Here is a 55,511-nt window from a genome sequence, read left to right as displayed (position 1 = left end):
ACCAGTCCCCTGTACGCGCTCAAGGAGGTGTTCGGCAACGCGCACCATCCGGTGCCAATCAGTCCGGATAATGTTCTTGGCATTCTCTCGCTGGTGACCTGGGCGTTGATGATCGTCATCACCGGCAAGTATGTTTCATTTGTCATGCGTGCCGACAATCGCGGCGAAGGCGGCATCATGGCCTTGATGGCGCTGGCCCTGCGCGACATGCCGGCGGGGAAAGGACGCAATATCCTGGTGATGCTCGGCCTGTTCGGCGCCGCGTTGTTCTACGGTGACGGCGTCATCACGCCGGCGGTGTCGGTGCTGTCGGCGGTCGAGGGGCTGGAGATCGTGACGCCGGCGTTCAAGCCGTATGTCATCCCGATCGCGCTGGTCGTCCTGGTTTTCCTCTTCCTCCTGCAACGCCACGGCACGGCCAGCGTCGGCAAGCTCTTCGGTCCGGTGATGATGCTCTGGTTCGCGGTCCTCTGCGCGCTGGGATTCGCTTCGATCGCCAACGAGCCGGGCGTGCTGCGGGCGCTCAATCCGGCCTGGGGTGGCGCCTTCCTCGCGGCGCATCCGGGGATCGGCTTCTTTTCGCTTGGCGCCGTCGTCCTCGTACTGACCGGCGGCGAGGCGCTCTATGCCGACATGGGGCATTTCGGTCGCGTGCCGATCCAGGTCGTCTGGTGCGGGCTGGTGTTGCCGGCACTGCTCGTCAATTACTACGGCCAGGGCGCGCTGCTGCTTGCCGATCCGTCCGCGATCGAAAATCCCTTCTACCTGCTGGCGCCAGGCTGGGCGACGCTGCCGCTGGTCCTCTTGTCGACGGCGGCGACGATCATCGCCTCGCAGGCGGTGATTTCCGGCGCGTTCTCGATGACCTTGCAAGCCATGCAACTTGGGTATTCGCCGCGCTTCGAGGTGCGTCACACGTCGGAGCGCGAGATCGGTCAAATCTACCTGCCGGCGATCAACTGGCTGCTGCTTGCTGCCGTCATCGCGCTGGTCATCGGCTTCGGGTCGTCGAGCAATCTGGCCGCGGCCTACGGTATCGCCGTGACCGGCACCATGCTGATCACCAACCTGCTGGCCTTCGTCGTCGCGCGCCGCCAGTGGGGTTGGTCGCGGGCGTTGGCGCTCTCGTGCATCGTTCCCTTCGTTCTCATCGACGTTGCCTTCTTCTCGGCCAATTCGACCAAGATCTTCGATGGCGGCTGGTTCCCGCTGGCCTTCGGCGCGCTGGTGTTCACCGTGTTGACGACCTGGAAGCGCGGGCGCGAAGTCCTGCACGAGAAGCTCGGGCAGGAGTCCATCGCGCTGGCCCCCTTCATCGACAGTCTTGCGCTCGGCGGCGCCACGCGCGTGCCGGGCACGGCCGTCTTCCTGACCGGGCGTCCCGAAGGTGTGCCGCGTTCGCTGCTGCATAGCCTGAAGCATTACAAGGTGCTGCACGAGCGCATGGTGCTGGTGACGATCCGCATCTTCGATGTGCCGCATGTGCCCGAGATCGACCGGGTCGAAGTCAAGCCGCTCGGACAGGACTTCTGGCTGGTGACGGTCCAGTACGGCTTCAAGGACGAGCCCGACCTGCCCGAGGCGCTGACCCACTGCGCCGAGGTGGGGCTGGACTTCGACATGATGGACACCTCGTTCTTCCTCGGACGCGAGACGCTGATCCCGCGCTTCGGCAAGGAAATGGCGTACTGGCGCGTGCTGCTCTTCGCCGCCATGTTCCGCAATGCGACAAGCATCACGGCATTCTTCCGCGTGCCGTCGAACCGCGTCGTCGAACTGGGGTCGCAGGTGGTGCTCTAGCGTCGTGCGGTCGCCGGCGTAGAATGGGCACCCCGGCGATTTTCCCGCCGGGACTTGCCGACGCCGATGATCGTTTATTTTCCGCCGCTGCATGCGCGCCACGCGCCGCCTTGCGAGATTTTTCGCGGCGAGCGCGTTCCCTGTTTCGAGACGCCGGAACGCGCCGCTATCGTTCATGAGGCGCTGCGCCAGCGGGGCCACGCGCTGCGTGAGCCGGATCGCGACAGTTCGCCGTTTCTGGCGCGCGTGCACACACCGCCATACCTCGCCTTCCTCGAAACCGCCTGGGCGCGCTGGCTGGCGCTCGACGCCGACAATGCCGGGCGGCAGCCGTTTCCGTCGGTGTGGCCGGTACGCAGCTTGCGCAGCGACGTCGAACCCGGGAATTTCATTGCCCAGCTCGGCCTGTATTCTTTCGACAACGGCACACCGATCAGCGCCGGTACCTGGCTTGCCGCCAAGCAGGCGGCCGACGCGGCGGTCAGCGCGGTGGCTTGTCTCGGCGCCGGCGAGGTCGGTGTGTTCAGCGCCGGGCGTCCGCCGGGACACCACGCCGGGCGAGACTTCATGGGCGGCTACTGTTTTCTCAACCATGCGGCAGTCGCCGCCGAAGCCCTGCGCGAGGCCGGCTGCCGGCGCGTCGCCATCCTCGACGTCGATTATCACCACGGCAACGGCACGCAGAGTCTGTTCTACGACCGAGCCGACGTGCTTTTTGTCTCCATCCACGGCGATCCGCGCAGCGAGTATCCGTTCTATCTCGGCCATGCCGACGAGACCGGCAGCGGCGCCGGCGCCGGTTTCAATCTCAATTTGCCGCTGCCGGCCGGAAGTTCCGTCGCCGACTGGTTTTCGGCGCTGGATGTGGCGCTGGCGCGCATCGCCGGGTTCCGGCCGGAGGCGCTCGTCGTCTCGCTCGGACTCGATACCTACGCTGGCGATCCGATCTCGCGCTTTGCGCTGCAGGCCGCCGATTTTCGGCAGCTGGGCCGCTGCCTGCGGCGCCAGAATTTACCGACCGCTTTCATTCTTGAAGGCGGTTACGCCGTCGCCGCGCTTGGCGTCAATGCCGCCGGTGTGCTCGACGGCTTCGAAGAATCTTGCCCCGGAGGCCCCGCATGAGCCTGGTTGAACGTGTCGCTGCCCGCATCGAAACCCGCTTTGCCGGAGAAGGATCCGGGCACGACTGGCACCACATCCGCCGTGTCTGGCAGCTGGCGCAGGGGCTGGCGCGCGAAGAGGGGGCCGACGTCGAGGTCGCCGAACTCGGTGCGCTCGTCCACGACATTGCCGACTGGAAATTTCATGGCGGCGACGAGTCGGTCGGCCCGCGCGAAGCCGAGCGCCTGTTGCGCGAGGAGGGGGCGCCCGAAGCGCTGATTGCGCCGGTCGTCGACATTGTCGCGACGATCTCTTTCAAGGGGGCCGGGGTGGCGACGCCGATGCGTTCGCTCGAAGGCGCCTGCGTTCAGGATGCCGATCGGCTCGACGCGCTCGGCGCCATCGGCATCGCCCGCTGCTTCGCCTACGGTGGCCATGCTGGCCGGCCGCTCTACGATCCGGCGATGCCGCCGGTGCTGCACGCGACGGCGCAGGCATATAAAACGGCGAAGGGCACCAGCCTCAACCACTTCCACGAAAAGCTGTTCCTGCTCAAGGATCGGATGAATACCGCCAGCGGTCGACGCCTGGCGGCTGCCCGGCATGCCTACATGGCCGATTTCGTCGCGCGCTTTCTGCGCGAATGGGCGGGTGAACTCGGGGCCGACGAACGCGGCGACTGAGCAAAAAAAATCCCGTGCCGGTGTGGCACGGGACATAAATCTCATCATTGCGATGAGTCAGGGAGGGTCAAACATTGTCAGCAGGGGATGCTGAAGCAATGGAAACGAGTCTACCGAGCCTCGTTGCTTGCGTCTGTGTGGGAATTATTCTCGTTTCGTAACGCTATGTAATCGCCTGGCGTATGCTGACGCGTTAGCAGCGGCGGGCGCTTCGAGGCGTATTGCGAATGCCGGTCAGCTGTGTTCGCGGGTCGGCGATGGCGTGTTCAGACAGCGCTGGCACGCGGTGCGTGTGGCCGCTGCATCCGGGCAGGTGCAGGAAGGCGCGCGCCGGTGTATCCTGCTCGGCGCATCGTAGTTTTCCCGGCCTGGCGGTCGGGTGTCGGGGCGTTCCAGGGGAGGTTATGGATAGCGGATACAAGGTGTTTGTCGTCGATGATGCCAGTGTCAATCGACGCATTCTCGAGTCGGCGCTCGAGAAAATTTACGACGTCGAGTCTTTCGCGTCGGGCAGCGCTTGTCTGGACCGGATGCGGCAAAAGCTGCCGGATTTGTTGCTCCTTGACGTCGATATGCCGGAAATGGACGGCTTTACGCTGTGCCGCCACATCAAGGCCAACGCGACGACGCAGCATGTGCCCGTCATTTTCGTTTCGGCGCTCGACGATCTGGAATCGCGTCTGGCCGGCTACGATGCCGGTGGGGCCGATTTCATCGCCAAGCCCTTCAGCTTCCCCGAGGTCAAGAAGAAGATCGAAATCGTGCAGCGGGTCAGCGAGGAAAAATCCCGCTTGCGCGGCCAGCTCGACGAATCCGAGATGCTCACCTCGCTGGTGATGTCTAACCTCGATGAATATGCCGTGCTCGTCAAGTTCCTGCGGGCGCTCAATGTGTGCGAACAACTCGACGCGGTGGCCGCCGCGGTCCTCGATCTGTTAAGCAGCTTCGGGTTGAAGGGCGCTGTGCAGTTCCGGTTGGCCGGCGAGGAAATGACCGTCGATCATCAGGGGCAGGTGACGCCGCTCGAAGCGTCGATCATCGCCCATGTGCGCACGCTCGGCAGCATCGCCACGTTCAAGAACCGCGCAGCGTTCAATTTCGAGCATGCGACGGTACTGGTCAGCAATATGCCGATCGAGGATCCGGACTTGTGCGGCCGTCTGCGCGACCACCTGGCGATTGCCGTCGAGACGCTGGAGGCGCGCTTGCAGGCGCTGCAGATGCGTTCGGAGCGCGATGCGGCCAAGGCGGATATCGGCGAGGTCTTGCAGGGACTGGCGCGGGTCATGCACGATTCGGGCGAAAAATATCGGCTGGCGCATGAGCTCGGGGCGACGACCATCTACCAGTTGCAGGACGAATTGCGCGGCGTCTTTGCGAGTCTTGGCATGAGCGAGGCGCAGGAGGATGCCATTCAGGCGATCATCGAGACGAAAACCGATCGTCTGGTCGAGCTCTACGATTTCGGCGGGGAGATCGAGAAGACCCTGGCGGCTTTGCGCGGGCGTTTGAACCATGCCCTCGGGAAAGGGCATTGAGGTTCGCGTGTTGGCCCTCTTCCTGAAATGTCTGCTCGGCGCCGCCGCTGTGCTGGTGATCGCGCTCCTGTCGAAGTCGAAGAGTTTTTTTGTCGCCGGTCTGGTGCCCTTGTTCCCGACCTTCGCCCTGATTGCCCACTACATCGTCGGCGTCGAGCGTTCGGCGGCCGACCTGCGCACGACGGCGCTGTTCGGGCTGTGGTCGCTGATTCCTTACGCGGTGTATCTTGTCGTCGTCTATTGGCTCAGCGTGCGCCTGGCGCTGGTCAGCACGCTGGCCTGGGCGACAGCCGCCTGGATGGCCTGCGCCGCTGTCGTGCTGATCGCCTGGACGCGGCTGCATCCGGCCGGCGCGTGACCGGGTCCGACGCGCCGGCACCGTCGGCGGAATATGCTCCTATAATGATGCCGATGCGATGACGCGCTGTTCATCGCCCTGTCCACTCTGAAAGGGAACTGCCGTGAAACTCTTGCGTTATGGCCCGCCGGGCCAGGAAAAGCCGGGGCTGCTCGATGCTGCCGGGACGATTCGCGATCTCTCCGGGCTGCTTGACGATCTGACGCCGCGGGTGCTGGCGCCGGCGGCGCTCGACGTGCTGCGCGCCATCGATCCCGAGCGCCTGCCCAAGGTCGCCGGGAATCCGCGCTTGGGCGTGCCCTGGAGCGGTATCGGCAAGTACGTCGCGATCGGCCTCAATTACAGCGATCACGCCGCCGAGTCGGGCATGCCCCTGCCGGTCGAGCCGACGATGTTTACCAAGTGGCTGAGCTGCCTGTGCGGCCCGAACGATGACACGATCATGCCAGCCGAAGCGACCAAGCTCGACTGGGAAGTCGAACTCGGTATCGTCATTGGACGTCGGGCGCGCCAGGTGTCGCGCGAGACGGCGCTCGATTATGTGGCCGGTTACGTGCTCGCCAACGACATCTCCGAACGCGGTTTCCAGATCGATCGCAGCGGCGGCCAGTGGAGCAAGGGCAAGGGTTTCGATACCTTCGGCCCGGTCGGCCCGTGGCTGGTGACGCGCGACGAGATTGCCGACCCGCAATGTCTCGACATGTGGCTCAATGTCAATGGCGTGCGGCGGCAGACCGGCAATACCGCGAAGATGATTTTCAAGTGCGATGAACTGGTCGCCTACTGCAGCCGCGTGATGACGCTGGAACCCGGCGATCTCATCATCACCGGTACGCCGCCGGGCGTCGGCCTGGGCTGCAAGCCGCCGCAATTCCTCAAGGTCGGCGACGTCGTCGAACTCGGCGTGGCCGGGCTCGGGCAGCAGCGGCAGGTGGTGGTGGCCGGCTAAGAGCCTGTTTCGGTAGGGATCGTGGGCCGCGCCGACGGCCCTTCGGGTTGCCGATAGGGGCGGTGTCTGCGGCGTTGCTCCGCTTGCGCATGGAACAACCATGCGCTGCGCCTCGCGCCTTGCATCCATCCGCCCCTATCGACAACGCGGCCCGCGAGCCCTGCCGAAATAGGCTCTAAGGCCGGTGCCGGGCCGGGCGCGGCCGGAGGTTTTTCCGGCCTCAGTCTTGTGCGCCCGGCGGTTCCGGTGTTGTTGGCGGTGGCGCCGGCGGAACGCTCTTGGCGGATGCCTCCTGCGTGTCTTCGGCGATGATGCGGTCGATGACTTCCTGCAGCGGATCGGCCTCCTCGGTCGGTTCGCTGGTCGATGGCTTCGGCGGGGAGGTCTTGCGCGGCGGCGGTGGCGGCGGCCCGAACCAGGTCGGCGCGAGCTTTTCAGCCCACTGCGATACCTGGATGACGAGACGCTGCCAGAGGCTGCGATCGTCCGGCGCGGTAAAGCGCTGGCGCTCGTCGATCAGCCGGGTGCGCAGCGCGCTGCTGAAGACTTCGCCGACGATCGGCAGAGCGCTGTGCGCGCCTTGGCCCCAGTAGTCGCTGCGCAGCGTAATGCGCGGATCGTTGAAGCCGACCCAGGCGCCGGCGACGAGTTGCGGGTGCATCAGGATGAACCAGCCGTCGGCGTTGTCCTGCGTCGTGCCGGTCTTGCCGGCGACGTCGGCGCGGATGCCGAAGCGATTGCGGATGGCGATGCCGGTGCCACGATCGATGACGCCGCGTAGCGCGTCGAGCAGCGCGTAGTCGGTCGTCTCGTCGAGCGCGCGTTCCGGCGCGGCCGGCGCGAATTCCTCGAGCATGCGTCCGTTGCGGTCCTCGATGCGCGTGATCAGATAGGGGGCGCGATAGCGACCGCCGCCGGCGATCGCGGCGTAGGCCGCGACCATTTCCTTGAGCGACACCGGACTCGTGCCGAGCGCCAACGACGGGACGGCTTCGAGCGGGCTCTGGCGCACGCCGAGCGCACGGGCGAGGCGGATGACCTTGGCCGGGCCGACTTGCTGCATGAGTTGGGCGGTGATCGTGTTCTTCGATTGCGCGAGTCCGTCGCGCAGCGTCATCGGCTGTTCGCTCGGCGGCTTGCCATCGCTTGGGCGCCAGATTTCGTGCCGGCCGACCGGGATCTCGACGGCGCGGTCGACGAGCGTGCTGTCGGGTGGGATGCCCTGGCGGAAGGCTTCGCCGTAGACGAAAGGCTTGAAGGTCGACCCGGGTTGGCGCCGCGCTTGCTGGACGTGGTCGAAGGCATCCTTTTCGAAGTCGCGGCCGCCGACCCAGGCGCGCACGGCGCCGGTGTTGGGGTCGAGCGCGAGGAAGCCGGATTCGATCAGCGTTTTCTGCTGCCGCAGGTTGAGCAGGAAGGCGGGATTGGCCGCCAGTTTCCGGATCGCCTGTTCGTGCGTCGCGCCGGCGGCGCGGGCGGCCCGGTACTCGGCCGTTTCGCGGATGAAAGCCTGCACGGTCGGATGCTTCGCCTGCCAGGCCGAGCGCGGCCAGGCGCCGTCGGCGATTGCCTGCAGCGTCAGGCCCTGGCGCGCGACGGCCTGATTGGCGAAGGCCTGCAGGCGCGAATCGAGCGTCGTGCGGATGACGAGGCCGTCGTTGTACAGGTTGTAGTCGTTGCGGTCAGCCCAGGCGATCAGCCATTTGCGCAGGATCTGGGTCATGTGCGGCGCCGCGCCGGACTTCTCGAACTGGCGCTCGAAGTCGAGGTTGAGCGGCACCTTTTTCAGGATCTCGTAGCGCGCCGGCTTGAGTTTTTCGCGGCGGACCATCTGGGCCAGCACGGTGTTGCGGCGTTGCAGCGAACGCTCGGGGTTGAGCACCGGGTTGTAGTAGCTGTTGCCCTTGAGCATGCCGACCAGCGTTGCGCTCTGTACCAGGTCGAGACGTTTGGCGGAGGTGTCGAAGTAGGTGCGTGCCGCCATCTCTATGCCAAAGGCGTTGTAGAGGAAGGGCACCGTGTTGAGATAGGTTTCGAGAATGTCGTCCTTGTCATGGACGGCTTCGATCTTGAGCGCGGTGATCGCTTCCTTGAGCTTGCGCGTCAGCGTCGCTGCGCGGCCGATGTCGTCGGGATAAAGGTTGCGCGCCAGTTGCTGCGTCAGCGTCGAGCCGCCCTGGCGATCGCCGCCGAGCGTGCGGACGAGGGCGGCGCCGGTGCGAAAGAAATCGAGTCCGTGGTGCTCGTAGAAGCGGTGGTCCTCGGTGGCGAGCAGGGCATCGATGACGTGCGGCGAGATGTCGGCGAGCCGGACCCATTGGCGGTTGGCCAGCCGCAGTTCGGCAAGCTTCTTGCCATCGGCCGACAGGATCTGGGCCGGGTGCTCGCTCGTCGCATTGCGGATGTCGCGGATGCTCGGCGTGAACGGAATCAGGACGATGGCATAGAGCAGCAGCGCTAGCGGACCGGCGGCGAGGGTCAGGGCGATGCCGCGTCGCGTCGGGTGGCGCAGCCGCGCGTACGCGCTCAGCAGGATCGGCGTCGCCAGGGCGCGCAAGCGTTGCCATGCCGGACGAATCGCGTCGGCCCAGGCCGTTGGAAAAATCATGGTTCGATACGAGGGGACTCGAAAAGGATGTGCAATGCTATCAGGGTAGGCTGGAAGCCACTGTTTTGATTGTGTAATTGAAGCGGGTCAGCGGGTTGGTGTGCGTCGGCTGCAAGGCGCAGCGCATGGGTGTTCCATGCGCAAGCGGAGCAATGCCGCAGACACCGACCGTATCGGCAACCCGGAGGGCCGCCGGCGCGGCCCACGATCCCCGCCGAAATAGGCGCCTATTTGCCGCCGATGCTGCCGACGGCGTTCGTCGCGGTATTGTCCTGGCCGACGGCCGTGGCGCTCATGTCCTTGGCCGCGGCGTTGATCGTCGTGTTGCCCTGGATCGACGTGCCGCCACTGCCGCTGCCGCCGATGCGCCCCCCCCCGCCGGGTTGGGCGCTGCCGCCGCCGAAGTTCAGGTATTTGGGCGCCGACTGGCGATTGGCGATGTAGGCGCGCTGGCCTTCACCGACGGAGAAGGCGCCGGCGCGGTTGGTCAGCGAGATCTCGCCGTGGTCGACCTGGACGTGCAGGCCGTTGTCGAGCCGCGCGCTGTACTCGGTGCCGCGGATGCCGATGGTCGCGGCTTGCGTCGTCACCCGGTAGGTGCCGCGGTTGATCTTGCCGAGCAGGCCGGTGACGGTGCGGAAGCCGCCTTTGACGAGGCTGAAGAAGCCCTTGTCGTCGTCGCTGCGTCCGCCGGTGAAGGCGTACTGGTCGATGCGGAATTCGGAATCGGCACTGAGCTGGACGACCGACTCGTCGCTGAAGCGGACGGTGATCCGCCCCTGGGTGCCGGTGACCAGCTGGTCGCCCGCTTCGACCGTCATGCCGGGCCGTGCGCTGCGGCTCGCGCCGGCGGTAACGATGCTGGCCGGCGCGTTGCTGGTGACGATCCGGCCGGCACTGTCGGCGAATGCCGCTGTCGCCGTCAGCAGCAGGACGAGCAGGAATGCCTTGAGAATGTGCGGGATGCCAGCGGGACGGCAGGCGTTGCGACGGGTCGGCATGGTCGTGGGCACGGAAATCGTCATGCACTCAGGATAGCCCAGGAAGCACCGGGCGCGGAAAATAATACGGGCCGTGGCGGGCATTCCACGGTGTCCGGCTGCAGGACGCGCCGCCGCCGGCTATACTTGCGCTTTTCAGCTTCTTCGACAGCATCCGGGAGTGTTCATGGAGTCCTTGCGTTTCGTTCTGCCCCAATCCGAAATTCCGACGCATTGGTACAACGTCGTTGCCGATATGCCCAACGCGCCGATGCCACCGCTCGGGCCCGATGGCAAGCCGGCAACGCCGGAGCAGATGAGCGCCATCTTCCCGATGGCCATCCTCGAGCAGGAAATGTCGGCGGAGCGCTGGATTCCGATTCCGCAACCGGTGCGCGAAATTTATCGCTTGTGGCGTCCGTCGCCCTTGATCCGCGCGGCGCGGCTCGAGGAAATGCTGGGAACGCCGGCACGCATCTATTACAAGAACGAGAGCGTTTCGCCGGCCGGCTCGCACAAGCCCAATACCGCCATCGCCCAGGCCTATTACAACAAACAGGCCGGCATCAAGCGCATCACCACCGAGACCGGCGCCGGCCAATGGGGCTGTTCGATGGCGCTGGCGGGCCAGATGTTCGGAATCGATGTCCGCGTCTATATGGTCAAGGTCAGCTACAACCAGAAGCCGTATCGTCGTTCGATGATGCAGACCTGGGGCGCCGAAGTCTTCGCCAGCCCTTCCGAAATGACGCAGACCGGCCGTGCCGCGCTGGCCGCCGATGCCAACAACCAGGGCTCGCTCGGCCTGGCGATTTCGGAAGCGGTCGAAGAGGCGGCGTCGCGCGCCGATACCAATTACGCGCTCGGCTCCGTGCTCAACCACGTCGCCCTGCACCAGACGGTCATCGGGCTGGAGGCCAAGAAGCAGTTCGAGATGGCCGGCGACTGGCCGGATGTCATCTTCGCGCCCTGCGGCGGCGGATCTTCGTTCGCCGGCATCGCCTTCCCCTTTGTCGCTGATAACGCGGCGGGCGGGCGCAACGGCAAGCTCGTGCAGCTCGTCGCCGTCGAACCGGCGTCGTGCCCGTCGCTGACCAAGGGTCAATATGCCTATGACTTCGGCGATTCTTCCGGCTTTACGCCGCTGATGAAGATGTTCACGCTCGGCCACGATTTCATGCCGCCGGGCATCCATGCCGGCGGCCTGCGTTATCACGGCGCCTCGCCGCTCGTCTCCCAGCTTTACCACGAGGGCTTGATCGAAGCCATTGCCGTGCCGCAGCTGGCGACCTTTGAAGCCGGTGTCATGTTCGCCCACGCCGAGGGCCTCATCCCGGCGCCGGAATCCTGCCACGCCATCCGCGGCGGCATCGACGAAGCCTTGCGTTGCAAGGCGACCGGCGAGGCGCGCACGATCCTCATCAACGTCACCGGCCATGGTTACTTTGACATGGGCTCCTACGACCGCTACTTTGCTGGCGAACTCGAGGACTTCGAGTATCCCGAGGCGGCGATCAAGGAATCCTTGACGCACCTGCCGCACGTCGGTTGAGAGGGCGTTTCCGATGCGTGCGGCCGTCTTCCTGCTGATCCTTGCCAATCTGATGTTCTTCGCCTGGACGCAGGGACTGCTTGGGACCGGCGACAATCCCGATGCCTTGCGGCTGAGCCAGCAGTTGCTGGCCGAGCGAGTGACGGTGGTCAGCCGCGACGAGCCGCCGGCCGACGCGTCGGTGAAGGCGGTGAAAGCCGAGAAGCGCGAGCCGGAGTCGTGCCTGTTGCTGGGGGATCTCTCGGCAGCCGAGCTGGCGCGCGTCGAGGCGCTGATCCACGAGAAAGCGTCGGCGCTCAGGGTCGAGCGGAGCGAGACGGCGTCGAGCGGTGGCTTCTGGGTTTTCATTCCGCCGTTGCCGAACAAGGCCGACGCCGAACGCAAGGCCAGCGAACTCAAGCGCTTCAAGATCCAGGACTTTGCCATCGTCCAGGAACCTGCGGCGGCCCGTTTTGCCATTTCGCTGGGGGTGTTCTCGAGCCGGGAAGCGGCCGAGAGCCGGTTGGAAGAACTGCGCACGAAGGGCGTCCGGTCGGCGAAGGTCGGCGAGCGCGAGCGTAGTGTCAGCGCCGCCCTCGAAGTGCGCGGCAGCGAGGCCTTGTTGGCCGCGGTGCGCCCGCTTCTTGCCGAGAGCGGCGTTCCGGGGGCGCCGACGGCATGCCGGCCGGGGCGGACGGCGGCGCAGTGAGCGTCTGGGTTGTCGGCTTGACCGGCGGGATCGGCAGCGGCAAGAGTACGGTCGCCGATCTGTTCGCCGCGCGCGGGATTGCCGTTGTCGATACGGATGTCATCGCTCGCGAACTGACCGCTGTCGGCGGCGCGGCGATGCCCGACATCGAAGCGGCCTTCGGTGCCGGTGTCATCGCGCCGGATGGCAGCATGGATCGTGCGGCGATGCGGCAACGGGCGTTTGCCGATACGACGGTGCGTCAGCGTCTCGAGGCGATCCTGCATCCGCGCATCCGCCGGGAAGCCGATCGCCGTTGTGGCGAGGCGGTGTCGCCGTATGTGCTCCTGGCGGTGCCGCTGCTGGCCGAGACGGGCAGCTATCGCGACCGTGTCGCACGGATTCTCGTCGTCGATTGCCCGGAATCCACGCAATTGGCGCGCGTCATGGCGCGCAACGGGCTGTCGGTCGACAGCGTTCGCGCGATCATGGCGACGCAGGTCTCGCGTGCGGATCGACTGGCCCTTGCCGATGATGTCGTGACCAACGATGGCGCGCGCGAATCGCTGGTGCCGCAGGTTGAGACGCTGCATCGACGTTATTTGCAGCTGGCGGGCAGCGAAAATCGCCGCAACGGTTGAGATTTTGGCCCAGATGCCGCAGAATTCGCGTACTTCTCTCAGACCCACCCCGGCGGCCACGTGATCATCTACGAATATCCCTTCAATGAGCGCATTCGCACCCTGTTGCGCCTGGAGGACCTGTTCGACAAGGCCGACTATTTCGTCCAGCAGGCGGGCGCGCAGGAGCATCATGTCGCGCTGCTGACCTTGTTCGAGATCCTTGAGGTGGCCGGACGTGCCGATCTCAAGATGGATCTGATCCAGGAACTTGAGCGCCAGCGCCAGACGCTGCTTGGCTTCCGCAACAACCCGGCGATTTCCGAAGAGGCCTTGTCGGGCGCGCTGTACGAGTTGGAGCAGGCGTCTGCGTCCTTGTTGGCGATGGCCGGCAAGATCGGCCAATCGTTGCGCGACAACGACTGGCTGATGGGGATCAAGAGCCGGGCGTCGATTCCCGGCGGGGTGTGCGAATTCGATGTGCCGTCCTACCACTTCTGGCAGCACCAGTCGTCGGAAGTGCGCAAGGCAGCGCTGGCTGGCTGGTTGAAACCGTTCACGCCGCTCGATCATGGACTCTCGATCGTCCTGCGCCTGTTGCGCAACAGCGGCGGCGTCGAGCATCTGGTCGCGCCGGGGGGCGCCTTCCAGCGCACCATGACCGGTATCGCCTCGCAGATGGTGCGCGTCATCCTGCCGTCGCAGTCGCCGTTCGTGCCGGAAATCAGCGCCAACAAATATGCGCTGAACATCCGCTTCATGCGGCCGGACAGCGAGCATCGGCCGCGTCCGTGCGACAGCAGCGTCGAAGTGCCGTTCGACATCGTTTTCTGCGCACTCTGATGGCCGCGCGTCATGTGACCTGCCCGCAGTGCGGAGGCGTTGCCGTTTGGTCGCCCGAGAATCCTTATCGGCCTTTCTGTTCCGAGCGCTGCAAGCTCATCGATCTGGGCGCCTGGGCGGCGGAGACGTATCGCGTGCCGGCCCAGGAAACCGAAATTCCCGGCGAGGCGCCTGATCAGCCGGCCTCCTGAGGCGCTTTTGCCTCACCGGCGAGCGGATTGATCCCGCTGCGCACCGACTGCGGTTCATCACATTGGAATAGGCGCCGGCTTCGGTTAGGATGATGTTCCTATGAACGGCCTCGCTCCCGATTCCCGTCCCGGCTCGGACTCCGGGCATCAGCTGCTGCGCTTTCCGTTGCTCATGATGGTGGTGACAGCGGCCGTCCTGCTCGTCATCGCTGCGGTGTCGCTCGTTCTCGAGAATCGCCGGCACATCCTGCAAGAAGCCGGGCGTGAAAATCTCAACGTGGCGCGGCTCGTCGGCTTTCACACGATGTATGTTCTCAATTCGAGCGTGTTGTTGCTCGACAGCGTTGCCGACAATGTCCGGAAAAAGGGCTTTCCCTATTTCCAGAGCGAAGAGGGCAAACGTTTCCTGCAGGCGAGGACGCAGGACTATCCCGATCTGCAATCGATGCTGCTGATCGATCGGGACGGCCAGTTGCTGGTCGGGGCGACACTGCCGTTTCCGCCGCCGCGGGTGAATTACGGCGATCGCGACTATTTTCAGGCGCATGTCGGTGGGCGGGACCTGGTGCTCGGCGAACAACTGGTCAGCCGCACGCAAGGACGGCGGGGCGTCACGATCAGCCGGACGATCCGGGGTGCCGACGGTGCCTTTCTGGGCATCGTTCTGCTGACGATCGAATCCAGCCATTTCGAGCGTATGTTCCAGTCGGTACGCGGTCTCGGCAATGAGGAGATCACCGTTTTCAGAAATGACGGTGCCATTTTTGCGCGCTATCCGGAAACCGAGGTCGGGCGGCGTTATCCGCAGGCGTCGGTGTTCGAGCAGGCGCGCGAACTGTCGAGCGGCATCTACGAAGCGACGAGCGTCTTCGATGAGCAGCTCCGGCTTGTCGCCTTCGAACGGCTCGGCGATTTCCCGCTGGTCGTCGTCTCCAGCCAGTTGCGCGAACAAGTGCTGTCGTCATGGTGGTCGTTCTGTCTGGTCGTTTTCTTCACGCTCGCGCTGGCTTTGGTCTGGCTCGGTGCCGCCGGACGCTATGCATTTCGTACGGTGCTCCATAACGAAACCTTGCAGCTCGAACTCGCTCGCCTGGCACGCACGGATGCTTTGACCGATCTTGCCAACCGCCGGCATTTCGCCGAACTGGCCGAGAAGGAACTTGCCCGCGCCCTGCGTTACGGGACCTCGATGGCGGTGTTGATGGTCGATATCGATCATTTCAAGCGCATCAACGACAGCCATGGGCATGCTGCCGGCGACGAGGTGCTGCGGCAGTTGGGCGAAGTGTTCCGGCTGACACTGCGCAACATCGACGTCGTCGGTCGGCTCGGCGGCGAGGAGTTCGCGATCGTGCTGGCGCAGTCGGGCCTGGATTCAGCGTTGGAGGTTGCGGAGCGCTTGCGGGTGACGATCGAACAGCATGGTGTTCTCCTGTCCAGCGGCATCCTGGTCCATTACACGGCGTCCGTTGGTGTGGCCGTGCTGGCCGGCAATGAAGATACCGTCGAGCGCCTGCTCAAGCGGGCGGACGATGCCCTGTATCAGGCCAAGAACGCGGGGCGGAATACGGTCAGATCGGCCTAGCGCATTGCTAGCGCCAATCGCGCAGCATCGCGACGCCATGGGCGCCCTGAGTCTGGGCGTAGTCCTGCAGTTCCGCTGACATGCCGCCGAGTGCGAACACCGGCAGCGGCAGCCGTTCGCTCAATCGCGCGAAATTTTCCCAGCCGAGACCGGGATGGTCCGGATGCGTGCGCGTCGGCAGCACCGGTCCGAGCAGCACGAAATCGAGTCCGAGCGCCGCGGCCTGCGCGAGTTCTTCGGCGTTGTGACAGGACGCGGCGACCCGGTCGGCGTCGGGGCGAGTGCCGGTTCGCATGAGACGCTGCGCCGTCAGGTGCAGTCCGTCGGCGCCGATTTCGCGCGCCAGCGCGTCGTCGTCGTTGACCAGCACGAGCGTGCCGGGATGTTGCCGTGCCAGCGTCATCGCCCGGTGGGAGAAATCACGCCGGGCTTCCGCGGCGAGCCCTTTGTCGCGCAGTTGAATGAGCCGCAGGCCGTGATGCAGCGCCTCTTCCAGACGGGCGAGTTCGGCTGCGATGCCGTTCTCGCCGGCGTTCGTCAGCGCGCAGACGCGCGGCAGTTCGAGCGCCCGCAGGATCGGGCCGTTGGCGGGAAGGACGGGTGATACCGTCGGCGTCTCGCCGATACGCGTCCAGATCATGCCGGTGTGTTCGTGCGGGTGAAGCTCGCCTTCCCAGGCATGGACATGAAAAAACTTGAGCCGCACATGCGCGTGCGGATAGACGAATTCGCGCGTGATCCACGGATTCGCCTGCAGGACGCGGATGCCGAGCTCTTCGTCGAGTTCGCGGACCAGCGCCTCTGCCGTGGTTTCTCCGGCTTCGACCTTGCCACCGGGAAACTCCCAGTAGCCGGCATAGGCCTTGCCCGGTGGGCGCTGGGCAAGCAGATATTCGCGCCCCGCGTCGCCGTCGCGCAGGAGTACGGCGGCGGCGACTTCGGTGATGCCGGTCATTTGCGCTTCTTGGCCTTGGCTGCCGGCTTGTTGGCGCCGGCCCAGTCCTTGGCGAATTGCCAGGCGACGCGGCCGCTGCGTGAACCGCGCATGAGCGCCCAGTTGAGCGCCTCGCGTTCGGCACGCGCAATTTCGCTCTTGGTGCAGCCGAAGTGCTTCAGCCAGTGGTTGACGATGTCGATGTAGGCGTCCTGGTCGAACGGATAGAACGACAGCCAGAGACCGAAACGTTCCGACAACGAGATTTTTTCCTCGATGGCTTCGCCCGGATGGATTTCGTCGCCGACGCGGTGTGTTTCGAGGTTCTCCTCGAAATACTCCGGCATCAGGTGGCGGCGGTTCGAGGTGGCGTAGATCAGCACATTGTCCGGTGCGGCGGTGAGCGAGCCGTCGAGCACGACTTTCAGCGCCTTGTAGGTGGCGTCGCCGGCGTCGAAGGAAAGATCGTCACAGAAGATGATGAAACGCTCGGGACGGTCTTCGAGCAGTTCGACGATGATCGGCAGATCGACGAGGTCGGCTTTTTCCACTTCGATGACGCGGAGACCGCTAGCGGCATATTCGTTGAGCAGCGCCTTGATCAGCGACGATTTGCCCGAACCGCGCGCGCCGGTGAGCAGCACGTTATTGGCCGGATGTCCGTCGACGAACTGGCGCGTGTTGGTGTCGATGCGCGCCTTCTGCTCGTCGATGTCCTGCAGGTCGCTGAGGCGGATCGAGGAGGCTTTGCGCACCGGATAGAGGTAGCCGGCATTGGCCTGTTTGCGCCAGCGGAAGGCAATGGCGCTGTTCCAGTCGGGGGCGGCGGAAGCCGGAGGGAGAAGCGGGTCGAGGCGTTGGAGCAAGAGTTCGGCGCGTGCCAGGAACTGGAGCAGAGCTTGTTCTGAGGGAGAAGCGGTAGACATGATGGCGCTATACTTCTGGGCTTGGAAAACCAGACACTCTAGCAAATCATGACGGGAAACCCAAACCGGACGCTCGGATTCTATGTCATTGTTCTGGCAGCGACGCTGCTCACGGCCTGCGCCTCGCTCACCCGAACGCCTGCGCCGGCGGCCTGTCCAGCCAGTCCTGCCTGCCCGGTATGCGCGGCGCCAGTGCCTTGTCCGGCGGTGAAGCCCGAGCCTGCGCCGGCGGCGCCGCCGATGCGGGCGGCGAGCTGGTCCGACCTGCCGGGATGGAGCGACGACAATCTGCTCGCCGCCTGGCCGGCCTTCCTGCATTCCTGCAAGGCCCTGGCGAGCCGGGCGCAATGGCCGCTGTGGCGGGCGACCTGCGAGGAGGCGAAGACGCTCGCAGCGCCGGACAACGAAACGCTGCATCGTTTCTTCGAGGCGCGCCTGCGCCCGTACCAGCTGACCAATCCCGACGCGACGACACAGGGCCTGATGACCGGCTATTACGAGCCCTTGCTGCAAGGCTCGCGTACCCGGACCCATCGCTTCTCCGAGCCGCTGCTCGGCGTGCCCGACGATCTGCTGACGATCGACCTGACCGAGGTCGCGCCCGATCTCAAGAACATGCGCCTGCGGGGGCGCTTGCAGGGCAACAAGGTCGTGCCGTATTTCTCGCGTGCCGACATCGTCCGGCGCGAGCAGGCCTATGCCGATCGTGTGCTGGCCTGGGTCGACGACGCGGTCGAACTCTTCTTCCTGCAGATTCAGGGGTCCGGGCGGATCAAGCTGCCCGACGGCAGTCTCATGCGGGTCAATTATGCCGATCAGAACGGCCACCCCTACCGCTCGCTCGGACGCGAATTGATCGATCGCGGCGAGCTGAAATCCGAGCAGGCGTCGATGCAGGGGATACAGGCCTGGGCGCGGGCGCATCCGGAGCGCTTGAACGAAATGCTCAATACCAATCCGAGTTACGTCTTCTTCCGCGAAGTGAAAGCCAAAGGCGGCGACAGCGATGGTCCCGAGGGGGCGCTGGGGGTGCCGCTGACGCCCGAGCGCAGTATTGCCGTCGATCCTCGCCATGTGCCGCTCGGCGCGCCGGTGTTCCTGGCGACGACACGCCCGAACAGCGAACAGCCCCTGCGGCAGCTGATGTTGGCGCAGGACACCGGCGGTGCGATCCGGGGCGTCGTGCGCGCCGATTTCTTCTGGGGATTCGGTGCCGACGCCGGGGCGCAGGCCGGGCGAATGCGACAGTCGGGACAGATGTGGGTGATCCTTCCGCCGGGGGTGGCACCAAAAGGAGAGTAGGTCGCCGGCAGGTGTTCAAATTGGTGTATTGCCGGTGGTCGATGCACGCTTGTGGTGCCTGATTGGTGTGCGCCTGTTTTTAAGTATATGAATTTACGTATTTTGTGTGCATGGAACGTATTTTGCATCGATTGGCCCCTCTGATTAACGGGAGGTGGCATGGAAGCGGCGAAAACAGGCAGCGACGTACTTTTCATCTTGCTCGGCGGCATCATGGTGCTAGCCATGCATTCGGGGTTCGCCTTTCTCGAACTCGGCACGGTGCGCAAAAAGAACCAGGTGAACGCCCTGGTGAAGATTCTGGTCGATTTCTCGGTATCGACGATCGCTTACTTCTTCATCGGCTTTTCGGTGGCGTACGGCGTCAATTTTTTCTCCGGCGCCGAAGTCCTGATGCAGCAGAACGGATTTGAGCTGACGCGCTTCTTCTTCCTGCTTACCTTCGCGGCGGCGATTCCGGCCATCATTTCGGGTGGGGTCGCCGAGCGGGCCAAGTTCAACCCGCAGCTGATCGCCACCTTCGTCATCGTTGGGTTGATCTATCCGTTCTTCGAGGGCATTGCCTGGAATCAGGCCTACGGCATCCAGGCCTGGCTGAAGGCGAGCTTCGGCCAGGAGTTTCATGACTTCGCCGGTTCCGTCGTCGTGCATGCCATGGGCGGATGGATCGCACTGCCGGCCGTCATCCTGCTGGGCGCGCGTTCCGGCCGTTATGCCAAGAGCGGCGCCATCGCCGCGCACCCGCCGTCATCGATCCCGTTTCTGGCACTCGGCGCCTGGATCCTGACCGTCGGCTGGTTCGGCTTCAACGTGATGAGTGCGCAAACGCTCGACAAGATTTCCGGTCTCGTCGCCTTGAATTCCTTGATGGCGATGGTGGGCGGCACGCTCGTGGCGTTGATCCTCGGCAAGAACGACCCGGGCTTCGTGCATAACGGTCCGCTGGCCGGCCTGGTGGCAGTGTGTGCCGGTTCCGATGTCATGCACCCGATTGGCGCCTTGGCGGTCGGTGGTGTTGCCGGTGCGTTGTTCGTCGTGATGTTCACGCTGACGCAGAACCGCTGGAAGATCGACGATGTGCTCGGTGTCTGGCCCCTGCACGGCCTGTGCGGCGCCTGGGGCGGCATCGCTGCCGGCATCTTCGGTCAGCCGGCCTTGGGCGGTGCCGGCGGCGTGTCGCTGGTGGCGCAAGTGATCATGACGGTAATGGCGATCGGCGTCGCGCTGATCGGCAGTACCATCGTCTATGGTTCGCTCAAGGCGACCCTGGGACTGCGGCTCGATCGCGAGGAAGAATTCGACGGCGCCGACCTGTCGATCCACAAGATCACGGCGACGCCGGAGCGCGAACCGAACTGGTGATCATGGTGCCTGGTCAGCGAGCTGCGCTGACCGTATGAAGACGAAGACCCCGGCCTATGTCGGGGTTTTTTCTTGCCTGATTTCGATGATTTTCCCTGCGGTTGATGACATGCTGATATCCTGTATTTCCGAAATTGTCGAGGTCAAGGATGGTTTTTCCTTATGACTTTCACTTGCGCGGCGAAAAGGGAGTCGGCGCCAGCGGTCGTCTGACAATGGCATCCTCGATCATTGCTACTCTAACTACTCATCAAGCGGGAGAAGTATGAACTTGCTTTCTATGTCGGCAGCCGTGGATGACTTCTTCTGGAGTCAGGTCATGGTCTATGGGTGTTTGTTGGCTGGCGTCTACTTTTCGTTGCGGATGCGCTTCCCGCAGATCCGACTGATCCGGGATATGGTTGGCCAGTTGTTCAGTGGCAAATCGTCCGCTTCCGGAGTTTCGTCATTCCAGGGATTCGCGATGGCGCTCGGCGGACGTGTCGGGACCGGCAATATTACGGGCGTTGCCTCGGCGATATTTTTTGGCGGTCCCGGGGCCGTATTCTGGATGTGGGCGATCGCCTTTCTCGGGGCCGGTTCGGCTTATATCGAATCGGCGCTCTCTCAGGTTTGGAAGGAGCGCGTTAACGGCGAATATCGGGGTGGTCCGGCGTACTACATGGAGAAGGGCCTGAAGAGCCGGCCCTTGGGCATTGCCTTCGCAGTGCTAACCGTATTCGGTTGCGGACTTGCCTTGCCGGGCATTCAATCGAATGCGTTCGGCCAGGCGGCGGCGCACTCGTTGTCCCTGTCTCCGTTGATTTCCGGAATCCTCTACACGGTTGCCGTGGCGTATGTCGTCCTGGGCGGCGGGCGGCGCATCGCGAAGACGGCTGAGATGGTCGTGCCGTTCATGGCCATCGCTTACATCTTACTGGCCACGATTATTCTCTTTGTTCACGCCGACCGTATCGGAGAAATCCTCGCGCTGATATTTTCCTGTGCCTTCAATGCCAACGCGGCTTATGGTGCCGTCTTCGGCCTGGCCATCCAGTGGGGCGTCAAGCGCGGCATCTTTTCGAACGAAGCCGGCCAGGGGACTGGCGCCCAGGCCTCGGGTGCGGCGGAAGTTTCACACCCGGCCAAGCAAGGACTGGTTCAGGCATTTTCGGTGTACGTCGATACCTTGTTCGTCTGCACGGCAACGGCAGTCATGATCCTGTCCACGAACGCGTTCAATGTAGCGGATCCGGCCAAGCAGGGTGGGTTGTTGATGCAGTTCTTGCCCGGCATCGAAAAGTCCAACTTTACGCAGGAGGCCGTTGAATCTGTGCTGCCCGGTTTTGGTGGGATCTTTGTTGCCATTGCGCTGTTTTTCTTCACCTTCACGACGGTATTAGCCTATGCCTTCTATTCCGACTCCAGTATTGCCTATCTATTCAAACGGAATACGACCGGAGCGGGCTATCGCTATGGGATTTTGCTGACGCGGATTGCCGTGATCTTTGCAACCTTTGTCGGCGCGATCAGCTCGGTGGACGTCGTATGGAATTTCGGCTCGGCTGCGGTTGGCGCGATGGCGTGGTTCAACATCGTCGTCATCGTCCTGCTGGCGAAGCCCGGTATTGCCACCCTGCGGGACTATGAACAGCAGCGAAAGCTCGGCCTGGATCCGGTGTTTGTGCCCTCGCGTTGTGGCATCGAAGGTGCCGAATTATGGGACAGTATCGTTCAGGAACACTATGCCAAAGAGCTGGCAGCGCTCGAAGCCTCCGAATCAGTGCGCGACGAAGATGAAGATCCGGATGGGATGAAGCGCGCTGCGGTAGAGGTCGCCTAGTCCAACAGCATTGTCTCGGGAAGTCGCAGAAGGCGCGGTCTCACAGTAGTGAGACCGCGCCTTCCCTTTTTGCGCTAGCGCTGGTCGATGCGTTCTTGCCTGGCGGTCACCGGTGATCTCCCGCTGTCTATGACATTTGTCTGCAATGGCCTCGCCTTTATATAAGATGTCTCATCTATATCATTCGCAGTATGAGACCATCTGCCGCCGTTCAGAGCCGAAGCGCAGGCGCCTGGTCATCGTTTCGGGGTGTATTCGGGTAGCATCGGGCACGCGCTCGACGGGCGCACGGCGCTGCGCTTGGGGTTGGTTTCGGCACGCGTGTGCCAGATCGTCAAGCTTGAGGAAAAGTGTTCTTTATTGGTGGCTAACATCTTGGGGGGATAGAGTCATGGTACCGGGACCGATGTTGCTCGTTATACTCGCCGTTGCAATCGTCATGATTGTGGTGTTGATTTCCCGGTTCAAAGTGCATGCCTTCCTGGCACTGCTGGCGGCGTCTTTCTTTGTCGGATTCGCCGCCGGAATGAATCCGATCGATGTGACCAGGACCATCATGAAAGGCTTCGGCGGCACGGTCGAGCGAATCGGCATTGTCATTATCGCCGGCACGATCATCGGTGTCTTTCTCGAGCAGACCGGCGCTGCGTTGACGATGGCGGAGACAGTGCTCAAATGGGTCGGGGCGAAGCATCCGGCGCTGGCCATGAGCATCATCGGCTACATTACCTCCATCCCAGTTTTCTGCGATTCGGGCTTTGTCATTCTCTCGGCCTTGAACAAATCCTTGTCGAAGAAATCAGGCGTGTCCATGGCCGTCATGGCGACGGCGCTGTCGACGGGTTTGTATGCGACGCACACGCTGGTGCTGCCGACACCCGGGCCGATTGCAGCGGCGAACAACCTGCACGCGGATCTCGGTATGGTGATTCTCGTCGGCTTGATCGTGGCGATTCCGGTGACGATTGCCGGCTATCTTTGGGCGACCAAGTTCGCCAGCCAATACGAAGTGATTGCCGAAACCTCGTACCCGTTTGTGTCGCCACCGGGCAGGGGTTTCCGCGGGTCAAAGTGAAGTGACTGGGCGCTCTCTTCGGCGGCAGGGGCGTTTGGGCTGAGACTTACGCCGGGACTTCTGGACGCAGGTGAATTGCCAGCCAGAGGGCGCCGGCGGAGGTCTGTGTCACCGAGTGTGGGGTGCGGGCGGGCAGGAACAGGTAATCGCCCGTCGCCAGTCGTACTTCTTCACCGTCGACGACAAGCGTCGCCGAGCCGCGCAGCAGTACGACCCATTCGTCCTGCTCCTGCAGATAGTCGCCGGGCACGATGTCGGCCGAGCTGACAATGCGTTCGACGAGCAGATTGCGGTGGGCGAGCAGGGTGTCGAAGCGTTCGCCGCTTGAAGGCGGCTGATCGTCGCGAAAAAGGTTGCCGGGGTGCATGGCGCGGCGCGAGGGAGTGTCCGTCCTTAGCGCGCGAGCGGGACGGTGGCGGTCGGCCCGACACCGACTTCCTGGTAGCTGACTTCGCCGTCTTTTGCCCAAAGATAATGCGCGACGTTGGCCGGGGCGACGTAGAGTCCGCCGGCCGGAACCGCGGTCATCTGGGATTCGTCGAAGACGTCGCCGAAGCCGACGTAGAGCGTCCCGCTCAGTACCGTCGTGTGGCGGGTGTCGGGATGGGTATGCACCGGGAGTTTTGCGTTCTTTGCCAGCGCCACGCGAAAGACATAAGCGCCGGCGTCCTGCTCGGCGCCGAGCATCCAGGCGCCGCGAACGAGCGGATTGTTGGGCGGGCTGAACCAGCGCAGCGCCTCGGGGAGGACCGGCTGCGGCGCGGACGTCTGCGCCATCATCGGGCTTGCGGTCAATGTTGTTGCCAGAAACAGGAGAACGGCGGAGCGCTTCATGGGCATGTCCCTTACTTTGAGGAGCGGGGCGTTATGCGCTAGGCATGAGCCTGACGATTGGCGCTCACTTTCCCAGATCGGCGGCGCCGCTGTCAATCCAATTTCATACGGTACGCCGAGGGGCCGCGTCCGTTCAGCTGTCGCTGCCAGCCGCGCCGATGGCGGCGTACAGCGCGCTCAGCGACGAACCGCTCGTGCTGCTGTTGCCCAGCAGTCCCGTCGTTTGGCTGCTGTCCTCTGTTTGCAGCAGGGGATCGCTGAGATTGGTCGCCAATTTGAGCGACGTCAGCAAGCCCTTGGCGTTGTAGGTCTGCGATGCGGAGCTGTCGCTGCTGCTTTCGCTCTTGCTCAGGGTGACGAGGCTTTGATAGAGCGGCAGGGCGCTGCCGCTACCGGCGGCGATGGCCTCGTTCAGCGCCGTCTTGAGCTGGCTGTAGGTACCGGAGGTGTTTGAGGTGCTCGTGCTGCTGCCGGAGAGCAGTGAGTTGATCGTTGCGGAGACGGAGGCGGTGTTGCTGACGGTCATGGCGACGTTCCTTTGCGCGATTTGAATGCAGGGCGCTTTTGCCGGCGAGCGGCAAGACATGCCGTGCGCACCCGTCGCTGCATTGGCAATATCGGCGGAAATTGCCGAGATCCAGACAGGTGACGGGACGCACGACGCCAGTACCATGCCATGCATTTAACGTGCCATTCGTCGTGAGTTGCCACCCACGACGACACCGGGCTGTGCGGCTCTGAATCGAGGCGGTGACGAGTGACTTCTGTCGAAGTCGCCCCTTTTCGATTCTTCTATGTCTTTCGCTTACGCCGGCATGCCAAGCCTGCCGTCACGGTAGTCGTTGAGCGCCTGGTAAATTTCCTGCTCACTCGTCATGACGAACGGTCCGTACTGGACGATCGGCTCACGTAGCGGCGCGCCGGCGATCAGCAGGGCACGGGCACCTGCTTCACTGCTGATGACAATGCCATCGGCGTCGGCAGCGTTGTCGAGGATCGCCATGCGTTGTGCCGGTACCGCCGTGCCGGCGATGTCGACAGTGCCACGATAGACGTAGACGAAGGCGTTGTGTCCGGGTGGCAGCGTTTGCGCGAAGCGGCTGCCGGCGGGCAAATGCAGGTCGAGGTAGAGCGGCGCCGTTGCTTCGCGGGTGACCGCGCCGGTGATGCCATGGCTGGTGCCGGCAATGACCGTGACATCGACGCCGACGGCGGTCGAAAAGCGCGGCAGGTCGGCAGCGGCGAAATCGCGATACCACGGGGCGCTCATCTTGTCGCGCGCCGGCAGGTTGAGCCAGAGCTGGAAGCCTTCCATGAGGCCCTCTTCCTGCTGCGGAATTTCCGAGTGGATGATGCCGCGCCCGGCGGTCATCCATTGCACGCCGCCGTTTTCGAGCAGCCCCTCATGGCCGGCGCTGTCGCGGTGGCGCATGCGGCCGGCGATCATGTAGGTGACGGTCTCGAAGCCCCGGTGCGGATGGTCGGGGAAGCCGGCGATGTAGTCGTCCGGACGGTCGCTGCCGAAGGCGTCGAGCATGAGGAAAGGATCGAGCCGGCGCTGCAGCGATTGCGTCAGTACGCGTGTGAGTTTGACGCCGGCGCCATCCGAAGTGGCTTTGCCGACGACGAGGGATTCGACGCCGCGCGAACCTTGGACGGCTTCGGAGGGGACGCTGTTTGGGCGGGTCATGATGGCTCCTTGGCGGGCGCCGCTCGGCGCCCGCATGACGAAGGCTTGGGTCAGGCGAGGACGGCGGCGAGGTCGGCAGCTGCTTCGGCAAAGCCCTGCTCGGCGGCTTCCGGGCCCATGTTCAGGCCTTCGGCATAGACGAATTCGACGTCGCTCATGCCGAGGAAACCGAGGACGACCTTGAGGTACGGGACCTGCGTGTCGAAAGCGCCGTCGCGATAGCGGCCACCGCGGGCGAGGGCGACATAGACTTTCTTGCCGGTCAGCAGGCCTTCCGGACCTTTTTCGGTATAGCGGAAGGTGACGCCGGCGCGGGCGATCGCGTCGATCCAGCTCTTGAACTGGACCGTGACGCCGAGGTTGTACATCGGCACGCCGAGGACGAGCACGTCGGCCGCCTGCACCGCGGCGATTTCGGCGTCATAACGGGCGACCAGTTCGGCCTGTTCGCGCGAGCGCTGTTCGGCCGGGGTGAACAGGGCGCCGAGGGCGGTCTCGTCGAGGAAGGGAATCGGCGCGCTGGCGAGGTCGCGCAGCGTCAGCGTGGCGTTCGGGTTGGCCGCTTGCAGGCGTGCGGTGATGCTGTCGGCGACGCGGGTGGAATTGGCACCGGTACGGGCGCTGGCGTTGATTTGCAGGATGTTCATGGTTTTCTCCTTGGCGATGGTGAATGGCATGGGCGTACTTTATTGCAGCCAAAAAAGAAGCAGAAGTCCTCAAATCGGGTAACATTGTTCCAACCATGGAACAATATGAAGCCAACGATCTGCTGATCTTCTTCCGTGTCGCCGAGGCGGGCAGTTTCAGTCGCGCGGCCGAGCGGATCGGCTTGCCCAAATCGACGGTGTCGCGTCGTGTTTCCTTGCTCGAAGAACGTCTCGGCGAGCGGCTGATGCTGCGCACGACACGCCGCCTGACGCTGACCGAGTTCGGCCAGCAATTGCTCGAGCATGCGCGTCAGGTTGCCGCCGAGGTCGACGCCGTGCAGGCGCTCAGCGAGCACCGGCAGGCGCGGCCGAGCGGACGTCTGCGCGTGTCGATGCCGAGCGATTTCGCCAACCTGCTGCTGACCGACATGCTGGCGGCATTCATCGCGCTGCATCCGGCGGTGTCGCTGGTGCTCGACCTGTCGCCGCGCCGCGTCGATCTGCTCGGCGAGAATTTCGACATCGCCGTGCGCATGGGCGATCTGCCCGACGATGCCTTGTTGGCAGCACGACGCATCGCGATTTTTTCGACCGGCTTGTATGCGTCGCCGGGCTATCTCGTCGAGCATGGCGAGCCGGCTTCGCCCGAGGACTTGCTGGCGCATGACGGCTTGCGGTTGCTCGGCCGGCGCGGCGAGGCGGTGCCCTGGATCCTGATGCGGGGCAAGCAGCGCTGGGAAGGTGTGCCGCCGGGGCGGACGACGGCGAATTCGCCTGAATTGCTGATTCGCCTGGCCTGCGCGGGCGCGGGCATCGCTGCCGCGCCTGACTATTTTGCGCTGCCGGCCGTGCGCCGCGGGGAGTTGCGCCGTGTCCTGCCCGACTGGCAGTTGCCCTCGCATCCGGCCTGGGCGGTGTTTCCGGGGCGGCGCTTGATGCCGGCCAAGACGCGTGCCTTCATCGACATGCTCGAGGCGGCGCTGGCCGGCGCCGTGCCGCCAGCCGCTTGAGTCGCTGCGTCAGCGACGGGCGAGGCCCATGCGGCCGATCAGGCCGTCGCGCAGGATGAACTGGTGGTAGAAGGCGCCGCCGACGTGCAGGGCGAGCAAGGCGAAGATCGTGATGCCGATGGCGCGATGCACTTCATGCAGTAGCGAGGCGTCAAAACCCGCCGGCAAGGTCCCGGTCAAACCGAAGACGGCCGGGAAGACGCCACCGAAGGCGGCCATGCCGATGCCGCTGGCGATCATGGCGAGGATCAGCAGGTCGAAAATGCGATGGACATAACGCGCGAGGCGGTCGGCCCAGGCCATGCCGCTGCTGAGAAAACCCGGTCGTTCGGTACGGCGGCGCGCCGCCATGCGGACGAAGGTGAGCAGCAGGACGATCAGGCCGACCGACATGTGGCGGCGCAGCGCGTCGATTTTTTCCGGCGAATCGTGGCGGATGCCGGGCATGACGAAGGCGCTCATCACCAGCGCCGCGATGATCAGGCCGGCGACCAGCCAATGCAGCGCGCGCATGACCGGGGCATGGCGACGGGGGGCGTGATTTTCCCGGGATGACTGTGTGTGGGCGCGTGACGACCGGGAGGCGGGACGCGGTGAATATTCGGCTTTCATTGACAGCAACTTTCCTCTCGTCTTCTTCATCGTTCAGGCGCCGAAGATGGCGGGCCACCAGCAAGCGCCGATGATCGTGCATCCGGCCAGTCCCGGCAGCACCGGCAGCCAGCGCCAGTGTGCCGGCACGCCTTGCCGGGCGAGGATCTTCTGGCTGAGCCAGACGCTCCAGGCGGCGCCGACGACGAACAGCATTCCCTTCACTGCCTGGACGCCGGCAGTGCCGAGCGCCGTCTCCCGAATCGGGTCGAACAGCATGGCGCCGAGACCGATCACCAGCGAAACCATGGCGACCGGCGCGTACTGATAACCAAGCTCGGTGAAGCGTCGTCCGAAGCTGCCATCGCCGCCGACGCGTCCGGAGAGCGCGGCGGCGAGGCCGGTCGTGGTGGCCAGCAAGGTCGTCAGACCGACCATCCAGGCGATCATGAAACCGCTAATTGTAAAGAAATCCAGCCACAAGAACACCTCGCCGCGTTGCGGATGGACACTGACCAGCCAGGAGGGGCCGACATCGAGCAGCCAATTCCAGCCGTGTTCGAGCGCCGTCGCCCCGGCCCACTGACGCAGGTGCTGGTAGGACGGCAAGACCAGCCAGAGGAAGGCGCCGAGGGCGACGCCGGTATCGAGGAAGAGGAACCAGGCTTCGGCCGGGTTGGCGCGGTTGTCGCGGATATTTTCGACTTCGACGCCGGGGCGGCGGAATTCCATGCGGACGCTGCCTTTCGCCTCGGGATTGACGCAGCGGAAGCATTCGATGCAGTGGCGCGATTCGTTCTTGCCGACGAGGTCGATCATGGTCGGGCAGGCGCCCTTCTGGCTGTAGGCGTCGCGGCCGGGACGGCGTACCTGCGGCGCGAATTCGACGGCGCCGAGGCGCGAATAGAGGCCGAGCAGGCGGCCGATCGGGCAAAGGTGGCGGCACCAGGCGCGCTTTTTTCGGCCGAAGAGATAACCGATGACGAGTGCGGCCAGCAGGGTGCCGCCGAAGATTTCCGCCGCCGCTTCCGGGTGGTCGCGCACGCCGACGGTCTGGCCGAGCACGGTGGTGATGACGAAGCTCACCGCCGGCGTTCCTTCCCAGCGCAGCCAGGCCGGGATGCGCTTTTGTGGGCCGATCTTGTTCAACCATTCCGAGGCGGCGCCCATCGGACAAAAGAGGCCGCACCAGGAGCGTCCGGTGAAGATCACCGAGAGGAAAACGAGCGGGAACCACAGACCCCACATCACGTAGTTGGCGAAGGTGGTGAAGTGCGTCAGCGGCGTTGCCGTTTCCGGCGCCTCGTCGAGAAACAGCGGCAGCACGATGATCAGCACGAAGGCGACGAAGGCAGCGGCGTGAACCCAGACGAGCCGTTCGCGATGCCGCACGAAGAAGGCCTCGATCGCGTCACGGAAAGGCTTGGGCGAGCGGGCGGGGGGAGTGGCCGCTTGGGCGACGATCGGGATGACGATTTGTTTGTGCGACATGGCGATCCTTTGTGTGCGAAGGAGGCTTCGGTCCTGCTTAGCGGCGGCGCCAAAGCAGGGTGACAGCGAGCCAGTAGAGCGACCACACGCCGAGCGTGGTCAGGGCCGGACGCGCTCGATAGCCGGCGAAGTCGGCCAGCAGTTTGCCGGCGGTGCTGGCGTCGTCGACCAGCCAGGCGCTGTCCCAGAGCGGATCGACGAGCGGCGGCAGCCAGCCGGTGCCGATCAGGCGGTCGCAGGCGGCGACGGCCATCGCCGAGGCGATGACGAGCAGGGCGAGCGAGGACAGTCGGAGGACGAGGCCGATGTCGAGTCGTGCGAGGCTGCGGTTCGCGAGCCCGGCGGTGGCGCCGGCAGCGACCAGACCGCCAAGCGCGCCGACGGTCAGCGTGCCGGCGTCGATGCCTTGCGCCAGGCCGCAAAGGAAGACGACGGTTTCGGCCCCTTCACGCGCGACGGCCAGGGCGGCGACCAGAGCGACGCCGAACAGGCCGCCGTTGCGCCGGGCGTGTGCGAGTCCGGCGTGCAGACGCGTCTTCATCTCGCGCGAATGCCGCCGCATCCACAGGACCATATGGGTAATCATGCCGGCGGCGATGATCAGCGCGGCGATCCGGAAGGCTTCGAGCGCATCGCCGGTGAGATCGTCGCGGATGTCGAGCATGGCCCAGCCAAGCGTCGCGGCCAGAGCGATGCCGGCGAGGACGCCGCCCGCCAGCGCAATGCGGCCGCGTCGCCCTTCGTCGTTCGCTCCCAGCCATGCCGAAAGCATGGCGACGATCAGCCACGCTTCCAGGCTTTCACGCCAGACGACGAGAAAAACATTCGTCATGTTCGTGTTCCTTTCCGGTTGTCGTCAGCGCGCGACGATCCGGCCCTGGCCGGTCTGCGGGTGGAAATCGTCGAAGAAGCGGTAGCTGCCCGGCTTCATCGGCGCGAAAACGAGACTGCGCGTCACGCCCGGCGCGAGCACCAGTTCCTTGCGCAGTTCGAGACTCTCGAACTCGCTGGCGCCGGGGCCGTCGTTGCTGACGGTCAGGCGGAAGCGTTGCCCGGCGACGACCTCGACGGTGTCCGGCGAGAAGCGTCCGTCCTTGACGCGCAACGAGTAGGTCGGCATGTCGTCGGCATGGACGCCGATGCTTGCGCAGAGGGCCGCGAACAGGAATGGCAGGGAGCGCATGACGGTCCTCTCAATAGGCGATGTTGGCGCGGACGGCGAACACCCGGATCGGTTTGGCGTCGGCGTTGCCACCGCTTTGCGTGATGTACTGGAAGTCCGGCGTCAGCTCGACCTGCGGCGACAGGCGGTAGCGGTAATAGATCTCGCTGACCTTTTCGGCGCCCTGCGGCGCGTAGCTGAAGGCGCTGATCGTGTGGTCGTCGTCGAGCCAGGCCGTGGCCGTGCTCGACCGATACGCGTTACCGGCGTGCAGCCTTGCCGTGGCGATGCCGATGGCATCGGCGCCGCGATTCCAGTAGGCGCCGGAGAATTCGGCGCCGACGGTGCTGGCCCGGTTGAAGGTCAGTTCGCCCTTGAGCATCTTGCCGTAACGGGCGAACAGGTTGATGCCGTCGCCGACGCGCTGGTCGAGCGACGCGCCGACGCCGGTGTGCTTGGCCATCGTGCTGTCGAAGTCGACGCCCTGGCTGCGGTTCCAGGCGTAGATCCGGTAGTTGCCCGGTCGGCTGTCGAAGAGCTTGAGCTGCTTTTCGGCCTGGACCATCGTCAGCGGCGCGGTCAGGCTGCGCTGGTAGTTGGCGCCGCGCGCGCCGGTGCCGAAGACGCCGAAGGACAGGCGCCACGGTTCGATCTTGTTGAAGTAGTTGAGGTAGGAAGCGACAAAGCCCGGCTGGAAACCGTTGGCGTCGACGCCCACTTCGCGTCCGGCGTCGAGCAGCGGGTTGTGCACGAACAGCGAGTTGAGGAATTGCCGCGACTCGTCGCCGGCGGCGGTGTTCTGGTCGAAGAAGCCGAAGATGTCCATCTTGCCGAAGGTGAGTTCCAGCGTTTCCCGCGAGTAGGGCTTGAAGCCGAGGAAAGGCAAGGGAATCGCGGCGCGGTACCAGGCCTGTCCGAGGATCGCCACCGAGTCGTCGGGGCTGGCGCCGGAAGCGCGGAAGGCGAGCGCGTTCGGCGTGTTGGCGAAGCTGCCGAGGTTGGAAAAGGCCGAGTTGAGTCCGAGGCCCTGGCCCAAGCGCACGTGGGCGAAGAGCTTGTGCTCAATGTCGCCGAGCGGCGCCAGGGGCAACTCGACCGAGACGTCGGCGCGGTAGTTGAGTTGGCTGCTGCTGCCATCCATGCCTTGCGGCAAGCCGCTGGCGTGCTGAATGACCGTCGCCAGCGAGGCGCCGACCTTGATGCCGTCGAGCCCTTCGGCGATTTTGGCGGCCTTCTTCATGTTCAGCGCATCCTTCTCGACGGCTTTCAAGCGGACGGTCAGCTCGGGTTCGCTTTCGGAGAGCAGCGGGCTGTCGAGCGCCGCGTTGATGCGTTCGTTTTCACCGCGCAGCGAACGCACCTGTTTTTCGAGGTCGGCGTTGCGGCTCTCCAGTGCTTCGAGTCGGGCGACGAGTTTTTCCAAGGCGGCCGCTTCAGGCGTCGCTGCCCAGGCCGGCGCAGTGAGGCCGACGACGAGCAGTGTCGTCGCCAGGCGGTTCAGTCGTGGGGCGTGCATGCTCAGTACCCGCCCTTCTTGCCGATGCCGACGTAAGTGAATTCATACTCGACCTCGAACGGCTTGAACCAGGGGCGTACGCCGGTCGCCCGGTCGGTGTGGCGGCCGAAATGGGCGTGCCGGTTTTCGCTCGGCGGCAGAATCGTGTATTTGACCTTGTACTTGCCCGGCCCTGCCAGCTTGATGTTTTCGCCGTAGTGCGGCCCGTCGTTGGCGACCATCGGCATGAAGTCGCCGGCGACCTTGTAATCGCTGCCGATCTTGGCAACTTCGTACTTGACGACGAGATAGGGAATCCAGGCGCCTTCCTCGAAGCCGTTCGGATTGTTGGCCAACGCATGAATGTCGGCCTCGATGTGGATATCGGAGTCGGCGACCTTGCGCATCATGCCGTCGGGTTCCATCTCGATCGGTTGCAGATAGACGGCTGCGATTTCCATGCCGGCGCGTTGCTGCGGGACGCCGATCGGATATTCGAGGGCAAGCGCCGGGGTCGCGAGGATGACGGCAAGACTGGCTGTGGCCAGGGTTTTCTTGATGATTTGCATGGAATTTCTCCGGAAAGGCGGCGTGGCAGATGAATCGGGACGGCTGCACGCATCTTGGTTATATGAGAATCGTTCTCATGTGTATTTTTATCGTAATGAGAACCGTTGTCAACAACACGAGGGCCGTTCGGTGGCGTTGGAACGTGCTTTGGTTGAGGTGTCGCGACGGGCACGCAGAATTACGGACGGCGCTGCCGGGTTGTGGCTACAATGACGAACTGCTCGCTGTTTCAGATGACAATCGGGTACATTCCCGTCGCCGGACGGGTAAGGGTCGCTGATGGCGGGAATGGCGGATGAACGACGAATGAACGAAAAAGCAGCCTATTGGATACTGCGGTGCGGTGGTCGGATACTCGTGCGGGGCGGTGTGTCGCCGGAAGAGTGTTTCCCGTATGCCGTCGCCGCCGATGTTGGCAATCCTGGCGGTGCCCTGCGGGTCGGCGATTGGCAGGGACAGCCCTGTTATGCCGCCGATGTCGACGCGACGCCGGACAACCTTTCCGGCGAACTGACCGGTTTGCGCGAGGTATTCGGCGTTGCCGGCGCCGAGGCGTTTGCCCTGGCCGGGCGGGGGAGCTTGTTACTCGACTGGCAGCGTAATCACCGCCATTGCGGACGGTGCGCGACGCCGACCGTCAAGAAGACAACCGAGTTTGCGATGGAATGTCCGGCCTGCGGCCTGCTGGCGTATCCGCGGATATCCCCGGCGGTGATGGTGCTGGTCACGCGTGGCGATCGCCTGTTATTGGCGCGCAGCCCGCATTTTCGGCCGGGCGTGTTCAGTGCGTTGGCCGGGTTCGTCGAGGCCGGTGAAACGCTGGAGCAATGCGCGGTGCGTGAAGTGCGCGAAGAAGTCGGGATCGAAATCACCAACCTGCGTTATTTCCAGAGCCAGCCCTGGCCCTTCCCCGACTCCCTGATGCTGGCCTTTTTTGCCGACTATGCGAGCGGCACGATCACGCCGGATCCGAGCGAGATCGAAGCGGCCGACTGGTTCTCGCTCGATGCCTTGCCGACCTTGCCTGACCCGGTGAGTATCTCGCGGCGTCTCATCGATGCCGGCTGCCGTCGTTTGGCCGGGCTTGAGCGCTGACGCGGCGTCAATGACGGTGGCCTGGATGCCAGGACAAGCGAGCGCATGTTTTCCATTGGGAGAACGCTGATGGCGTGGTGGTCGGCATTCGGGAGAAACGGCGGCGCGTTGCGAATCGTGCTGCTTTACGCGGTTTTTTCCTGCCTCTGGATTCTGCTGTCGGATCGCTTGGTGTTTTTCCTGTTCAGCGATTCCGCGCTGATCTCGGCGGCCAATATCGCCAAGGGCTGGTTGTTCGTGGGCGTGACCTCGCTGTTGCTGCTGCAGTTGATCACCCGGACGCATCGACGTTTGTTCGATTCGATGGCGTCCGAGCTCGATGCGCAACGCGACCGTCAGCGCGCCGTGCGCCTGCTGGAGATGCTCGCGGCCAACACGACCGATCTGGTGTTCGTGAAGGATTGCGCCGGTCGTTACGAGTTCGTGAATTCGAGTCTGGCGGCCTCGATCGGGCGGCCGGAGAAGGAGATACTCGGGCACGACGATAACGAACTGCATACCGTCGAAGGCGCCGCCGCCTTGCGCAGAGAAGATCTCACCGTCATGCAAACCAATCGGGTCATGGAGTTCGAGGTGTCGCTGATGACCTCGGTCGGAATGCGGACGTTCCTGGCGACCAAAGGACCGATGCGCGACGCCGACGGAACGGTGGTCGGCGTTTTTGGCATCTCCCGCGATATCACCGACCGTCTGCGCGACGAGGCGCAATTGCGCAAGCTGTCGTTGGCGATCGAGCAGAGTCCGGGCAGTATCGTCATCACCGACATCGAGGCGCGCATCGAGTACGTCAACCAGGCCTTCCTCGACTGTACCGGGTATGCGCGTGCCGACCTCATCGGGCAGAACATGCGCGTCCTGAAATCGGGCAAGACGCCGCCCGAGACCTACGAGGCGATGTGGGCCGCCATCACTGCCGGCAATGCGTGGAAGGGTGAATTCATCAACCGGACGAAGGATGGGCGTGAATTCGTCGAATTCGCCCTGATCGCGCCCTTGCGGCAAGCCGACGGCAGCGTGACCCACTTTGTCGCGATCAAGGAAGATACGACCGAGAAAAAGCGAATCGGCGAGGAACTCGATCGTTATCGCAACCACCTCGAGGAACTGGTCGCCCTGCGTACGCAGGAACTGCAGGCGGCGCAGCGTCAGGCCGAAACGGCGAACCAGGCCAAGAGCGCTTTCCTGGCCAACATGAGCCACGAGATCCGGACGCCGATCAACGCCATCATCGGGCTGACGCACTTGCTCCGCCGCAGCGAGACCTCGCCGGTGCAGGCGGCGCGGCTCGACAAGATCGACGACGCGAGCCGGCATTTGCTCGCGGTGCTCAACGACATTCTCGACTTGTCGAAGATCGAGGCGGATCGCTTGCAACTCGAAGACACGATTTTCCATTTGTCATCGGTCATCGATAGCGTCGGTTCGATCATCGGCTTGAGTGCGCGGGAAAAAGGACTGGCGGTGACGCTGGATCACGGCGACGTCCCGGTCTGGCTGCGCGGCGATCCGACGCGCTTGCGCCAGGCGCTGCTCAACTTCGCCAGCAATGCAGTGAAATTTACCGATCGCGGCACGATCACACTCCGCGCGCGCGTGCTGGAAACGCAGGGCGAAGCGCTATGCGTCCGCTTCGATGTGGTCGATACCGGTATCGGCATCGAGCCGGACCAGCTCGGGCGGTTATTCCAGGTGTTCGAGCAGGCCGATTCGTCGACGACGCGGAAGTTTGGCGGAACCGGTCTCGGTCTCGTGATCTCGCAGCGGCTGGCGACGCTGATGGGCGGTGAGGCCGGGGCGGACAGTCGTGTGGGCGAAGGCAGCACCTTCTGGTTTACGGCGCGTTTGCGGCGTGGTCCGCCGGATCGGCCGGCGACCATGACCAAGACGCGCACCGGCGAAGCCGAGATGTCCTTGCGCAAACGCCGTGTCGACGCGCACGTTCTTCTGGTCGAGGATACGGCGATCAATCGCGAAGTGGCCTTCGATTTGCTGAGCGGTGTCGGGCTCAAGGTCGATGCCGCGGAAGATGGGCTGCAGGCCGTGGAAAAAGCGCGCGAGGCCTCTTACGACCTGATCCTGATGGACATGCAGATGCCGAGGATGAACGGTCTGGAAGCGACGCAGGCGATCCGGCGTTTGCCCGGCTATCGTGACGTGCCGATTCTGGCGATGACGGCCAATGTCTTCGACGAGGATCGTCTCGCGTGCGAGGACGCCGGCATGAACGATTTCATCTCCAAGCCGGTCGATCCGGAAAATCTCTTCCGCAGCGTTCTGCTGTGGCTGCCCGCCGGTGTGGAGGACGCCGGGGTGCCGTTCGAAGTGGCACCGAAGGCGGTCGCCGCCGATCCGGCCGACCTCGAGTGCCTGTTGCGCCTGTCCGAGCAGACGGCCATGGACGTCGGCCACGGCTTGTCGATGGTCGGCGGGAACAGCGCCAAATACATTCGCCTGCTCGGCGATTTCGTCGAGCGCCATGGCCGGGATGCGGCCAAGTTGGGTGATTGCCTGGCCGTGGCGGACCGTGAGGGTGCAATTTTCGTGGTGCATGCGCTCAAGGGGACCGCGGCGACCCTGGGGGTCGAAGCCGTTGCCGCGCCGGCGGAACGGCTCGTCGCACTGCTGCGCAAGGATGACCGCGTCGATCTCGCCGGCGCCGATGTGCAGGCCGACATGGCGGCGATCGACGCGGCCTTTGCCGCGCTGACGGCGACGCTGCCGCAGAAGCGCCGGTCGGTCGCGAGCGCCGCGGGTGCGGCGACGATCCCGTTGCCGGAGCTTCTGGCCGAACTCGACGTGTTGGTTGCCGATGCCGACATCGCCGCCGTCGCCTTGTTCGAGCAGCACGCCGAGCAGCTGTCGGCGGCCTTCGGCGAGGCGGTCGAGCCATTGGGGCGGCAGATCCGCGGTTATGATTTCGAAAAGGCGCGCAATACACTGGCGCAGCTCGTTGCGATGAACAAACCCTAGATTTGGAGGCGTGATGGGGCGGTTGTTGATGAGGCTTCTGGTGTTGGGCTGGATGGCGGTGCTGTCGATGACGGCGTTCGCCGAGGTTATTCCGGTCGACAACGCGACGCTTGCGCGGCTGATGGAAAAAGGGGTCCCGCTCGTCGATATCCGCACCGAGGGCGAATGGCGCTCGACCGGCATCATCGCCGGTAGTCGGACGCTGACATTCTTCGATGAGCGCGGGCAAGCCAATCCGTCTGCATGGCTCGAACAGGCTCGCCGGATTGCGCCGCCCGACCGGCCGTTGATCCTGGTCTGTCGCAGCGGCAACCGGACGCGCGAGGCTTCGCGCTTTTTGTCGGAACAGGCACGCTACCGGACGGTCTACCATCTGGAGCGAGGCTTGGCGGGCTGGGTCGGCGAAGGGCGTCCTCTATCGTCGTGGCGTTAGCCGTGAAGCATCGAACCGTGGGGTGGTTTGCGACTTTGGAATAAGATTGGACGCTTAACCCTTGACTTCTCTAGGTTTTTGAAACTATAGTCCGTGCCATGAAAAACGAGCTCGATGCGCTTGAACGTAAAATTGGCCAGATCGTCGGGCTGAACGCTGCGTTGCGCGCCGAGAATCTGCAGCTCCGACAACAACTCGTTACGGCCGAGGCCGAACGCGAGGAGATGGCGGCGCGCATGGCTGCGGCCTGCGAGCGGATCGAGCAGCTTGTCCAGCAACTTCCTGAATCGAAAACGCCCGACGCCTAGCCTATGCCCAACGACGTGACCTTTCTCGATATCGTTCTGCTCGGTAAGGAATACCGGGTCGCCTGTCCTCCCGAAGAGCGCGAGGCGCTGCAGGCGGCCGTGGCGTTTGTCGATGGCAAGATGCACGAGATCGCCGAAAAGACGCGCAGCAATATTTCCGAGCGGATCGCCGTCATGGCGGCGCTCAACATCGCGCACGAACATCTTAACCTGAAGGCGTCGGCCGATACGCCGCAACTGACCGCGGAGTCGGAAACAGGAGTGGACATCGCGGCGCTAATGCGTAGAATTCAGGACATGGAGGCGCAACTTGATGCGGCGCTGGCGTCGCAAGAAAAGTTGTTTTAGGGCACAGCCCTGAGTCTCCGAAGTTGTTCCCTGCGGTGTTTGTCAAGGCCATAGATTCCTTGAACCAATGCTAAATTGGCATCGGTTGCTGACCTGAGAAACCGCTGTTGTGTGCGCCCCTTGTCGGGTGGACCTGATGCGGAAGGAAGGCGACCTACTCTGGACCCCGGTTCAGGATGCCGGCCTAACGGCACTTGCGGGGGCTTTATCCGGCAGCGCGGAGCTTGGCTCCGCGCTGTTTTTTTGTCTGACCGTTTGTAAAGCGCATGGAAACTTTTCTGATTTCTTCCGTTGTCGTCGCCTTGTCCGAACTGGGCGACAAAACGCAAATGTTGGCCTTGTTGCTGGCGGCGAAGTATCGTCGTCCGGCACCGATCGTCCTGGCGCTGATCGTGGCGACCTTGCTCAGCCAGGCCTTGGGCGGTGGCGTGGCAATGCTGCTCGGCATGTTCATGAAGCCCGATGCCTTGCGTTGGGTGCTGTGCGTCAGTTTCGTCGGCCTTGCCGGTTGGTCCCTGTCGTCCGATCCGTATGAAGCCGGTGAGGACAAACCCTTGCGTTTCGGCGTCTTCGGTACGGCGCTCGTCGCCTTTTTCCTCGCCGAATTCGGCGGCAAGGCGCAGGTCACGACGCTGGTCATGGCGGCGCAGAGCAAGGCGGTGGTCAGCGTGGTGGCCGGATCCTCTCTCGGTGTGCTGATTGCGACGCTGCCGGCGATTCTGCTCGGCGACCGATCGTCGGGACGTTTGCCGGTCGAAGCCGCGCATTGGGTGGCGGCGGGGGTGTTCGCCGTGCTTGCGTATTTTGCCTTCTTTGGCGGGGGCGCGCGCTTCGGTTTCTGAGCGCCATTGACGCCGGGTCGTCGGGTAGAATGACCCGATGACTACATCATCCGAAGCCCCGCGCGGGCTACGCCGTAGCGTTTGCCCGCACGATTGCCCGAGCGTCTGCGCGCTCGCCGTCGAACTCGAATCGTCGGGACTGCTCGGCCGCATTCGCGGGGCCGATCAGTCTTATACCGATGGCATTATATGCGCCAAGGTCGCGCGTTATGCTGAACGGATTCACCACCCCGAGCGCCTGCTGCATCCGCTGCGGCGCGTCGGCGCCAAGGGCGGCGGATGCTTCGAACGCATCTCCTGGGAAAACGCTTTCGATCTTCTTGTCGAGCGGATCGGCGCGGCCGTGGCGCAGGACGGGCCGCAGGCTGTCTGGCCCTATCACTATGCCGGAACCATGGGCCTGGTGCAGCGCGCGGCGCTGCGCCGCCTCGGGCATCTGGCCGGTTGGTCGCGGCAGCGCGAGACCTTCTGCGTCGCCTTGGCCGACGCCGGCTGGCTCGCCGGCGCCGGCGTCAAGCGCGGCATCGATACGCGCGAGATCGTTCATTCCGACCTGATCGTCGTCTGGGGCGGCAATCCGGTCCATACGCAAATCAACTTCATGCACTGGGCGCAGAAGGCACGGCGCGCACGCGGCGCCCGGCTGGTCGTCGTCGATCCCTATCGCACGCCGACGGCGGCGCAGGCCGATGTGCATCTGGCCCTGCAGCCGGGAACCGATGGCGCGCTGGCCTGCGCGGTGATGCATGTCCTGCTCGCCGAGGGGTTGGCCGATCGCGATTACCTGGCCCGTTACACCGATTTTTCACCGCAGATCGAGCAACACTTGGCGGCGCGGACGCCGCAATGGGCGGCAGGGATCACCGGCCTGACAGTCGAGGAAATCGTCGATTTCGCGCGCAGCTACGGGCAGACGCCGAACAGCTTCCTGCGCATCGGCTTCGGGTTCACGCGCCAGCGCAACGGCTCGGCGGCGATGCATGCCGTGTCTTGCCTGCCGGCCGTCAGCGGTGCCTGGCAGCATCCCGGCGGCGGCGCCCTGTTCGGTCAGAGCGGGCTATATGGGCTGAACACGGCCTTCCTGAATGGGCTCGATGCCGTCCAGCCAGACACCCGTCTGCTCGATATCAGTCGTCTCGGTGCCGTGTTGGGGGGCGATCGGCGCGATCTCGGCGATGGGCCGCCGGTCCGGGCGATGATTGTGCAGAACACCAATCCGGCCGTGGTGGCGCCCGAGAGCGCGCGGGTGCGCGCCGGGCTGATGCGCGAGGACCTGTTCCTGTGCGTGCACGAGCATTTCATGACCGACACGGCGCAGCTGGCCGACCTCGTGCTACCGGCGACGATGTTCCTTGAGCATGACGATCTCTATCAGGCGTCCGGGCATACCTTCCTGCAATCGGCGGAGGCGCTGATTCCGGCGCCCGGCGAGTGCCGCTCGAACCATGCCTTCATCAGCGAACTGGCGGGGCGCCTGGGCGTTGCGCACGGCGCCTTCGGGATGTCCGCGGCGGCGCTGATCGACCGCGTGCTGGCCGATTCCGGACGGCCGTCGGCGGCCGAGATCCGCGCGCTGGGCGGGCTCGATTGCGCCTTGCCCTTCGAGCGCGCGCATTTCCTCGATGGCTTCGGTCATCCCGACGGGCGTTTCCGCTTTGCCCCCGATTGGGCTGCGCGCGGGGCGGGTGGTGCGGCGATGCCGGCATTTCCGGATCATCAGGCGGTGATCGACGCGGCGACGCCGGCAAAGCCGTTCCGTCTGGTGGCGGCGCCGGCGCGGACCTTCCTCAACACTACGTTCACCGAGACGCCGACCTCGCGCGCCAAGGAAGGGCGGCCGACGGTGAAGGTGCATCCGGAGATCTGCCGGACGCTCGATCTTGCCGATGGGGAAATCGTCGCGCTCGGCAATGCGCTTGGATCGGTGCGTCTGCATGTCGAGATCTGCGACGGCATGCAGCCGACGACGCTGATCGTCGAGAGCCAGTGGCCGAACGCGGCCTTCCTTGATGGTATCGGCATCAACACGCTGATCAGCGCCGAGCCCGGCTATCCGGCAGCGGGTGCTGTTTATCACGATACGGCGGTGTGGCTGCGGCGCGCGTCGCAACCCTGACGCCGCCAGCGCTCAGGCAGTGATTTCGAGGCGGTTGCCGTCAGGGTCGAGGACGACACTCTCGTAGTAGCCGTCGCCGGTCCGGCGTGGGCCGTCGACAATGACCATGCCGTCGGTGCGCAGACGTTGCGTCAGCGCGTCGACGGCCGCGTCGCTGCCGACGGAGATCGCCAGGTGCGTCCAGCCCATGCGTTGTGCGCCGGGTTCGGCCGTCAGCGGCGCGAGTTGGCGTGTTTTCATCAGCTCGATGCGCGCCCCGCTGGCAAAGGCGACGAAGCAGGATTCGAAGCCTTTGGCCGGGTTTTCGTAGCGAGGTCCGGGGTGCGCGTCGAAATAGCGCGCATAGAAATCGGCGAGCCGGTCGAGATCGTCGGTCCAGAGGGCGATGTGGTCGATATGCATGGCGGGTGTCCGCGAAGTGTCATCGCATTATCGTTGTCGTGGTGCGCGCAGGGAAGCGCTGGCGCGGAACTTGTCGCCTCCGGCCGTGCCCAACCGGCGATTCCTTGTTGATACCTGTCATGCTGAATTTCGATAATCGTTGGGTGCGCGAACTGCCGGGGGATCCCGAGACGCGCAATGTGCCGCGCCAGGTCGAGGGCGCCTTGTGGTCGCCGGTCGCGCCGACGCCGGTGGCGGCGCCGCGCCTGTTCGCGTATTCGCCCGAAGTGGCGCAACTGCTGGGACTCGACGCCGACGTGTTGGCGTCGCCGGCATGGCTCGCGGCGCTGGCCGGCAATGCCTTGCTGCCAGGCATGACGAGCTATGCCACCTGTTACGGCGGGCATCAGTTCGGCTCCTGGGCGCGGCAACTCGGCGACGGCCGGGCGATTTATCTTGGCGAAGTGCTGACCGCCGCCGGTGCGCGCTTCGAACTGCAGTTGAAAGGCGCCGGCCGCACGCCGTATTCGCGCGGCGCCGACGGACGCGCCGTCTTGCGTTCCTCGATTCGCGAATTTCTCTGCAGCGAGGCGATGCATCATCTTGGCGTGCCGACGACGCGCGCCTTGTCGCTGGTGACGAGCGGCGAGGCGGTCGTCCGCGACATGTTCTATGACGGGCGTCCGGTCGAGGAACCGGGAGCGATCGTCTGCCGCGTCGCGTCCTCGTTCGTGCGTTTCGGCCATTTCGAGTTGCCGGCCTCGCGCGGCGATGTTGACTTGTTGCGCCGCCTCGTCGATTTTGTCATCGACCGCGATTTCCCGGCGCTGGGGCCGGCCGACGACGGGCGGATCGTGCGCTGGTTCGTCGAGGTGTGCGAGCGCACGGCGCGCCTGATGGTCGACTGGATGCGCGTCGGCTTCGTGCATGGGGTGATGAATACCGACAACCTTTCGATCCTCGGGTTGACGATCGATTACGGTCCTTATGGCTGGATCGACAACTTCGATCCGGGCTGGACGCCCAACACCACCGACGCGAAAGGACGGCGCTACTGCTTCGCGCGGCAGCCGGCGATCGCCCGCTGGAATCTCGAGCGGCTGGCCGAGGCGCTGGCGCCGCTGGCCGAGGCCGATGCCCTGGCGACGGGGATCACGCGCTATGGCGAGGTTTATAACGCGGCCTTCGCCGCCGCGTTTGCCGCGAAATTCGGTTGGGTGGCGTGGCGCGAGGCGGATGCCGAACTCGTCGATGCCGTCTTCGACCTGATGCAGCGCGCCGAGGTGGATATGACGATCTTCTTCCGGCAACTGGCGTGGGTCGATCCCTTGTCGCCGGACCCGACAGTGCTGGAAGAGGCGTTCTACCTGCCCGAGGCCTTGGCCGTCGAGCATGATGCGTTGACTGAATGGCTGCGGGCCTGGGGGCAGCGCGTCGCATCCGATGGCGAGTCGGCCGACCGACGTGTGGCGCGCATGAATGCCGTCAATCCGCGCTATGTGCTGCGCAATTACCTGGCGCAACAGGCAATCGATCGCGCCGAGCAGGGCGATCCCGCGCTGGTGCTGGAATTGCTCGAGGTGCTGCGCCGGCCGTACGAGGATCAGCCGGGACGCGAGCGTTTTGCCGCGCGACGTCCCGATTGGGCGCGTGACAAGCCGGGCTGCTCGATGCTCTCCTGTAGCTCCTGATTCCGCGTAGAATGGGGCTTCCCACCGATTTTCACGGAGTCTGTATGCCGTTCTCGACCGACCTGATGCATGAACTCAACGCCCTCCTTCGCTTCGACCCGGATTCCGGGCAGCAAGGGCTCAAGGTCCACAAGACGGCCGGCGACGAGGTGATCGCCGCGATGAAGCGTCTGCATGCCAAGGGATTGGTGACGCAGGCCGACGGCGGTTATCTGACGCCGCTCGGGCGCGAGGCGGCGAGCCACGCGCAGGCGCTGACCGGCCTGCTCACGGCCGGCGTCGCCGCCCAGGTCGGCGCCTAACGCTTCAGCGTTTCGAGCGTCGCCAGGAAAGTCTCGGTGTTCTGAAAGCCGACGACGCGCGTGTCGGTGATTTCTGTGCCGGTGCGATCGAAAAAGATCATGCCGGGCGGGCCGAACAGCTGGAAGCGCGCGAGCAGCGCCTTGTCATCGGCAGTGTTGGCGGTGACGTCGGCACGCAGCAAGGTCCAGCCGGCAAAGGCCTGCTGGACGCGTGGATCGGAGAAGGTCTTGCGCTCCATTTCCTTGCAGGTGATGCACCAGTCGGCGTAGAAGTCGAGCATGACCGGCTGGCCGGCGGCACGCACCCGCGCGTCAAGCTCTGCCACGCTGCGGACGGATTCGAAGGCGAGGTGCTTGCTGACGCCGCGTTGGCGGTCGCCGTTGAAGCTGGCGAGCAGTTCGGGAACGCTCTTGCCGCCCGAGAAAGCGTTGGTCAGCAATAAACAGCCGGCGATCAGCATGGCGACCCCGACGAGCTTGATCACGCGCTGCGGACCGGTGACGCCGGTCTTCGGCAGCGGCCGGTAGGCTTTCCACAGGAGCGCCGGCACGAGCAGCAGCAGCCCCCAGGCGCCGGTTTCGACGGCCGGCGGCAGGAACGGCGAGACGAGCCACAGCGCCGTGCCGAGCAGGATGAAGCCGAACGCCTTCTTGACCGATTCCATCCACGGGCCGGCTTTGGGCAGCAGCGTGCCGGCCGACAGCCCGACGAGCAGCAGCGGCACCCCCATGCCGAGCGCCATCGTAAACAGTGCCGTGCCGCCGAGTACGGCATCGCCGGTCTGGCCGATATAAAGCAGCGCGCCGGCCAACGGGGCGGCGACGCAGGGACCGACGATCAGCGCCGAGAGCGCGCCCATGATCGCGAGTGCCGGCAGCGAGCCGCGCCGGAAATGCAGCGCCTCTTCCGAAACGCGCGTTTGCAGGAAAGCAGGCAGTTGCAGTTCGTAGAAGCCGAACATCGAGAAGGCGAGGGCGATAAAAATCAGCGCAAAACCGCCGAGCGCCCACGGCGTCTGGAAGGCCGATGACAGCAGCGTACCGGTCAGCGCCGCGCCGACGCCGGCGGCGGCGTAGGTGAACGCCATGCCAAGAACATAGGCGAGCGAGAGGACGAAGCCGCGCGCGTGGGAAATGCCATGTTCCTGGCGGCCGGCATTGACGATGATACCGGAGAGGATCGGCAGCATCGGCAGTACGCAGGGTGTCAGCGAGAGCAGCAGGCCGAAGCCGAAAAAGCTGACGATGACGAGCCAGAAATCGGCGTGCTGCAACAACTGGGCGATGCGTCCCGATTCGTCGCCGCTGCCGGGCGCGGGGGCTTTCGGTGTCGTCGCCGGGTCGGGCAGGTCGACGCGCAGCATCTGTTGTTGCGGCGGATAGCAGATGCCGTCCTCGGCGCAGCCCTGCGAGGTGACCTTGAGCGTGACCGGCAGGATGCCCGAGACGTTGCGTTCGACCGGAATGCGGATCGCCGCCTGCTTGTAGAGGACTTCGACCTGGCCGAAGGTCTCGTCGCGCTTCTGCTTGCCCTTGGGCAGCGTCGGTACGCCGATCGACAAGCTCGCCGGTTCGATGTTGAAGCGAAACTTGTCGCGGTAGAGGTAATAGCCGGCGGCGATATCGAAGCGTACTTCGACCGTGTCGCCGTCGAGCGCACGCGCGCTGGGCCGGAACGCCTGGTCGGGCGGCAGGAACTGGGTGGCCAGGGCCTGCGTGGCGCACAGCAGGAACGAGAACAACAGGAAGAGGCGTCGCGTCATGGGGGGATTCTAGGGCTGCGAGGTTTCGGCGGCGACCCAGGCCAGATAGTCGGGCAGGCCGCGTGACACCGGAAAGGCGATGATTTCGGGCAGTTCGTAAGGGTGCTGCGCGCGGATGGCGGCTTCGAGCGCCGCATAGCCGGCGTCGGTCGTCTTGATCAGTAGCGGGATTTCGTCGGCCTGCTCGACGGCGTCCTTCCAGCGATAGACCGAGCGGCAGGGCGCAAGGATGTTCACGCAGGCAGCCAGACGGGCGTCGACCAGCGCGGCGGCGAGGCGGTCGGCGCTGGCCCGGTCGGGCAGGTTGGTGAGGACGAGCAGGACGGCGTTCATCAGCGGGATTCTATCAGTGCCGCCAGCCGCGCAGGACGATGTCGCGGATCGTCTGTAGCTGGCCATGGAAGAAATGGTCGGCGCCCGGAATGACGGTGATCGGCAGGCGCTGCGGTTCGGCCCAGGCGAGGACGTTGGCGAGCGGCACCGTGTCGTCGTTGGCGCCGTGGATGAGAATGCTGTCGCGCGCGACCGGTTCGGCGACGTAGTGGCGGTCGCCGGCGATTGTGCCGGTGGCGAGTCCGACCAGCACCAGACCTTGCGCCGCGCGTCCGGCTTCCTGCAGGCGCCGGGCGACGCGCGTCTGCACGTAGGCGCCGAACGAGAAACCGGCCAGCGCCACCGGAAGCTCGCCGTGCCGCGCCTGGGCGTCGGCGATCACGGCGAGCAGGTCGTCGGTCTCGCCAAGGCCGTTGTCATGGGCGCCGGCGCTGTCGCCGACGCCGCGGAAGTTGGGGCGCAGCGCGAGGTAGTCGAGTTGCGCGAAGCTGCGCGCCAGCGTCTGCGCCACCTTGTTGCTGGCGGCGCCGCCGTAGAGCGGATGCGGATGGGCGACGATGGCGATGCCGCGTGGCAATTCCGGGGCGTCGACCAGCAGTTCGATCGCGCCGGCGGGGCCGTCGATGCGGCAGGTTTCCTCGTGTGGCCTCATGCCGACGGCAGCTTGAGACGTTCGACGACGCGGCCGTTGATCAGGTGTTCCTGGATGATTTCCTCGACGTCGTTGGTGTCGACGTATTGGTACCAGACGCCTTCGGGATAGACGACGAGGACCGGGCCATCATCGCAGCGGTCCATGCAGCCGGCCTTGTTGATGCGGATCTTGCCTTTGCCCTTGAGGCCGAGTTGGCCGATGCGGTCCTTGGCGTAGGTCTGGGCGGTCGTCGCACCGAGCGCGTTGCAGCAGCTTTCGCCGTCGGGGCGCTGGTTGCAGCAGAAAAAGACGTGGTGCTTGAAATAGCTCATGAGCGAACCCTTTCGTTGTGATGTCGTGAGGTCTGACCGTGGAAGCGCGCTATGATTCAGCGTCGGCGTCCGAACAGGCTCAGGCAGGGCAGTGCCAGGAAGGGCCAGAGACTGGCGGTCAGTCGGGTGAGACCGTTGAAATTGAGAAAATGTCCTTGCTTCCAGACGTTCAGGACGACGACGGAATAAGGATTGGCCGGGGCGATATTGACGAGCACTGTGCCGGCCATCAGCATCATGCCGGCAATGGCGACGCGCCCGGCTGGCGGCAGCAGCAGGCACAGCGACAGGAGCAGGACGCCGACGGAAAAGCCGAGTCCCGCGCCCGGCGTCAGCCAGTCGAAGGCCTGCTGCGGGCCGAGCAGGATCATCGCGGCGCCGGTCCGGACGGCGAGGGCGGCGATGAAGAAACTGCCGAGCAGGGCGAGCGAGGCTTGTTGCGGCGCGAGCAGCGAACGCACGATCAGGCCGATGGCGATGGTGTTGCAGAAAACGATGCCGGCTTCGAGGGCGAAAAAGGACGAGGGCGCATAGGCGACCGCCGGCGGGATATCGAAGAGATGGCGCAGGTCGCCGGCGCCGAACAGGAAGGTTTCCGGCGACAACAGTGTAAACAGCCACAGGCCGACCAGGACGACGGCGACTTCGATGTGCGGCGTCGGCGCCAGGCGGCGCTGCAGGCGCGTCAGCGTGCCGGTCAGCCAGCGTCCGAGCGCCAGGGCCAGCAAAGCGCCGAGCGCCGTGCCGAGCATGTTGCAGGCGAGGTCGAGATTCGACGGGACGCGCGACGGCAGCCAGGTCTGGATGGCCTCGACACAAAAGCTCAGCAGTCCGCCGAGCAGCGTCGCCATCACTGCGGCCAGCCATTGTCCGGGGGCGCGCTGCAGCGCCAGGGTCAGGAGCAGGCCGAGCGGCAGGTAGGCGAGCACGTTGGCGACCATGTCGAACGCGGTCCAGTATTGCGGCCAGTCGGTGGTCAGGAAGGCCAGCGGCGAGATGGCGGTATCCCGCCAGCCGGAGAAGGGATGCAGGCTGGCATAGACGATCAGCGCCGTGTAGACCGGGGTCAGGGTGCGCGGCAGTCGGGTCATGGCAGTCGTCGGCCGCTCAGTGCGCTGCGCCGTGCGTCGTCGCGACGCCGATTTTCTGGGGCAGCAAGGAACCGGCGATCATCGCGACGATGGCGGCGGCCAGACCGATCAGCTGGGCCGGGATCAGGCTCGCTTCGCCGACGCTGAGGTCGAGGGCGAGCCAGGTGCCGACGCCGAACAGGATGGCGGCGAGCGCGCCCTGCGTCGTGGCGCGTTTCCAGTAGGCGCCGAAGAAGAGCGGCACGAAGGCGCCGGCCAGCGTGATCTTGTAGGCGCTTTCGACCATCTTGAAGATCGAGGCGTTGGTGTTGAGGGCGAAGCCGAGCACGACGCAGGTGAAGCAGACGATCGTGATGCGCATCAGGCGCAGGAAGGCGCGGTCGCTGATGCCGGGAAAAAAGCCGCGCACGACGTTTTCGGAGAAGGCGACGGACGGTGCCAGCAGGGTCGCCGACGAGCAGCTCATGATCGCCGACAGCACGGCGCCGAAGAAGATCGCCTGGGCGAATACCGGCGTGTGCTGCAGCACCAGCGTCGGCAGAACGAGTTGAGAATCGTTCTGCAGCAGGCCGTTGAAGAGATCCGGGTCGATCAGCGTCGCCGAGTAGGCGATGAACATCGGCACGAAGGTGAAGGCGAAATAGGTCAGGCCGCCGAGGACCGAGCCGATGATGGCGATGCGTGCGCTCTTGGCCGAGGTGACGCGCTGGAAGACGTCCTGCTGCGGGATCGAGCCGAGCATCATGGTGAGCCAGGCGCCGAGGAAGGCGAACCACTGCGACGCGTCGGCCTCGGGAAAGAAATCGAGCTTGCCGGCGGCAGCGGCGTGGCTGACGACGGTGTCGACGCCGCCGGTCATGCCGGCCATGAGATAGGCGATGAACAGCATGCCGCCCATGACGACACCCATCTGTACGAAGTCGAGGATGGCGACCGAGAGCATGCCGCCGAAGGTGGTGTAGGTGAGCACGATGGCGGCGCCGAGGATCATGCCGGCCGATTGGGAAATCGCGTCGGCGGTGACGACATTGAAGACGAGGCCGAGCGCCTTGATCTGGGCGGACACCCAGCCGAGGTAGGAAGTGACGATGCAGAGCGTGGCGAGGATCTCGACGCTGCTGTTGAAGCGGATGCGGAAGAAGTCGCCGAGCGTCAGCACGTTGAGCTTGTACAGGCGCGTGCCGTAGAACAGGCCGGCGATGACAAGGCAGAGACTCGAACCGAAGGGGTCGGCGACGACGCCGCGCAGGCCGTCCTTGACGAAGGTGGCGGAGACGCCGAAGACCGCTTCGGCGCCGAACCAGGTGGCGAAGACGGTGGCCATGACAACCGGCAGCGGCAGGCAGCGTCCGGCAACGGCAAAATCCTTGGTGTTTTCGACCCGGGTGGCGACGTAGAGACCGACGCCGATCGAGAGCGCGAGATAGGCGACGACGAACCAGATGAGCATGCGCGTGTCCAGCAGGCGGGTAAGTTGATAAAAAACAGCGCATTATACGTTTTTGCCGGCGTCATGCGCCAACCCTTTTTCGGTCGCGATGTGCGACCGCCGCAGGCCTTGAAGCGCCGGGCCTGGCGAAGGGCCGGAGGTGACATCACGAGCGGGTTTTGGCCGGCGTCCTCGCCGCGCCGTTTTGGCCCCGGTTTGACAAGGTATTGATTCCTCAGTAGTATCGCGCCCCTGTCGTGTTGGGCGGGCCCATTCCGGGACCGCGGCGCGACCGGAACTCTTCCTTATTTGGCGTATCGAACGCCTTTCACCTTGAGGAGCATGGAAGAGTTACCCCGCGATCCTCCCGATCGCGTTCCTGGGTCTAACAGTCTGTTATCCACCCGCCTGTAACCGCTTGTCGCACGGCTTGTCTTGCGCGATGACAACAGTGAAGGAGAGTGAGCATGTCAGCTTCAATTTCGCTCAAGCAACTTAGGTCCCGACGTGCCGATGCGGCACTGCATCTGGCGCAACATTGCCTGATGATCGTCGGTCTGATCCTTGTCCTGGATTTCATCAATCTGACGCTCGGTGATCCCGTTTCCGAGCTTTTCCGGTCGTTTGCACCGGAATCCGGTGTCGTCGCTGTCGGCGCGCCGGAAAACGATGCGGCCGACAAGGCCGAATCGACCGCTGTCGACGCTTCGTTGGCGGCCCTGTCGCCGCAAATGCGCGGCGCCCTGTCTTATGTCGCCCAGCGCTACAAGGTTTCGGCCGAAGCCGTGCGTCCGGTTTTCGAGGCGGTTCAGCTCGTCGGCCAGGAACGTCGGATCGATCCCTTGCTCATCGTCGCCATTATTGGCGTCGAGTCGGGCTTCAATCCGTTCGCCGAGAGTGCCATGGGTGCGCGCGGCCTGATGCAGGTCATTCCGCGTTTCCATATGGACAAGGTGCCGGATGGCGGCGGGCGCGGTGCTTTCCTCGACCCGGTCACCAACATCCGTATCGGCACTTCGGTGCTGCAGGAAGCCATCCAGCGCCGCGGCGGCTTGGCGGCAGGGCTCCAGTACTATGCTGGGTCGTCCGACCCGCAAGGGGTCTATGCCAACCGTGTGATCGCCGAGCGGGCCCGTCTGGAACAGGCTGCCCGGCGCGCTGCCGGCTGACCCCGGTAGCGGCTCAGGCCGAACTCGTCATGCGCCAGATGGCCTGGCGGGCTTCGGCCGGGAGCACCAGTTCGGCCTGCGCCAGCGGCGTCGTCAGCGCATCGTCGAAATGCAGCAGGCCGGATTCGTCCTCGCGCAGCAGGTCGGCGTCGATCAGATGCGCGATCAGGATCGCGAAGGCCGACTTCTCGGCGTATTCGGGCGAATCGCTGGTGTAGAGCAGCGCCAGGCGTTGGGCGAGCAGGTGGCAATCGTTTTCGAGTTGCTGCCGCGTCTTCATGCCGGGGCCGCTCTGCTGCAAGAGTGACAGTGTCAGGAAATGACGCTCCAGCGTCGGGCGCAGCGTTTCGCCGAGCATGCGTAATTCGGCGGACTCCGGGCGACTCGCTTCGGGAGGACTGAGCACGTCGCGATCGTCGCACTGCAACAGCGAACGCGCGGTGAGCACGGTGATGATGCCGTTGATGATGCCGCTCAGTTCGGCCGAGGGCCAACGCAGGAACAACTCGGTCCGCATCAGGCCATAGATGCCGCTGACCGCCTCGATGATCCGTTGCCGGCCCAGGTGACGGTTGTGGCTGATCAGGCAGGCGATCAGCGCCGGCAGCGCAAAGAGGTGCAGGACGTTGTTGCGGAAGTAGCTCAGCAGCGGCGCCGTGCCGTTCGGGAGGCTGATGAGGTCGCCGAGCGGATGCGTGACCCGCGTGGCGATGCCGAGGCGTTCGTTGTACGCGACGATTTCCGCCGGTGTCTGTGTGCACAGCACCGTCGTGTCGGCATAGCGCGCGTCGGCGGCGATGGCCTGATAGTGCGCGATCATTTTCAGCAGGGCCTGTTCGTCGGCGGTGTGCCTGGGCGTGGCGAGCAGGACGAGGGCGAGCAGATTGACCGGCGTGATGACGGCGCCGTCATTGAGCCGGGTGGCGAGGGCAATGGCCGCCTGGCGCGTCGCGTCGCGCGACCAGTCGCCGGGCTTCTCGCCTTGCCAGCCGGGGCGGCAAGCTTCGAGGAAGTGGCCGAGATCGAGCGGCTCGCCGAAGTTGATGTGGACCTTGCCATACTCCTTGCGAATCTTGCGCGCACTGCTCAGGACCGCCCAGAGCGATTCCTTTTCCTTCGGCTTGCCGGCCAGTTCGCGCAGGTAGGTCTTGCCTTCGAGCAGCTTTTCATAGCCGAGGTAGACCGGGACGAAGACCAGCGGCCGGTGATGTTCGCGCACGAAACTGGCGATCGTCATGCCGAGGATGCCGGCCTTGGGATTGAGGGTGCGGCCGCTGCGGCTGCGTCCGCCCTCGATGAAGTATTCGAGCGGGAAGCCTCGTGTCAGCATCAGGTGCAGGTATTCGTTGAAGACGGCGGCATAGAGCGGCTCGCCCTTGAAGGTGCGGCGCAGGAAAAAGGCGCCGCAGCGGCGCAGCAGCGGACCGACCAGCGCCATGTTGAGATTGGCGCCGGCGGCGATGTGCGGTGGCGTCAGTCCGTTCTTGTGCAGGAAGTACGACAGCACCAGATAGTCGATGTGGCTGCGGTGCGCCGGCACATAGACGATGCTGTGGCTCGGGGCGATGCGCAGGACGGTGTCGAGGTGGTAAATGTCGATGCCGTCGTAGAGCCGCGACCACAGCCAGGAGAAGAATATTTCAAGCGCGCGCAAGGCGCCGTAGGAGTAGTCCGAGGCGATTTCCAGCGCAAAGCGCCGGGCTCGGTGCTGCGCTTCCTTGGGCGAAATGCCGCGCGCGGTCGCTTCGTTGGCGATCGCCGTCTGTACCGAGGCGGCGGTGAGCAGTGTCTCGATTTGCGTATTGCGGTGCGACAGGTCGGGACCGATGGCGATTTCGCGCTGCCGCCGAAAATGGACGCGCAGGACGCGTGACAGCTTGCGCAGCGCCAAGGACTCGTCGAGCTTGTCGGTTGCCAGTCCGTGCAGCGAGATGGGCGGGTTGAAGCGGACGAGGACATTGCGTCCGTGCAGGAGAACGGTAAGCAGACGGCCGAGACGGCCGACCTGCTGCCAGGTTTCGGAGAAGAGCGCGCCGAGGATCGATTCCTGTTTGTCCGGACTGCGCCCCCACAGGATGACGACCGGGACGATTTGGATGTCGAGCTCCGGTTGGACCATCATCTCATGGATGAGCGTGCGCATCAGCGTCGGCGGGGCGTAGCGTTCTCGCGCGCTGGCCATTGGTGAATGGCGTCGATTCAGGGAGAAGCGGGCGTGCTTGGCGATCGTGCGATCGCCGATTTTGAGCGGCTTTTCCGCTGGCGGCAGCCCGGCGCGCCGCGACTCCTCGAAGAGCACGCACTGGTTCGAGAGATGTTCGTCCTGGAGGACGTAGCAGACGGGCTTTGTCGGGTCGAGACCGAGTTCGGCCGGGGTTTCCGGGAAAACGGTGGTGCGTACCCAGAGATAGAGCGCCCGGCGGACGAGCTGCGCGGTCCAGCCGGGAAGGTCGAAAAATCCGGTCATGTGCGTTGTCTTTTTTGTTTTACGGGGAATTGTATGACCTGTCTGCCGCACGGGTGACCGCCTGAGGCGGGGCCGGCGAGCACCGGGTTGGCCCGGAAGTTCCGCGAAAACGGAGCTTCCGGGCGTTCGTCAGTGCCGTTCGGACGGCGATGATCGCGCGCAGTGTAGCGCGAGAATGTCAGTCGTCGTCAAGCCCGGTGACCTTGTGCTTCGAGGCCAGTTGCTGCTGCGTTTGCGCCGGGACCGGCGCGTAATGCGAAAAGACGATGCTGTACGAGCCTTGACCGCCGGTGAGCGACTTGAGCCGCCCCTGGTAGTCGTCGAGTTCGGCGAGCGGCACCTTGCCCGAAATCGACATCGTGCCGGCTCCCCGCGGCTGCGTGCCAGTGACTTGACCGCGCTTGCTCGACAGGTCGCCGGCGAGATCGCCGACCGCGTGTTCCGGCGAGGTGATCTCGATATCGACGATCGGCTCCAGGATGATCGGCGTTGCCGCCCGGATCGCTTCGATCACCGCCTTGCGGCCGGCGGTGAAGAAGGCGATGTCCTTGCTATCGACGGCGTGCGACTTGCCATCGTTTACGACGACGCGGATGTCCGAGACCGGGAAGCCGCCAACGACACCGTCTTCGAGCGCCTGGCGTACACCCTTCTCGACCGAAGCCATGAAGACGCCGGGAATGGCGCCGCCCTTGACCTCGTCGGCGAATTCGAAGCCGGCGCCGCGTGGCAGCGGTTCGACGCGCAACATGACTTCGCCGAACTGTCCGGCGCCGCCCGTCTGCTTCTTGTGGCGACAATGCCCCGGCGCCTTGCCGGTGATCGTTTCACGGTAATCGATCTGCGGCGGCTTGGTGTCGAGTTCGATCTTGTATTGCTGCGCCATGCGCGCGAGTTTCGCACGCAAGTGCATTTCGCCGAGGCCGCGGATGACGGTTTCATTGGTGGTCGGATGGCGCTCGACCTTGAAGCAGGGATCCTCGATTTCCATCTTGTGCAGCACGTCGAAGAGGCGCTGCTCGTCCGATTTCTTCTTGGTCTCGACGGCCAGGCCCTGCATCGGCAGCGGAAACTCGAGCGGTTTCAGGTGGATGTGGTCCTCGTCGTGCGAATCGTGCAGGACGCCGTCGAATTCGATCTCTTCGACCTTGGCGATGGCGCCGATGTCGCCGGGGATCAACTGGTCGACTTCGACATACTCCTTGCCCTGCAGGCGGTAGAGATGGCCGATCTTGAACGGGCGCTTGACGTCGCCGACGAACAGTTGCGACTCTTTCTTGATCGTGCCCTGATGGACGCGGAAGACACCCAGCTTGCCGACGAAGGGGTCGCTGACGACCTTGAAGACATGCGCCAGCACATGCCGTTTGGGATCGGCGACGGCGTCGAACGGCTCGGCGTTCTCGTCGATGGGCTCGCCCTTGTAGAACGGGGGCGCATTGCCTTCGGTCGGGTTCGGCGCCAGTTTGGCGAGCGCGTCGAGCAGTTGCGGGATGCCGGCGCCGGTCTTGGCGGAAACGAACAGGATCGGGATCAGATGCCCGGCGCGCAGGGCCTTTTCGAATGGCGCGTGCAGGGCTTCGGCGCTTGGGTCGGCGCCGTCTTCGAGATATTGCGCCAGCAGATCCTCGTCTTCTTCGACGATCTGGTCGATAAGGGCGCGATGGGCTTCGACGACCGATTCGAAATCGCTGTCGCCGCTTGCGTGTTCGAGTACTTCGATGACGTCCTGGCCATGATGCGCCGGGAGGTCGAGAATCATGCATTCGCGGCCGAAGCGCTCGCGGATGTCGGCGAGCAGCTTGGGCAGATCGACGTTTTCGGCGTCGATCTTGTTGATGACGATCATCCGGCACAGGTTGCGTGCGGCGGCGAGTTTCATCATCCGTTCAGTCGATAGTTCAATGCCGTTCTGGGCGTTGATGACGATCAGCGCGGTGTCGACACCGGCGAGGGCGCTGATGGCCGGGCCGGCGAAATCGGGATATCCCGGAGTGTCGATGAGGTGAACCTGTGCGTCGAGCCAATTGAAGCTGACGACGGCAGAGTTGATGGAGTGACCGAGTTCCTTTTCCTGGGGATCGAAATCGCAGACGGTATTGCCCTTCTCAACGAGCCCTCGTGTGGTGATGGCGCCGGCCGCGGCGAGCAGCGTTTCGGCAAGAGTAGTCTTGCCTGCTGCGCCGTGGCCGACAAGGGCTACGGTACGAAGGTTGGCGGTAGTGTGCTGACCCATGTTATCTCCCGTGAATGATGAACACGCTCTGTTCGGGGCGAAAACCGGACGAAGCCCCGTTCGGAGCAACTAGCTACTCTGGATTCCTGCGCAACGGATTCATTCTACATCTTGACGTCATTAAGGGAATACTTGAAAGCAACTGTTTTGAAGCCTTGCCGCCGATTGCTCATGACGATGTGTTTGGTCGCTACGGCACCCTGTAACTTTTTTTGCCGAACATCGCTGCAAACGTCGATTTGCCGCGGTTTCTGCACGATTTTGCGTTGACCCGATCCCGGCAGGAGGCCGATAATTGGAGGTTATATCGTTTGCCGCCCGATGCCATTTTTTGGGAAGGCGGCAATTGATGATGCCGTCTTTTTTTTGATGAGAGATTGTGAGGGAGATCGATGGAAAATCTAGGCTGGGGTTTACAGATGACCGTTCTCGGTATGGGACTGGTCTTCGCCCTGCTGGCGCTGTTGTGGGTTCTGCTGACGCTGGTGCTCAAGCTTGACAAGGAAGAGGAAGAACCTGTCCATGCGAGTGCCGAGGCCGACGAGGCGGAAGACGATGCGACAGTAACGGCGACGGGTACGACGGAACTGGCTGCCGATCTGGTGGCGGCGATCACGGTCGCCGTGGCCAAGTACCGGGCTCAGCGCATGCCGGCGGATCTTGCGGCGGCGATTACGGTCGCGGCGTTGGAGCACCGCAAGGCGACCGGGCCGTGGAAGCCCGCGGTTGCGCGGTCGTTCTGGCCGGGTACCGGTCCGAGCCGGTGGACGACGGACGGCCGGGCACGGGCTCGGCAAACGAATAACTGGAATCCTTGGGGGAAGTAATGCGACGCTACACAGTGAATATTGGCAGCAAGGAATATGTCCTTGACGTTGAGGCGACCGACTTCGATCAGTTCGAGGTGCATGTGGGAGGACAGGCCTACGCGGTGGCGCTGAGCGAAGACCAGGCGGGCGGCGCGACGATTGTGCCGGTTGCTGCAGCTCCGGCGCCGGCACCGAAGGCGGCACCGGCACCGTCTGCTGCGCCGGCTCCGGCCGCTGCGCCTGCGGCGGCACCGGCGCCGAAGAAGCAACCGGCGGGTGGTGGCGGCAAGGGCGCGCTGAAGGCGCCGATGCCTGGCGTGATCCTGGAAGTGAATGTCAAGGCTGGCGACAAGGTAACGCGTGGTCAGCAAGTGGC

Annotated in this window: 54 protein-coding genes and 1 other RNA gene (1 of these 55 running past the window's edge); 31 read left to right on the top strand and 24 right to left on the bottom strand. The window is 64.4% G+C overall.

Going from position 1 to position 55,511, the window contains the following annotated elements; all coding sequences use genetic code 11:
• The 6 genes from BLR25_RS00270 to BLR25_RS00245 all read left to right on the top strand — a co-directional run.
• Positions 1-1,800, top strand: partial view of a potassium transporter Kup gene (locus tag BLR25_RS00270; RefSeq protein WP_091931597.1) — the 3' portion only. Its footprint begins 84 nt before the window's first position; 1,800 of the gene's 1,884 nt are visible here — the last part of the coding sequence; the start codon falls outside the window, past its left edge; the stop codon is at positions 1,798-1,800.
• Positions 1,801-1,866: 66 nt separating this feature from the next.
• Complete coding sequence (locus BLR25_RS00265) at positions 1,867-2,922, top strand: histone deacetylase family protein (RefSeq protein ID WP_091931592.1); 1,056 nt, start codon at positions 1,867-1,869, stop codon at positions 2,920-2,922.
• Positions 2,919-3,584, top strand: a complete 666-nt coding sequence (locus tag BLR25_RS00260; protein ID WP_091931589.1) for an HD domain-containing protein — start codon at positions 2,919-2,921, stop codon at positions 3,582-3,584. Before BLR25_RS00265 ends, BLR25_RS00260 begins: the two co-directional genes overlap by 4 nt.
• 404 nt (positions 3,585-3,988) lie before the next feature.
• Entirely contained in the window at positions 3,989-5,122 is a 1,134-nt protein-coding gene (locus tag BLR25_RS00255) for a response regulator (RefSeq protein WP_176785682.1), read from the top strand.
• A complete protein-coding gene (locus BLR25_RS00250) occupies positions 5,100-5,480 on the top strand; it encodes a GlpM family protein (protein ID WP_218122581.1) in 381 nt (126 codons plus the stop codon). Before BLR25_RS00255 ends, BLR25_RS00250 begins: the two co-directional genes overlap by 23 nt.
• Before the next feature lie 103 nt (positions 5,481-5,583).
• Positions 5,584-6,429 (top strand): fumarylacetoacetate hydrolase family protein, encoded by an 846-nt coding sequence (locus tag BLR25_RS00245; RefSeq protein WP_091931581.1) that lies wholly within the window; start codon positions 5,584-5,586, stop codon positions 6,427-6,429.
• 220 nt (positions 6,430-6,649) lie between these two features.
• Here the strand turns inward: BLR25_RS00245 and BLR25_RS00240 are convergent, their stop codons facing one another.
• Together BLR25_RS00240 and BLR25_RS00235 are read right to left on the bottom strand one after the other, a co-directional pair.
• Complete coding sequence (locus BLR25_RS00240; RefSeq protein ID WP_091931577.1) at positions 6,650-9,037, bottom strand: penicillin-binding protein 1A; 2,388 nt, start codon at positions 9,035-9,037, stop codon at positions 6,650-6,652.
• 227 nt (positions 9,038-9,264) lie between these two features.
• Positions 9,265-10,050 carry a FecR family protein gene (locus tag BLR25_RS00235; protein WP_176785681.1) on the bottom strand — a complete coding sequence of 262 codons (786 nt, stop codon included), beginning with the start codon at positions 10,048-10,050 and terminating at the stop codon, positions 9,265-9,267.
• Positions 10,051-10,204: 154 nt separating this feature from the next.
• On the opposite strand from BLR25_RS00235, the gene BLR25_RS00230 reads away from it, so the two are divergent.
• The 6 genes from BLR25_RS00230 (at position 10,205) to BLR25_RS00205 (ending at position 15,475) form a co-directional block, all read left to right on the top strand.
• The gene (locus tag BLR25_RS00230) at positions 10,205-11,569 is read left to right on the top strand and encodes a TrpB-like pyridoxal phosphate-dependent enzyme (protein ID WP_091931570.1); all 1,365 of its coding nucleotides are present in this window, start codon (positions 10,205-10,207) and stop codon (positions 11,567-11,569) included.
• A 13-nt stretch (positions 11,570-11,582) separates the two neighbouring features.
• Positions 11,583-12,257 (top strand): SPOR domain-containing protein, encoded by a 675-nt coding sequence (locus tag BLR25_RS00225; RefSeq protein ID WP_091931567.1) that lies wholly within the window; start codon positions 11,583-11,585, stop codon positions 12,255-12,257.
• Positions 12,254-12,877: a dephospho-CoA kinase gene (coaE, locus tag BLR25_RS00220; RefSeq protein WP_425438671.1), complete on the top strand. Its 624-nt coding sequence runs from the start codon at positions 12,254-12,256 to the stop codon at positions 12,875-12,877. The genes BLR25_RS00225 and coaE overlap by 4 nt, the downstream gene beginning before the upstream one ends.
• A 60-nt stretch (positions 12,878-12,937) precedes the next feature.
• Positions 12,938-13,699 (top strand): cell division protein ZapD, encoded by a 762-nt coding sequence (gene zapD / locus BLR25_RS00215; protein ID WP_091931559.1) that lies wholly within the window; start codon positions 12,938-12,940, stop codon positions 13,697-13,699.
• Positions 13,699-13,890 carry a DNA gyrase inhibitor YacG gene (locus BLR25_RS00210; RefSeq protein WP_091931555.1) on the top strand — a complete coding sequence of 64 codons (192 nt, stop codon included), beginning with the start codon at positions 13,699-13,701 and terminating at the stop codon, positions 13,888-13,890. The genes zapD and BLR25_RS00210 overlap by 1 nt, the downstream gene beginning before the upstream one ends.
• A 100-nt stretch (positions 13,891-13,990) precedes the next feature.
• Entirely contained in the window at positions 13,991-15,475 is a 1,485-nt protein-coding gene (locus tag BLR25_RS00205) for a GGDEF domain-containing protein (RefSeq protein WP_091931552.1), read from the top strand.
• Between the two features lie 7 nt (positions 15,476-15,482).
• On the opposite strand, the gene BLR25_RS00200 is transcribed toward BLR25_RS00205, so the two are convergent.
• Positions 15,483-16,430, bottom strand: a complete 948-nt coding sequence (locus tag BLR25_RS00200) for a Nudix family hydrolase (RefSeq protein ID WP_091931549.1) — start codon at positions 16,428-16,430, stop codon at positions 15,483-15,485.
• The gene (locus BLR25_RS00195; RefSeq protein ID WP_091931544.1) at positions 16,427-17,335 is read right to left on the bottom strand and encodes an ATP-binding protein; all 909 of its coding nucleotides are present in this window, start codon (positions 17,333-17,335) and stop codon (positions 16,427-16,429) included. Before BLR25_RS00195 ends, BLR25_RS00200 begins: the two co-directional genes overlap by 4 nt.
• A 48-nt stretch (positions 17,336-17,383) precedes the next feature.
• Here BLR25_RS00195 and mltA point away from each other — a divergent pair, with 48 nt between their 5' ends.
• The 4 genes from mltA to BLR25_RS00175 all read left to right on the top strand — a co-directional run bounded on the left by mltA (position 17,384) and on the right by BLR25_RS00175 (position 22,896).
• Positions 17,384-18,637, top strand: coding sequence for a murein transglycosylase A (gene mltA / locus BLR25_RS00190; RefSeq protein ID WP_091931541.1), 1,254 nt, complete (start codon positions 17,384-17,386; stop codon positions 18,635-18,637).
• A gap of 159 nt (positions 18,638-18,796) precedes the next feature.
• On the top strand, positions 18,797-19,999 hold the full coding sequence (locus tag BLR25_RS00185) for an ammonium transporter (protein ID WP_091931538.1): 1,203 nt from the start codon (positions 18,797-18,799) through the stop codon (positions 19,997-19,999).
• 265 nt (positions 20,000-20,264) lie between these two features.
• Positions 20,265-21,821 carry an alanine/glycine:cation symporter family protein gene (locus tag BLR25_RS00180; RefSeq protein ID WP_091931535.1) on the top strand — a complete coding sequence of 519 codons (1,557 nt, stop codon included), beginning with the start codon at positions 20,265-20,267 and terminating at the stop codon, positions 21,819-21,821.
• Positions 21,822-22,227: 406 nt separating this feature from the next.
• Positions 22,228-22,896 carry a GntP family permease gene (locus BLR25_RS00175; protein WP_091931531.1) on the top strand — a complete coding sequence of 223 codons (669 nt, stop codon included), beginning with the start codon at positions 22,228-22,230 and terminating at the stop codon, positions 22,894-22,896.
• A gap of 46 nt (positions 22,897-22,942) precedes the next feature.
• Here BLR25_RS00175 and BLR25_RS00170 read toward each other — a convergent pair whose 3' ends face one another.
• The 5 genes from BLR25_RS00170 to BLR25_RS00150 form a co-directional block, all read right to left on the bottom strand.
• Positions 22,943-23,263, bottom strand: coding sequence for a cupin domain-containing protein (locus tag BLR25_RS00170; RefSeq protein WP_091931527.1), 321 nt, complete (start codon positions 23,261-23,263; stop codon positions 22,943-22,945).
• 26 nt (positions 23,264-23,289) lie between these two features.
• A complete protein-coding gene (locus BLR25_RS00165; RefSeq protein WP_218122580.1) occupies positions 23,290-23,730 on the bottom strand; it encodes a cupin domain-containing protein in 441 nt (146 codons plus the stop codon).
• Between the two features lie 133 nt (positions 23,731-23,863).
• The gene (locus tag BLR25_RS00160) at positions 23,864-24,256 is read right to left on the bottom strand and encodes a hypothetical protein (RefSeq protein ID WP_091931518.1); all 393 of its coding nucleotides are present in this window, start codon (positions 24,254-24,256) and stop codon (positions 23,864-23,866) included.
• A 279-nt stretch (positions 24,257-24,535) separates the two neighbouring features.
• Positions 24,536-25,420: a pirin family protein gene (locus BLR25_RS00155; protein WP_091933487.1), complete on the bottom strand. Its 885-nt coding sequence runs from the start codon at positions 25,418-25,420 to the stop codon at positions 24,536-24,538.
• Between the two features lie 50 nt (positions 25,421-25,470).
• Positions 25,471-26,067 (bottom strand): FMN-dependent NADH-azoreductase, encoded by a 597-nt coding sequence (locus BLR25_RS00150; RefSeq protein ID WP_091933483.1) that lies wholly within the window; start codon positions 26,065-26,067, stop codon positions 25,471-25,473.
• Between the two features lie 95 nt (positions 26,068-26,162).
• Here BLR25_RS00150 and BLR25_RS00145 point away from each other — a divergent pair, with 95 nt between their 5' ends.
• Entirely contained in the window at positions 26,163-27,077 is a 915-nt protein-coding gene (locus tag BLR25_RS00145; protein WP_091931515.1) for a LysR substrate-binding domain-containing protein, read from the top strand.
• A 9-nt stretch (positions 27,078-27,086) separates the two neighbouring features.
• Here BLR25_RS00145 and BLR25_RS00140 read toward each other — a convergent pair whose 3' ends face one another.
• From BLR25_RS00140 to BLR25_RS00115, 6 genes are read right to left on the bottom strand one after another with little or no spacing between them, the layout of a single operon-like run.
• Positions 27,087-27,689: a cytochrome b gene (locus tag BLR25_RS00140; protein ID WP_281245547.1), complete on the bottom strand. Its 603-nt coding sequence runs from the start codon at positions 27,687-27,689 to the stop codon at positions 27,087-27,089.
• Between the two features lie 33 nt (positions 27,690-27,722).
• Positions 27,723-29,159, bottom strand: coding sequence for a 4Fe-4S binding protein (locus tag BLR25_RS00135; RefSeq protein ID WP_091931489.1), 1,437 nt, complete (start codon positions 29,157-29,159; stop codon positions 27,723-27,725).
• Positions 29,160-29,196: 37 nt separating this feature from the next.
• Positions 29,197-29,991, bottom strand: coding sequence for an FTR1 family iron permease (locus BLR25_RS00130; RefSeq protein ID WP_091931485.1), 795 nt, complete (start codon positions 29,989-29,991; stop codon positions 29,197-29,199).
• 24 nt (positions 29,992-30,015) lie between these two features.
• The gene (locus BLR25_RS00125; protein ID WP_091931480.1) at positions 30,016-30,342 is read right to left on the bottom strand and encodes a cupredoxin domain-containing protein; all 327 of its coding nucleotides are present in this window, start codon (positions 30,340-30,342) and stop codon (positions 30,016-30,018) included.
• A gap of 10 nt (positions 30,343-30,352) precedes the next feature.
• Positions 30,353-31,837, bottom strand: a complete 1,485-nt coding sequence (locus BLR25_RS00120; RefSeq protein ID WP_091931476.1) for a carbohydrate porin — start codon at positions 31,835-31,837, stop codon at positions 30,353-30,355.
• Positions 31,838-31,839: 2 nt separating this feature from the next.
• On the bottom strand, positions 31,840-32,385 hold the full coding sequence (locus tag BLR25_RS00115; protein ID WP_091931472.1) for an iron transporter: 546 nt from the start codon (positions 32,383-32,385) through the stop codon (positions 31,840-31,842).
• 307 nt (positions 32,386-32,692) lie between these two features.
• Here BLR25_RS00115 and nudC point away from each other — a divergent pair, with 307 nt between their 5' ends.
• The 8 genes from nudC to BLR25_RS00075 all read left to right on the top strand — a co-directional run bounded on the left by nudC (position 32,693) and on the right by BLR25_RS00075 (position 40,498).
• Positions 32,693-33,481 carry an NAD(+) diphosphatase gene (gene nudC / locus BLR25_RS00110; RefSeq protein WP_245715434.1) on the top strand — a complete coding sequence of 263 codons (789 nt, stop codon included), beginning with the start codon at positions 32,693-32,695 and terminating at the stop codon, positions 33,479-33,481.
• 45 nt (positions 33,482-33,526) lie between these two features.
• Positions 33,527-36,451, top strand: a complete 2,925-nt coding sequence (locus tag BLR25_RS00105) for a PAS domain-containing hybrid sensor histidine kinase/response regulator (RefSeq protein ID WP_091931464.1) — start codon at positions 33,527-33,529, stop codon at positions 36,449-36,451.
• Positions 36,452-36,464: 13 nt separating this feature from the next.
• Positions 36,465-36,884 (top strand): rhodanese-like domain-containing protein, encoded by a 420-nt coding sequence (locus BLR25_RS00100; protein WP_245715433.1) that lies wholly within the window; start codon positions 36,465-36,467, stop codon positions 36,882-36,884.
• Between the two features lie 98 nt (positions 36,885-36,982).
• Positions 36,983-37,192 carry a hypothetical protein gene (locus BLR25_RS00095; RefSeq protein WP_091931445.1) on the top strand — a complete coding sequence of 70 codons (210 nt, stop codon included), beginning with the start codon at positions 36,983-36,985 and terminating at the stop codon, positions 37,190-37,192.
• A gap of 3 nt (positions 37,193-37,195) precedes the next feature.
• Positions 37,196-37,540 carry a cell division protein ZapA gene (locus BLR25_RS00090; RefSeq protein ID WP_091931442.1) on the top strand — a complete coding sequence of 115 codons (345 nt, stop codon included), beginning with the start codon at positions 37,196-37,198 and terminating at the stop codon, positions 37,538-37,540.
• A gap of 24 nt (positions 37,541-37,564) precedes the next feature.
• A non-coding RNA gene (gene ssrS / locus BLR25_RS00085) (6S RNA) lies at positions 37,565-37,747 on the top strand.
• A gap of 59 nt (positions 37,748-37,806) precedes the next feature.
• Positions 37,807-38,382: a TMEM165/GDT1 family protein gene (locus BLR25_RS00080; RefSeq protein ID WP_091931440.1), complete on the top strand. Its 576-nt coding sequence runs from the start codon at positions 37,807-37,809 to the stop codon at positions 38,380-38,382.
• Positions 38,383-38,419: 37 nt separating this feature from the next.
• Positions 38,420-40,498 carry a molybdopterin-dependent oxidoreductase gene (locus tag BLR25_RS00075; RefSeq protein WP_091931438.1) on the top strand — a complete coding sequence of 693 codons (2,079 nt, stop codon included), beginning with the start codon at positions 38,420-38,422 and terminating at the stop codon, positions 40,496-40,498.
• 12 nt (positions 40,499-40,510) lie between these two features.
• Here the strand turns inward: BLR25_RS00075 and BLR25_RS00070 are convergent, their stop codons facing one another.
• Entirely contained in the window at positions 40,511-40,900 is a 390-nt protein-coding gene (locus tag BLR25_RS00070; protein WP_091931436.1) for a VOC family protein, read from the bottom strand.
• Positions 40,901-41,019: 119 nt separating this feature from the next.
• Here BLR25_RS00070 and BLR25_RS00065 point away from each other — a divergent pair, with 119 nt between their 5' ends.
• Both BLR25_RS00065 and BLR25_RS00060 read left to right on the top strand, forming a co-directional pair.
• A complete protein-coding gene (locus BLR25_RS00065; RefSeq protein WP_176785678.1) occupies positions 41,020-42,570 on the top strand; it encodes a protein adenylyltransferase SelO in 1,551 nt (516 codons plus the stop codon).
• Between the two features lie 44 nt (positions 42,571-42,614).
• Positions 42,615-42,872 carry a TIGR02647 family protein gene (locus tag BLR25_RS00060; RefSeq protein WP_091931433.1) on the top strand — a complete coding sequence of 86 codons (258 nt, stop codon included), beginning with the start codon at positions 42,615-42,617 and terminating at the stop codon, positions 42,870-42,872.
• On the opposite strand, the gene dsbD is transcribed toward BLR25_RS00060, so the two are convergent.
• Genes dsbD through BLR25_RS00030 form a run of 6 tightly spaced genes read right to left on the bottom strand, consistent with a single transcriptional unit; the run spans position 42,869 to position 48,475 of the window.
• Positions 42,869-44,635: a protein-disulfide reductase DsbD gene (gene dsbD, locus BLR25_RS00055; protein ID WP_091931431.1), complete on the bottom strand. Its 1,767-nt coding sequence runs from the start codon at positions 44,633-44,635 to the stop codon at positions 42,869-42,871. The genes BLR25_RS00060 and dsbD overlap by 4 nt on opposite strands.
• Before the next feature lie 9 nt (positions 44,636-44,644).
• On the bottom strand, positions 44,645-44,968 hold the full coding sequence (gene cutA, locus BLR25_RS00050; protein ID WP_091931428.1) for a divalent-cation tolerance protein CutA: 324 nt from the start codon (positions 44,966-44,968) through the stop codon (positions 44,645-44,647).
• Positions 44,969-44,981: 13 nt separating this feature from the next.
• Positions 44,982-45,620 (bottom strand): alpha/beta hydrolase, encoded by a 639-nt coding sequence (locus BLR25_RS00045; RefSeq protein WP_091931425.1) that lies wholly within the window; start codon positions 45,618-45,620, stop codon positions 44,982-44,984.
• Positions 45,617-45,934 (bottom strand): (2Fe-2S) ferredoxin domain-containing protein, encoded by a 318-nt coding sequence (locus BLR25_RS00040; RefSeq protein ID WP_091931423.1) that lies wholly within the window; start codon positions 45,932-45,934, stop codon positions 45,617-45,619. The genes BLR25_RS00045 and BLR25_RS00040 overlap by 4 nt, the downstream gene beginning before the upstream one ends.
• Before the next feature lie 56 nt (positions 45,935-45,990).
• Positions 45,991-47,025: a VanZ family protein gene (locus BLR25_RS00035; RefSeq protein ID WP_091931412.1), complete on the bottom strand. Its 1,035-nt coding sequence runs from the start codon at positions 47,023-47,025 to the stop codon at positions 45,991-45,993.
• Between the two features lie 16 nt (positions 47,026-47,041).
• Positions 47,042-48,475: a high affinity choline transporter 1 gene (locus BLR25_RS00030; RefSeq protein ID WP_091931410.1), complete on the bottom strand. Its 1,434-nt coding sequence runs from the start codon at positions 48,473-48,475 to the stop codon at positions 47,042-47,044.
• Positions 48,476-48,921: 446 nt separating this feature from the next.
• Here BLR25_RS00030 and BLR25_RS00025 point away from each other — a divergent pair, with 446 nt between their 5' ends.
• Complete coding sequence (locus tag BLR25_RS00025) at positions 48,922-49,623, top strand: transglycosylase SLT domain-containing protein (protein ID WP_091931408.1); 702 nt, start codon at positions 48,922-48,924, stop codon at positions 49,621-49,623.
• Between the two features lie 13 nt (positions 49,624-49,636).
• Here the strand turns inward: BLR25_RS00025 and plsB are convergent, their stop codons facing one another.
• Both plsB and fusA read right to left on the bottom strand, forming a co-directional pair.
• Positions 49,637-52,090, bottom strand: a complete 2,454-nt coding sequence (gene plsB / locus BLR25_RS00020) for a glycerol-3-phosphate 1-O-acyltransferase PlsB (RefSeq protein ID WP_091931406.1) — start codon at positions 52,088-52,090, stop codon at positions 49,637-49,639.
• Positions 52,091-52,268: 178 nt separating this feature from the next.
• Positions 52,269-54,326 carry an elongation factor G gene (gene fusA, locus BLR25_RS00015; RefSeq protein ID WP_091931404.1) on the bottom strand — a complete coding sequence of 686 codons (2,058 nt, stop codon included), beginning with the start codon at positions 54,324-54,326 and terminating at the stop codon, positions 52,269-52,271.
• A gap of 14 nt (positions 54,327-54,340) precedes the next feature.
• On the opposite strand from fusA, the gene BLR25_RS20820 reads away from it, so the two are divergent.
• The 3 genes from BLR25_RS20820 to BLR25_RS21475 all read left to right on the top strand — a co-directional run.
• On the top strand, positions 54,341-54,532 hold the full coding sequence (locus tag BLR25_RS20820; RefSeq protein ID WP_143009715.1) for a hypothetical protein: 192 nt from the start codon (positions 54,341-54,343) through the stop codon (positions 54,530-54,532).
• A gap of 213 nt (positions 54,533-54,745) precedes the next feature.
• Positions 54,746-55,153, top strand: a complete 408-nt coding sequence (locus BLR25_RS00010; protein WP_176785677.1) for an OadG family transporter subunit — start codon at positions 54,746-54,748, stop codon at positions 55,151-55,153.
• The coding region (locus BLR25_RS21475) for a hypothetical protein (RefSeq protein ID WP_218122578.1) at positions 55,153-55,511 on the top strand (359 nt) is incomplete at its 3' end. The genes BLR25_RS00010 and BLR25_RS21475, both read left to right, overlap by 1 nt.

This window comes from Propionivibrio dicarboxylicus, assembly GCF_900099695.1.
GTDB lineage: Bacteria > Pseudomonadota > Gammaproteobacteria > Burkholderiales > Rhodocyclaceae > Propionivibrio > Propionivibrio dicarboxylicus.
This window is presented reverse-complemented; position numbering and strand designations above follow the sequence as displayed.

Excerpts from the sequence above, each read along its gene's own strand:
- BLR25_RS00060 (WP_091931433.1), top strand. The coding sequence starts at position 42,615 with ATGCCGTTCTCGACCGACCTGATGCATGAACTCAACGCCCTCCTTCGC.
- BLR25_RS00040 (WP_091931423.1), bottom strand. The coding sequence starts at position 45,934 with ATGAGCTATTTCAAGCACCACGTCTTTTTCTGCTGCAACCAGCGCCCC.
- BLR25_RS00185 (WP_091931538.1), top strand. The coding sequence starts at position 18,797 with ATGGAAGCGGCGAAAACAGGCAGCGACGTACTTTTCATCTTGCTCGGC.
- BLR25_RS00150 (WP_091933483.1), bottom strand. The coding sequence starts at position 26,067 with ATGAACATCCTGCAAATCAACGCCAGCGCCCGTACCGGTGCCAATTCC.
- BLR25_RS00140 (WP_281245547.1), bottom strand. The coding sequence starts at position 27,689 with ATGAAAGCCGAATATTCACCGCGTCCCGCCTCCCGGTCGTCACGCGCC.
- BLR25_RS00230 (WP_091931570.1), top strand. The coding sequence starts at position 10,205 with ATGGAGTCCTTGCGTTTCGTTCTGCCCCAATCCGAAATTCCGACGCAT.
- BLR25_RS00155 (WP_091933487.1), bottom strand. The coding sequence starts at position 25,420 with ATGACCCGCCCAAACAGCGTCCCCTCCGAAGCCGTCCAAGGTTCGCGC.
- cutA (WP_091931428.1), bottom strand. The coding sequence starts at position 44,968 with ATGAACGCCGTCCTGCTCGTCCTCACCAACCTGCCCGACCGGGCCAGC.
- BLR25_RS00075 (WP_091931438.1), top strand. The coding sequence starts at position 38,420 with ATGACTACATCATCCGAAGCCCCGCGCGGGCTACGCCGTAGCGTTTGC.
- BLR25_RS00165 (WP_218122580.1), bottom strand. The coding sequence starts at position 23,730 with ATGAAGCGCTCCGCCGTTCTCCTGTTTCTGGCAACAACATTGACCGCA.
- BLR25_RS00125 (WP_091931480.1), bottom strand. The coding sequence starts at position 30,342 with ATGCGCTCCCTGCCATTCCTGTTCGCGGCCCTCTGCGCAAGCATCGGC.
- BLR25_RS00145 (WP_091931515.1), top strand. The coding sequence starts at position 26,163 with ATGGAACAATATGAAGCCAACGATCTGCTGATCTTCTTCCGTGTCGCC.
- BLR25_RS00095 (WP_091931445.1), top strand. The coding sequence starts at position 36,983 with ATGAAAAACGAGCTCGATGCGCTTGAACGTAAAATTGGCCAGATCGTC.
- plsB (WP_091931406.1), bottom strand. The coding sequence starts at position 52,090 with ATGACCGGATTTTTCGACCTTCCCGGCTGGACCGCGCAGCTCGTCCGC.
- BLR25_RS00025 (WP_091931408.1), top strand. The coding sequence starts at position 48,922 with ATGTCAGCTTCAATTTCGCTCAAGCAACTTAGGTCCCGACGTGCCGAT.
- BLR25_RS00170 (WP_091931527.1), bottom strand. The coding sequence starts at position 23,263 with ATGCACCCCGGCAACCTTTTTCGCGACGATCAGCCGCCTTCAAGCGGC.
- BLR25_RS00250 (WP_218122581.1), top strand. The coding sequence starts at position 5,100 with ATGCCCTCGGGAAAGGGCATTGAGGTTCGCGTGTTGGCCCTCTTCCTG.
- BLR25_RS00070 (WP_091931436.1), bottom strand. The coding sequence starts at position 40,900 with ATGCATATCGACCACATCGCCCTCTGGACCGACGATCTCGACCGGCTC.
- BLR25_RS00210 (WP_091931555.1), top strand. The coding sequence starts at position 13,699 with ATGGCCGCGCGTCATGTGACCTGCCCGCAGTGCGGAGGCGTTGCCGTT.
- BLR25_RS00135 (WP_091931489.1), bottom strand. The coding sequence starts at position 29,159 with ATGTCGCACAAACAAATCGTCATCCCGATCGTCGCCCAAGCGGCCACT.
- BLR25_RS00240 (WP_091931577.1), bottom strand. The coding sequence starts at position 9,037 with ATGATTTTTCCAACGGCCTGGGCCGACGCGATTCGTCCGGCATGGCAA.
- mltA (WP_091931541.1), top strand. The coding sequence starts at position 17,384 with ATGACGGGAAACCCAAACCGGACGCTCGGATTCTATGTCATTGTTCTG.
- BLR25_RS00195 (WP_091931544.1), bottom strand. The coding sequence starts at position 17,335 with ATGTCTACCGCTTCTCCCTCAGAACAAGCTCTGCTCCAGTTCCTGGCA.
- BLR25_RS00265 (WP_091931592.1), top strand. The coding sequence starts at position 1,867 with ATGATCGTTTATTTTCCGCCGCTGCATGCGCGCCACGCGCCGCCTTGC.
- BLR25_RS00180 (WP_091931535.1), top strand. The coding sequence starts at position 20,265 with ATGAACTTGCTTTCTATGTCGGCAGCCGTGGATGACTTCTTCTGGAGT.
- BLR25_RS00100 (WP_245715433.1), top strand. The coding sequence starts at position 36,465 with ATGGGGCGGTTGTTGATGAGGCTTCTGGTGTTGGGCTGGATGGCGGTG.
- fusA (WP_091931404.1), bottom strand. The coding sequence starts at position 54,326 with ATGGGTCAGCACACTACCGCCAACCTTCGTACCGTAGCCCTTGTCGGC.
- BLR25_RS00160 (WP_091931518.1), bottom strand. The coding sequence starts at position 24,256 with ATGACCGTCAGCAACACCGCCTCCGTCTCCGCAACGATCAACTCACTG.
- BLR25_RS00130 (WP_091931485.1), bottom strand. The coding sequence starts at position 29,991 with ATGACGAATGTTTTTCTCGTCGTCTGGCGTGAAAGCCTGGAAGCGTGG.
- BLR25_RS00080 (WP_091931440.1), top strand. The coding sequence starts at position 37,807 with ATGGAAACTTTTCTGATTTCTTCCGTTGTCGTCGCCTTGTCCGAACTG.
- BLR25_RS00175 (WP_091931531.1), top strand. The coding sequence starts at position 22,228 with ATGTTGCTCGTTATACTCGCCGTTGCAATCGTCATGATTGTGGTGTTG.
- BLR25_RS00115 (WP_091931472.1), bottom strand. The coding sequence starts at position 32,385 with ATGCAAATCATCAAGAAAACCCTGGCCACAGCCAGTCTTGCCGTCATC.
- BLR25_RS00035 (WP_091931412.1), bottom strand. The coding sequence starts at position 47,025 with ATGACCCGACTGCCGCGCACCCTGACCCCGGTCTACACGGCGCTGATC.
- BLR25_RS00045 (WP_091931425.1), bottom strand. The coding sequence starts at position 45,620 with ATGAGGCCACACGAGGAAACCTGCCGCATCGACGGCCCCGCCGGCGCG.
- BLR25_RS00090 (WP_091931442.1), top strand. The coding sequence starts at position 37,196 with ATGCCCAACGACGTGACCTTTCTCGATATCGTTCTGCTCGGTAAGGAA.
- BLR25_RS00065 (WP_176785678.1), top strand. The coding sequence starts at position 41,020 with ATGCTGAATTTCGATAATCGTTGGGTGCGCGAACTGCCGGGGGATCCC.
- BLR25_RS00120 (WP_091931476.1), bottom strand. The coding sequence starts at position 31,837 with ATGCACGCCCCACGACTGAACCGCCTGGCGACGACACTGCTCGTCGTC.
- BLR25_RS00255 (WP_176785682.1), top strand. The coding sequence starts at position 3,989 with ATGGATAGCGGATACAAGGTGTTTGTCGTCGATGATGCCAGTGTCAAT.
- BLR25_RS00225 (WP_091931567.1), top strand. The coding sequence starts at position 11,583 with ATGCGTGCGGCCGTCTTCCTGCTGATCCTTGCCAATCTGATGTTCTTC.
- BLR25_RS00205 (WP_091931552.1), top strand. The coding sequence starts at position 13,991 with ATGAACGGCCTCGCTCCCGATTCCCGTCCCGGCTCGGACTCCGGGCAT.
- dsbD (WP_091931431.1), bottom strand. The coding sequence starts at position 44,635 with ATGACGCGACGCCTCTTCCTGTTGTTCTCGTTCCTGCTGTGCGCCACG.
- BLR25_RS00260 (WP_091931589.1), top strand. The coding sequence starts at position 2,919 with ATGAGCCTGGTTGAACGTGTCGCTGCCCGCATCGAAACCCGCTTTGCC.
- BLR25_RS00105 (WP_091931464.1), top strand. The coding sequence starts at position 33,527 with ATGTTTTCCATTGGGAGAACGCTGATGGCGTGGTGGTCGGCATTCGGG.
- BLR25_RS00030 (WP_091931410.1), bottom strand. The coding sequence starts at position 48,475 with ATGCTCATCTGGTTCGTCGTCGCCTATCTCGCGCTCTCGATCGGCGTC.
- BLR25_RS00010 (WP_176785677.1), top strand. The coding sequence starts at position 54,746 with ATGACCGTTCTCGGTATGGGACTGGTCTTCGCCCTGCTGGCGCTGTTG.
- BLR25_RS00200 (WP_091931549.1), bottom strand. The coding sequence starts at position 16,430 with ATGACCGGCATCACCGAAGTCGCCGCCGCCGTACTCCTGCGCGACGGC.
- nudC (WP_245715434.1), top strand. The coding sequence starts at position 32,693 with ATGAACGAAAAAGCAGCCTATTGGATACTGCGGTGCGGTGGTCGGATA.
- BLR25_RS20820 (WP_143009715.1), top strand. The coding sequence starts at position 54,341 with ATGATGAACACGCTCTGTTCGGGGCGAAAACCGGACGAAGCCCCGTTC.